The 57671-nt window shown below is 68.6% G+C and carries 44 protein-coding genes, 2 tRNA genes and 1 other RNA gene (1 of these 47 cut by a window edge); 31 read left to right on the top strand and 16 right to left on the bottom strand.

Annotated features, from left to right (window positions below):
• From CVV76_RS17190 to CVV76_RS17205, 4 genes are all read left to right on the top strand, one after another.
• On the top strand, nucleotides 1-295 hold the final stretch of the coding sequence (locus CVV76_RS17190; protein ID WP_102225910.1) for a phosphogluconate dehydrogenase C-terminal domain-containing protein. Its footprint begins 539 nt before the window's first position; the window shows 295 of its 834 coding nt (coding positions 540-834); its start codon lies beyond the left edge, outside the window; its stop codon occupies nucleotides 293-295.
• An 87-nt stretch (nucleotides 296-382) separates the two neighbouring features.
• A complete protein-coding gene (gene nanR, locus CVV76_RS17195) occupies nucleotides 383-1120 on the top strand; it encodes a transcriptional regulator NanR (RefSeq protein WP_102225911.1) in 738 nt (245 codons plus the stop codon).
• 153 nt (nucleotides 1121-1273) lie between these two features.
• Nucleotides 1274-2560 (top strand): 3-oxo-isoapionate-4-phosphate decarboxylase OiaX, encoded by a 1287-nt coding sequence (gene oiaX, locus CVV76_RS17200; protein ID WP_102225912.1) that lies wholly within the window; start codon nucleotides 1274-1276, stop codon nucleotides 2558-2560.
• A complete protein-coding gene (locus CVV76_RS17205) occupies nucleotides 2557-3942 on the top strand; it encodes a four-carbon acid sugar kinase family protein (protein ID WP_102225913.1) in 1386 nt (461 codons plus the stop codon). The genes oiaX and CVV76_RS17205 overlap by 4 nt, the downstream gene beginning before the upstream one ends.
• Nucleotides 3943-4119: 177 nt before the next feature.
• Here the strand turns inward: CVV76_RS17205 and CVV76_RS17210 are convergent.
• Nucleotides 4120-4196: transfer RNA gene (locus CVV76_RS17210), tRNA-Arg, on the bottom strand.
• 203 nt (nucleotides 4197-4399) lie between these two features.
• Here CVV76_RS17210 and CVV76_RS17215 point away from each other — a divergent pair.
• Both CVV76_RS17215 and CVV76_RS17220 read left to right on the top strand, forming a co-directional pair.
• Nucleotides 4400-5353 (top strand): LacI family DNA-binding transcriptional regulator, encoded by a 954-nt coding sequence (locus CVV76_RS17215; protein ID WP_102225974.1) that lies wholly within the window; start codon nucleotides 4400-4402, stop codon nucleotides 5351-5353.
• A complete protein-coding gene (locus CVV76_RS17220; RefSeq protein WP_102225914.1) occupies nucleotides 5350-5844 on the top strand; it encodes an SAM-dependent methyltransferase in 495 nt (164 codons plus the stop codon). Before CVV76_RS17215 ends, CVV76_RS17220 begins: the two co-directional genes overlap by 4 nt.
• A gap of 6 nt (nucleotides 5845-5850) precedes the next feature.
• On the opposite strand, the gene CVV76_RS17225 is transcribed toward CVV76_RS17220, so the two are convergent.
• The 3 genes from CVV76_RS17225 to dapF form a co-directional block, all read right to left on the bottom strand.
• Nucleotides 5851-6261 carry a c-type cytochrome gene (locus CVV76_RS17225; protein ID WP_233192999.1) on the bottom strand — a complete coding sequence of 137 codons (411 nt, stop codon included), beginning with the start codon at nucleotides 6259-6261 and terminating at the stop codon, nucleotides 5851-5853.
• Nucleotides 6262-6377: 116 nt separating this feature from the next.
• A complete protein-coding gene (mtaB, locus tag CVV76_RS17230; protein ID WP_102225915.1) occupies nucleotides 6378-7628 on the bottom strand; it encodes a tRNA (N(6)-L-threonylcarbamoyladenosine(37)-C(2))-methylthiotransferase MtaB in 1251 nt (416 codons plus the stop codon).
• Complete coding sequence (gene dapF, locus CVV76_RS17235) at nucleotides 7625-8428, bottom strand: diaminopimelate epimerase (protein ID WP_332888547.1); 804 nt, start codon at nucleotides 8426-8428, stop codon at nucleotides 7625-7627. Before dapF ends, mtaB begins: the two co-directional genes overlap by 4 nt.
• Before the next feature lie 144 nt (nucleotides 8429-8572).
• On the opposite strand from dapF, the gene CVV76_RS17240 reads away from it, so the two are divergent.
• The 4 genes from CVV76_RS17240 to CVV76_RS17255 all read left to right on the top strand — a co-directional run bounded on the left by CVV76_RS17240 (nucleotide 8573) and on the right by CVV76_RS17255 (nucleotide 12195).
• Nucleotides 8573-8648 (top strand) — tRNA-Lys (locus CVV76_RS17240).
• Nucleotides 8649-9263: 615 nt separating this feature from the next.
• The gene (locus tag CVV76_RS17245; protein ID WP_102225917.1) at nucleotides 9264-9968 is read left to right on the top strand and encodes a cytochrome b/b6 domain-containing protein; all 705 of its coding nucleotides are present in this window, start codon (nucleotides 9264-9266) and stop codon (nucleotides 9966-9968) included.
• A gap of 14 nt (nucleotides 9969-9982) precedes the next feature.
• Nucleotides 9983-11146 (top strand): ethylbenzene dehydrogenase-related protein, encoded by a 1164-nt coding sequence (locus CVV76_RS17250; protein ID WP_102225918.1) that lies wholly within the window; start codon nucleotides 9983-9985, stop codon nucleotides 11144-11146.
• The gene (locus CVV76_RS17255) at nucleotides 11143-12195 is read left to right on the top strand and encodes a 2Fe-2S iron-sulfur cluster binding domain-containing protein (RefSeq protein WP_102225919.1); all 1053 of its coding nucleotides are present in this window, start codon (nucleotides 11143-11145) and stop codon (nucleotides 12193-12195) included. Before CVV76_RS17250 ends, CVV76_RS17255 begins: the two co-directional genes overlap by 4 nt.
• Before the next feature lie 48 nt (nucleotides 12196-12243).
• Here the strand turns inward: CVV76_RS17255 and CVV76_RS17260 are convergent, their stop codons facing one another.
• The 3 genes from CVV76_RS17260 to CVV76_RS17270 form a co-directional block, all read right to left on the bottom strand.
• Nucleotides 12244-12942: a response regulator gene (locus CVV76_RS17260; protein WP_102225920.1), complete on the bottom strand. Its 699-nt coding sequence runs from the start codon at nucleotides 12940-12942 to the stop codon at nucleotides 12244-12246.
• A gap of 10 nt (nucleotides 12943-12952) precedes the next feature.
• Nucleotides 12953-13633, bottom strand: a complete 681-nt coding sequence (locus tag CVV76_RS17265; protein ID WP_102225921.1) for a response regulator — start codon at nucleotides 13631-13633, stop codon at nucleotides 12953-12955.
• A 226-nt stretch (nucleotides 13634-13859) separates the two neighbouring features.
• Nucleotides 13860-15269, bottom strand: coding sequence for a sensor histidine kinase (locus tag CVV76_RS17270; protein ID WP_158243191.1), 1410 nt, complete (start codon nucleotides 15267-15269; stop codon nucleotides 13860-13862).
• 322 nt (nucleotides 15270-15591) lie between these two features.
• Between CVV76_RS17270 and CVV76_RS17275 the strand changes: the two genes are divergently transcribed.
• The 9 genes from CVV76_RS17275 (at nucleotide 15592) to CVV76_RS17315 (ending at nucleotide 37147) form a co-directional block, all read left to right on the top strand.
• Nucleotides 15592-22089, top strand: a complete 6498-nt coding sequence (locus CVV76_RS17275; protein WP_102225923.1) for a peroxidase family protein — start codon at nucleotides 15592-15594, stop codon at nucleotides 22087-22089.
• Nucleotides 22090-22184: 95 nt separating this feature from the next.
• A complete protein-coding gene (locus tag CVV76_RS17280; protein ID WP_102225924.1) occupies nucleotides 22185-23960 on the top strand; it encodes a type I secretion system permease/ATPase in 1776 nt (591 codons plus the stop codon).
• A 3-nt stretch (nucleotides 23961-23963) separates the two neighbouring features.
• Complete coding sequence (locus tag CVV76_RS25620) at nucleotides 23964-25826, top strand: calcium-binding protein (RefSeq protein WP_102225925.1); 1863 nt, start codon at nucleotides 23964-23966, stop codon at nucleotides 25824-25826.
• A gap of 42 nt (nucleotides 25827-25868) precedes the next feature.
• On the top strand, nucleotides 25869-27167 hold the full coding sequence (locus CVV76_RS17290) for an HlyD family type I secretion periplasmic adaptor subunit (protein WP_102225926.1): 1299 nt from the start codon (nucleotides 25869-25871) through the stop codon (nucleotides 27165-27167).
• Nucleotides 27168-27430: 263 nt separating this feature from the next.
• Entirely contained in the window at nucleotides 27431-28663 is a 1233-nt protein-coding gene (locus tag CVV76_RS17295) for an acyltransferase family protein (protein WP_158243192.1), read from the top strand.
• Between the two features lie 155 nt (nucleotides 28664-28818).
• The gene (locus CVV76_RS17300; RefSeq protein ID WP_102225928.1) at nucleotides 28819-30207 is read left to right on the top strand and encodes a serine hydrolase domain-containing protein; all 1389 of its coding nucleotides are present in this window, start codon (nucleotides 28819-28821) and stop codon (nucleotides 30205-30207) included.
• Nucleotides 30208-30349: 142 nt separating this feature from the next.
• The gene (locus CVV76_RS17305; RefSeq protein ID WP_102225929.1) at nucleotides 30350-33796 is read left to right on the top strand and encodes a transglutaminase family protein; all 3447 of its coding nucleotides are present in this window, start codon (nucleotides 30350-30352) and stop codon (nucleotides 33794-33796) included.
• A gap of 12 nt (nucleotides 33797-33808) precedes the next feature.
• Nucleotides 33809-36238, top strand: a complete 2430-nt coding sequence (locus tag CVV76_RS17310) for a circularly permuted type 2 ATP-grasp protein (protein WP_102225930.1) — start codon at nucleotides 33809-33811, stop codon at nucleotides 36236-36238.
• Between the two features lie 3 nt (nucleotides 36239-36241).
• Entirely contained in the window at nucleotides 36242-37147 is a 906-nt protein-coding gene (locus CVV76_RS17315; RefSeq protein WP_102225931.1) for a transglutaminase family protein, read from the top strand.
• Nucleotides 37148-37202: 55 nt separating this feature from the next.
• On the opposite strand, the gene CVV76_RS17320 is transcribed toward CVV76_RS17315, so the two are convergent.
• On the bottom strand, nucleotides 37203-38399 hold the full coding sequence (locus CVV76_RS17320; protein ID WP_102225932.1) for a hydantoinase/carbamoylase family amidase: 1197 nt from the start codon (nucleotides 38397-38399) through the stop codon (nucleotides 37203-37205).
• A gap of 104 nt (nucleotides 38400-38503) precedes the next feature.
• Here CVV76_RS17320 and CVV76_RS17325 point away from each other — a divergent pair, with 104 nt between their 5' ends.
• Together CVV76_RS17325 and CVV76_RS17330 are read left to right on the top strand one after the other, a co-directional pair.
• On the top strand, nucleotides 38504-39568 hold the full coding sequence (locus CVV76_RS17325; RefSeq protein WP_102225933.1) for a saccharopine dehydrogenase: 1065 nt from the start codon (nucleotides 38504-38506) through the stop codon (nucleotides 39566-39568).
• 1 nt (nucleotide 39569) lies between these two features.
• Nucleotides 39570-40712: a saccharopine dehydrogenase family protein gene (locus CVV76_RS17330; RefSeq protein WP_102225934.1), complete on the top strand. Its 1143-nt coding sequence runs from the start codon at nucleotides 39570-39572 to the stop codon at nucleotides 40710-40712.
• A gap of 96 nt (nucleotides 40713-40808) precedes the next feature.
• On the opposite strand, the gene CVV76_RS17335 is transcribed toward CVV76_RS17330, so the two are convergent.
• The 7 genes from CVV76_RS17335 to CVV76_RS17365 all read right to left on the bottom strand — a co-directional run bounded on the left by CVV76_RS17335 (nucleotide 40809) and on the right by CVV76_RS17365 (nucleotide 49878).
• Entirely contained in the window at nucleotides 40809-41972 is a 1164-nt protein-coding gene (locus CVV76_RS17335; RefSeq protein ID WP_102225935.1) for a DNA recombination protein RmuC, read from the bottom strand.
• Nucleotides 41969-43909, bottom strand: a complete 1941-nt coding sequence (gene mutL / locus CVV76_RS17340; RefSeq protein WP_102225936.1) for a DNA mismatch repair endonuclease MutL — start codon at nucleotides 43907-43909, stop codon at nucleotides 41969-41971. Before mutL ends, CVV76_RS17335 begins: the two co-directional genes overlap by 4 nt.
• 86 nt (nucleotides 43910-43995) lie before the next feature.
• Nucleotides 43996-44526, bottom strand: a complete 531-nt coding sequence (locus CVV76_RS17345; protein WP_102225937.1) for a DUF3035 domain-containing protein — start codon at nucleotides 44524-44526, stop codon at nucleotides 43996-43998.
• A 51-nt stretch (nucleotides 44527-44577) separates the two neighbouring features.
• A complete protein-coding gene (lspA, locus tag CVV76_RS17350; protein WP_102225938.1) occupies nucleotides 44578-45045 on the bottom strand; it encodes a signal peptidase II in 468 nt (155 codons plus the stop codon).
• Nucleotides 45046-45065: 20 nt separating this feature from the next.
• Entirely contained in the window at nucleotides 45066-46655 is a 1590-nt protein-coding gene (purH, locus tag CVV76_RS17355; RefSeq protein ID WP_102225939.1) for a bifunctional phosphoribosylaminoimidazolecarboxamide formyltransferase/IMP cyclohydrolase, read from the bottom strand.
• A 33-nt stretch (nucleotides 46656-46688) separates the two neighbouring features.
• Nucleotides 46689-48467, bottom strand: a complete 1779-nt coding sequence (locus tag CVV76_RS17360) for a heparinase II/III family protein (protein ID WP_408607889.1) — start codon at nucleotides 48465-48467, stop codon at nucleotides 46689-46691.
• A 139-nt stretch (nucleotides 48468-48606) separates the two neighbouring features.
• Nucleotides 48607-49878 (bottom strand): RsmB/NOP family class I SAM-dependent RNA methyltransferase, encoded by a 1272-nt coding sequence (locus tag CVV76_RS17365; RefSeq protein WP_102225940.1) that lies wholly within the window; start codon nucleotides 49876-49878, stop codon nucleotides 48607-48609.
• A gap of 90 nt (nucleotides 49879-49968) precedes the next feature.
• Between CVV76_RS17365 and CVV76_RS17370 the strand changes: the two genes are divergently transcribed.
• From CVV76_RS17370 to CVV76_RS17415, 10 genes are all read left to right on the top strand, one after another.
• Nucleotides 49969-50151 (top strand): DUF1674 domain-containing protein, encoded by a 183-nt coding sequence (locus CVV76_RS17370; RefSeq protein ID WP_102225941.1) that lies wholly within the window; start codon nucleotides 49969-49971, stop codon nucleotides 50149-50151.
• Nucleotides 50152-50294: 143 nt separating this feature from the next.
• A complete protein-coding gene (locus CVV76_RS17375) occupies nucleotides 50295-51149 on the top strand; it encodes an HpcH/HpaI aldolase/citrate lyase family protein (RefSeq protein ID WP_102225942.1) in 855 nt (284 codons plus the stop codon).
• Between the two features lie 19 nt (nucleotides 51150-51168).
• Nucleotides 51169-51726: an NnrU family protein gene (locus tag CVV76_RS17380; RefSeq protein WP_102225943.1), complete on the top strand. Its 558-nt coding sequence runs from the start codon at nucleotides 51169-51171 to the stop codon at nucleotides 51724-51726.
• On the top strand, nucleotides 51723-51926 hold the full coding sequence (locus tag CVV76_RS17385) for a DUF1737 domain-containing protein (protein ID WP_102225944.1): 204 nt from the start codon (nucleotides 51723-51725) through the stop codon (nucleotides 51924-51926). Before CVV76_RS17380 ends, CVV76_RS17385 begins: the two co-directional genes overlap by 4 nt.
• Complete coding sequence (locus CVV76_RS17390; RefSeq protein WP_102225945.1) at nucleotides 51926-52957, top strand: MaoC family dehydratase; 1032 nt, start codon at nucleotides 51926-51928, stop codon at nucleotides 52955-52957. The genes CVV76_RS17385 and CVV76_RS17390 overlap by 1 nt, the downstream gene beginning before the upstream one ends.
• Nucleotides 52958-53375: 418 nt before the next feature.
• Entirely contained in the window at nucleotides 53376-53771 is a 396-nt protein-coding gene (gene sdhC, locus CVV76_RS17395) for a succinate dehydrogenase, cytochrome b556 subunit (protein WP_102225946.1), read from the top strand.
• A gap of 11 nt (nucleotides 53772-53782) precedes the next feature.
• Entirely contained in the window at nucleotides 53783-54154 is a 372-nt protein-coding gene (sdhD, locus tag CVV76_RS17400) for a succinate dehydrogenase, hydrophobic membrane anchor protein (RefSeq protein ID WP_102225947.1), read from the top strand.
• Nucleotides 54155-54170: 16 nt separating this feature from the next.
• Nucleotides 54171-55976, top strand: coding sequence for a succinate dehydrogenase flavoprotein subunit (gene sdhA / locus CVV76_RS17405; protein WP_102225948.1), 1806 nt, complete (start codon nucleotides 54171-54173; stop codon nucleotides 55974-55976).
• Between the two features lies 1 nt (nucleotide 55977).
• Nucleotides 55978-56289, top strand: coding sequence for a hypothetical protein (locus CVV76_RS17410; RefSeq protein ID WP_233193000.1), 312 nt, complete (start codon nucleotides 55978-55980; stop codon nucleotides 56287-56289).
• 3 nt (nucleotides 56290-56292) lie between these two features.
• Nucleotides 56293-57072 (top strand): succinate dehydrogenase iron-sulfur subunit, encoded by a 780-nt coding sequence (locus CVV76_RS17415; RefSeq protein ID WP_102225949.1) that lies wholly within the window; start codon nucleotides 56293-56295, stop codon nucleotides 57070-57072.
• Nucleotides 57073-57454: 382 nt separating this feature from the next.
• Here CVV76_RS17415 and ffs read toward each other — a convergent pair.
• An RNA gene (gene ffs, locus CVV76_RS17420) (signal recognition particle sRNA small type) lies at nucleotides 57455-57551 on the bottom strand.
• Nucleotides 57552-57671: the final 120 nt, after the last annotated feature.

Consider the following 57671-nt stretch of genomic DNA (forward strand, 5'->3'; position numbering starts at 1 on the left):
GATGGCGATGCTGGAGCCGGGCCTGTCGGAAACCGTCTGCGCCTCGCTTCTCGTCGTGATGCGCGAGGCGATGGACGAGGTCGTAAGCCGTGGGGTGCCGCAGGAGGCGGCGCGCGACTTTCTTCTTGGCCACATGAACATTCTCGGTGCCGTGATCTTCAAGGAGATCGACGGCGTCTTCTCGGACGCCTGCAACAAGGCGATCGAGTTCGGCAAACCGGCCCTGATGCGCGACGACTGGAAGAATGTCTTCGAGCCCGACGAGCTTGCGGCCAGCATCCAGAGGATCACCTGACCTGGCAGAGGAAAAGCGGGCGTGGCCTTCATCGCAGGATGATCCTAAGGTCGGCCCGCTTCTTCTACCTTCAGGAGAGTGGGAACCATGTCCAGCAGAGTGCCAGCATCCTCCGGTGAACGGCAGATCATCCGTCAGAAGCTGTCCGACCAGGTGTTCGACCGGCTTTGCCAGATGATCCGCTCGAAGGAGCTGGCCCCCGGTGATGCGATGCCGTCGGAGAGGGCGCTGATGGAACGCTTCGGCGTCGGCAGGCCCGCGGTGCGCGAGGCGCTTCAACAGCTCCATACCAAGGGTCTGATCACCATTTCGCACGGTGAGCGTAGCCGGGTGAACGTGCTGACGGCGGGCTCGGCGCTGGAGCAGGTCGATGAGATCGCGCGGCTTCTGATTTCCAGCGAGCCCGAGAATCTGGGGCATCTGAAACAGCTGCGGCAACTGCTGGAACTGGGTACGATCCGGCTGGCAGCTGCCACTGCACAACCCTCGGACATCGCGGAACTGCGGGAGTTGGCGGCACGGCAGAGGGCAAGCATCGGCGGTGACGACTGGAACGCCTTCATCAAGACCGATGTCGCGTTCCACAGCAGAATCGCGAAATGCACCGGCAATCCGCTGATCACCGCGGTGACCTCGGCGATGCTGACTTGGCTTTTCGAATATCATACGCCGCTGCTGCACTGGTCGGGTCGCGAGGAGACGACACTGGCGGAACACGATGCGCTGATCGACCGGCTGGAACACCACGATGCCGATGGCGCGGCGGCCCTCATGGAACGCCACCTGAGCCGGTCCGCGGCACTCTACCGGGTGCCCGAGGCATAGCCCGTGCCGGTCTGACCAGGTCCGCCCTCCGGCACTGCCGGGGGCGGGCGATAACGTCGCAGTCAGCCGAGGAAACGGCATTTTCACGCGTTGGCGGAGCAACGGCGCACCTGCCGCTGCGGGCACGCGCAACAGACAGGAAGCGGGGTCAGCATGACCGAAACAGTCAACGCGCCGCATGATTGCGTCCGGGTCGTCTACCGGCTGGAAGTGCCGGATCTGCCGGGGTCGAGCCTCGAGGCAATGGCGGCCAAGATCGCCTCGGACCAGTCCACCGGCACCTTCACCGACCTGCCCGAGGAGACAGACGAGGTAAAGGCGCGTTGCGCCGCGCGGGTGGTGTCTGTCACGCCTCTCGATCCCTCCGACCGCCCGGGCTTTCCGCGGCCGGAGGATCCGCCGGGCACGCGCTACCTGCGTGGCGACGCCGTGGTGGATTTCCCACTGGAGGCGATCGGCACCGACATCGCGGCGCTGATGACCATCGCGATCGGCGGGGTCTTTGCCGCGAAGGGCCTGTCGGGCGTGCGGGTGATGGATTTCCATCTGCCGCCCGCATGGGCCTGCCACCCGGGGCCGCAGTTCGGCATCGCGGGGTCGCGGGCGCTGATGGGCGTGCCCGAGGGGCCGATGATCGCGTCGATCATCAAGCCCTCGCTCGGTCTGCGCCCGGAGGAAACCGCGCGGGTCGTGCGCACCCTGTGCGAGGCCGGGGTCGACTTCATCAAGGACGACGAAAAGCTGATGTCGCCGGCCTATTCGCCGTTGCAGCACAGGGTCGCGGCGATCATGCCGGTGATCGAGGACCACGCGCAGCGCACGGGAAAGCGGGTTCTCTATGCCTTCGGCATCTCCGCCGCGGATCCTGACGTGATGATGCGCAACCACGATGCGGTTCTGGCCGCAGGCGGCGGGGCCGCCGTCATCAACATTAATTCCATCGGCACGGGCGGGATGAGCTTTCTGCGCAAGCGGTCCGGCCTGTGCCTGCATGCCCACCGCAACGGCTGGGACATCCTGACCCGGCATCCGGCCCTGGGCCTGGAATTTCGGGCCTACCAGAAGATCTGGCGCCTGCTGGGGGTCGACCAGTTCCAGGTCAACGGTATCGCGGCGAAATACTGGGAGCCAGACGACAGCTTCGTCAAAAGCTTCGGCGATTGCCTGAGGCCGATCTTTTCCGAGGCGGATCGGGCGCTGCCGGTCGTGTGTTCCGGTCAATGGGGCGGGCAGGCGCCGGAGACCTACCGCCGCACAGGCGGGCGGCTTGACCTGATGTATCTTGGGGGCGGGGGCATTCATGGCCATCCGATGGGGCCGGCGGCAGGGGTCACGGCCATCCGCCAGGCCTGGGATGCCGCCGCGTCCGGCATACCGCTGGCGGACTACGCGCGCAGCCGCCCGGAGCTTGAGGCCTCCTTGCGGAAGTTCGGGAAATGAACGCGCCGTCGAACCTGCCCTCCGGTCCGCTGGTCACCTGGTACGGCGACGACTTCACCGGATCGGCCGCAGTGATGGAGGTCCTCGAATTCGCGGGGTTGCCGTCGGTTCTTTTCCTCGACATCCCAGGGCCCGAACTTCTCGCCCGGTTCCGGGACCGGCGGGGGATCGGTATCGCCTCGACGGCGCGCAGTCACGGGCCGGACTGGATGAATGCCAACCTGCCCGCGGCCTTCGGGTTCCTAGACGGTCTGCGCGCCCCGCTTCTGCACTACAAGGTCTGCTCGACCCTGGATTCCGCGCCCGATGTCGGATCCATCGGCCGGGCGGCCGAGCTGGCCCTTGCCGCCCGCCCCACGGCCGAGGCCGCGCCGGTTCTCATCGCGGCCCCCCGGATGAGACGGTATCAGGCCTTTGGCACGCTGTTCGCGGGCGCGCCTGCCGGGGTTTTCCGTCTCGACCGGCACCCGGTGATGGCCCGCCACCCGGTGACGCCGATGACGGAGGCGGACGTGGCCCGCCACATCGGACGACAGACCGATCTGCCGACCGGCCTGATCGATCTCGAGGCGCTCTGGAAGGATGGCGGGTCTTCTGCGCTGGAGGGGGCGCTGTCCGAAGGCAGGAAGCTGCTGAGCCTCGACACGATGGACACTGCGACCGAGGCCGCCGCTGGTGGGCTGATCTGGCGCAACCGCGACAGGATGGGCGTCGTCATCGGCTCCCAGGGTGTCGAATACGCTCTCACCGCGCACTGGCGGGCCGAGGGGCTTATTCCCGAAGTGCCGATGCCGGGCGGCGCGGGGCGGGTGGACCGGATCGTTGCGGTGTCCGGCTCCGTCTCGCCCGTCACGGCCGCGCAGATCGAATGGTCGGCGGAGAACGGTTTTGGCATCGTGCGGATCGACACGCTCGCCATGTGTGGCGCGCCGCAAGACCGTGCGCGGGCCGAGGCCGGGGCCATTGAGGCCGCCCTTTCCGTTCTCGAACGGGGGCAAAGCCCGCTGGTCATCAGTGCCGCGGGGCCCGGTGACCAAAGCGTCGCCGCCCTGCGCACCGCACAGGGAGCGAGCGGCCTGACGATGGAAGAGGTCAATCGCCGGTTGGGTCAGTCCCTCGGCCGCGTGCTGGACAGGGTCTTGCTCCGCTCAGGCTGCAGGCGCGCGGTGATCTCGGGTGGCGACACGTCCGGCCATGGCACCCGAGAGCTTGGGCTTGAGGCCCTGACCGCGCTGGCGCCGACCATTCCCGGGGCCGCGCTTTTCCGTGGTCACGGCGGCGGAGCGCATGACGGGCTGGAACTGGCGCTGAAGGGCGGACAGATGGGGAGCGCCGATTATTTCGGCTGGATCAGGGCCGGGGGCGGCGCGTCGGCCGGCTGAGCCGAGAGGTTTCCGACCTGCGCTTTTGTCCGCGCCGGTCCTGGGGCGGGCCGTCAAACCCGCAACGCGATGCGGACCGACCGCGGCATGGTTGCGCCTCGGGGCACGATAGCCGACACTCAACGGAAAGCCCTTGTCCACGTATGCCTGTGGCGAGGCCGGCAAGATGCGGGACGATGGTGATCCCGACAGGATTCGAACCTGTAACCTGCCCCTTAGGAGGGGGCTGCTCTATCCAGTTGAGCCACGGGACCACGCCGGTCCCTTTTGCGGGCAAAGTCCTGCCCGCGCAACCCCGCTTGAACTGCGGACAGGTGTACATTCGCTTTGACTGCGACGGCTTTACCGCTAACAAGGGCCAACGAAGACACTCCGGATCCCACTTGTGAACTCACATCCGCCCAAGCGCCGCACCCTCACCCTTCGCGATGTATCCGAGGCCTCGGGCGTCAGCGAAATGACGGTGAGCCGCGTGTTGCGCAACCGCGGCGAGGTCTCGGCCGCGACGCGCGAGCGGGTGCTGGCGGCGGCCAAGAGCCTCGGTTACGTGCCGAACCGCATCGCCGGGGGGCTTGCCTCGCAGCGGGTGAACCTGGTGGGCGTGATCATCCCGTCGCTGTCGAACATGGTCTTCCCCGAGGTGCTGCGCGGCATTTCCGACGTGCTGGAGGGGACCGGGCTCCAACCGGTCTTCGGCACCTCTAACTACTTGCCCGAGCGCGAGGAACAGGTGATCTACGAGATGCTGTCGTGGCGGCCCTCGGGCCTGATCGTTGCCGGCATCGAACACACCGAACCCGCCCGCGCGATGATGTCGAATGCCGGGATCCCGGTGGTTGAGATCATGGATGTCGACGGCGACCCGGTCGACAGCATGGTCGGCATCTCGCACCGCCGCGCCGGGCGCGAGATGGCGCGCGCGATTATCGCTTCCGGCTACCGGCGGATCGGTTTTCTGGGCACCAAGATGCCGCTCGACCATCGCGCCAAGAAGCGGATGGAAGGCTTCGAGGAGGGGCTGGCCGAGGCGGGCCTCGCGCTGGAAGACCGCGAATTCTATTCCGGCGGTTCGGCGCTGGCCAAGGGGCGCGAGATGACGCAGGCGATGCTGGCACGCTCTCCCGACCTGGATTTCCTATATTATTCCAACGACATGATCGGGGCCGGCGGGCTTTTGTGGTGCCTTGAGAAAGGCATCGACGTGCCGGGCAAGCTGGGCCTCGCCGGCTTCAACAATGTCGAGTTGCTCGACGGGCTGCCTTGCCGCTTGGCGACGATGGACGCCTGCCGGCTGGAGATCGGTCGCGCGGCGGCCGAGATCGTCTCAGGGCAACGCGAGGAGAGCACGGGCGCCGCGCTGGAGCTGACGCCGCGGCTGAATCCCGGTGACACGATCCGGGCGCCGAGATGACCGCAGGGTCCGGCGGCCACGAGACACGGGCGGGCGAGGTCGAGCTCGATTTCGATCCGGGTGCCGAGGCGGATGCCGGCATTGCCTTCATCGGCCGGCTGCGGACGCCCTGGTCGCGCGGCGACTGCCCGAAGAACCTGCGCCAGGCGCGCGAGCGGGGCGGCGACTTCCGGGTCGAGGTGGATCCGCCCTATCGCCCGGGGCTGAAGGGGATCGAACCCGGCGCGCGGGTGATGCTGCTTTACTGGATGGACGCGGCGCGGCGCGACCTGATCGTGCAGGCCCCGGCCCATGCCGATGGTCCGCGCGGCACCTTCGCCCTGCGCTCGCCCGTGCGTCCGAACCCGGTATCGCTGGGCGCGGTCACGGTGCTGTCGATCGACGTCGCAGCCGGGGTGCTGCGGGTCGACGCGCTGGATTGCTTCGACGGCACGCCACTTGTCGACATCAAGCCGTGGATCGAGACGGTCGACGTGCCGCCGGCAGGCTAGCGCGCGCTACTGCTGCAGCGTTTCCAGGTACATGGCAAGCGACAGGATCCGCCCGCGGGTTTCCAGCACCGCGGTATAGTCGCCGGGCTGGGCCTGGTCGTGCGTGTCGCTGAAGGTCTGCCCGAAGATCGGCATCGGCCCGCCATGGGCGCGGATGCCGGTGCGGCCGTCGATGATGTGGATCACCTTCAGCATCGGGAAGGTGCCGTCGTTCTTCTTGGCAAGCAACGTCAGGTTGGTCGCCGGGATCGTCATCACCGACGCCATGTCTCCGTCGCCCTTCGCCGTTTCGCCATGACAGGCGGCGCAATAGGTCATGTAAAGCGTCTTGCCGATCTCGGCCGATTGTGCCGGCGCTTGCCCCGCCGCGCCGATCCCGAGCAGCGAGATGGCCATCAGCTTGCCTATGGTCCTCATGGTCAGCCCTCCTCCGACTGGTTTGCAACGGGAGGAGTCTGGCATCGCCGCGGCGGCCCTCATTGACGGGCGTCATCGGCCCGGGGGGCGGGTGGCCGGGGAGCGCCGCGGGGGTATCAGGCCGTCAGGCGCTGGCCGCTGGTTCCGGTGATCGTGGCGCTGACGATCTGGCCCTCTGGCTGATCGGCGGCAAAGTCGACCTCGGCGAATTGCGGGGTGCGGCCCATGCGGGGGCCCTCCATCAGGACTTGATGGGTGCGGCCCTGCTGCTGGCCGAGGTGGGCGGTGACGCGCGCCTCGCCCGCCACGCGCAGGCGGGCGGCGCGGTCGCGGATCTCGGGGCCCTTCACCTGCGGCATGCGGGCGGCGGGCGTGCCCTTGCGGGGGGAGTAGGGGAAGACGTGCAGCCAGGTCAGACCGCATTCCTCGACCAGCTTCAGCGAGTTCTCGAACATCGCTTCGGTCTCGGTCGGGAAGCCTGCGATGATATCGGCGCCGAAGGCGATGTCGGGTCGCAGCCGGCGGGCTTCTTCGCAGAACGCGATCGCGTCGTCGCGCAGGTGGCGCCGCTTCATCCGCTTGAGGATCATGTCGTCGCCGGCCTGAAGCGAGAGGTGCAGGTGCGGCATCAGGCGCTGTTCGGTCGCGAGCGCCAGCATCAAGTTGTCGTCCGCCTCGATCGAATCGATCGACGAGATGCGCAGGCGCGCGAGATCCGGCACCAGTCGCAGGATCCGCATCACCAGGTCGCCCAGCCGCGGCGTGCCGGGCAGATCGGCGCCCCAAGACGTGAGGTCGACGCCGGTCAGCACGACCTCGTGGAAGCCCCGCCCGACGAGGCGCTTGATCTGTTCCACCACCACCCCCGCGGGGACGGAGCGGGAATTGCCCCGACCGTAGGGGATGATGCAGAAGGTGCAACGGTGGTCGCAGCCGTTCTGCACCTGAACGTAGGCGCGGTGCCGGCCGAAACCGTCGATCAGGTGACCCGCGGTTTCCTTCACCGACATGATGTCGTCGACCTGCACTCGCTCGGTCTCGCCGATCAGGTCGGGGGCCATGGCGGCCCAGGTGCCGCGGTCCATCTTCTCGGTGTTGCCGACGATGCGCGCGACCTCGGGCATGGCGGCAAAGGTCTCGGGCTCTGTCTGCGCGGCGCAGCCGGTGACGACGAGGGTGGCGCCCGGGTTCTCGCGCGAGAGCTTGCGGATCTCCTGCTTGGCCTTGCGCACCGCCTCGGCCGTGACGGCGCAGGTATTCACGACCACGAGGTCGGAAATGCCGGCCTCGGCGGCCAGTTCTTTCATCGCCTCCGTCTCGTAGGCGTTGAGACGGCAGCCGAGGGTGGAGAAGACGGGCGGTTTCATGCGTGTTCTTCAAGGAAGGCAGGGGAGAGTACGCCGTCGAAGACATGCGCCGTGGGGCCGGTCAGCCAGACGCCGTCCTCGCGCCAGTGGACCGACAGCGTGCCGCCGTCGACCTCGACCGTCACCTCGCGGCCGGTGAGACCCCGGCGGGCGGCGGCCACGGCGGTGGCGCAGATGCCCGACCCGCAGGCCAGGGTGATTCCCGTGCCGCGTTCCCACACCCGCATGCGCAGGCGGTCGGGGCCGAGGGAGGAGACGAATTCCACATTCGTGCGCTGCGGGAACAGCGGGTCATGCTCGGCGGCACGGCCCCGCGCGGGCAGGTCCACCGCTTCGGCATTGTCGACGAAGAAGACGCAATGCGGGTTGCCCATGCCCACCGCGGCCGGGTCGCCCGCCATCGGCAGGTGCAGCGTGTCCACCTCGTGCGCCAGCGGCACCTCGGCCCAGTCAAGCTGCGGCGGGCCCATGTTGACGCGGGTCAGCCCGTCGCCCGCATCCTCGGCGATCAGCAGGCCGCGCTCGGTCCGCAGCGTCAGCCGGTCGCGCCCGGTCTCGGTCATCAGGTGGCGCGCGACGCAGCGGGTCGCGTTGCCGCAGGCGCCGGCGATCGTGCCGTCGGAATTCCAGAACACGAGTTTGGCATCGGCCCCGGGATCGTGATCGATGGTGCAGAGCTGGTCGAATCCCACCCCGCGGTGCCGGTCACCCAGTGCCTGCGCGAGGGACGGCGAGACAATATCGCCCAGCCCCCGTTGGTCGATGACCACGAAGTCGTTGCCTGCGCCGTGCATCTTCATGAACGGGAGGCCCTGGGGAAAGCGCGTGTCCTTCATGAGGCGCGATATACGCGTGCGCCGAACTTTTTGCCAGAGTGGTCGAGATTTTCGTGCCAACCCCTCTTGACCCCCCCCGAGCCTCCTTCTAAGAGAGCGCCCGTGAGTGGGCCGTTAGCTCAGTTGGTAGAGCAACTGACTTTTAATCAGTGGGTCGCAGGTTCGAATCCTGCACGGCTCACCACTTACTTCAAGGGGTTAGCCTTAGATGGCTGGCCCCTTTGGTATTTCTGGCCCGGCGTTCCATCCCTACGCATGCCGGGGCCGGGAAAGCCGCGCTACCGACGCCCAGTCTTTCCGAACCTTTCCGGCCAGGGCTGTCCGATACCGGCGGAAGCCTTGGTGCTTCAGCGGTCCGGCGAATCTGCTTGCCGGGATCGCGCGGCGTTTGGGGGCCGCGGCCCCGCCGTTTGCGGCGGGGCGGGGGCCGGCAGGGCATGGCCAGCGGGGCGAGCCGCGTGCGCGTCGGCAGTCTCTCGCCACAGGCAGGCGCCTTTCGCCGCCCCGATTTCGCGGTATTCCGCTTAAACACCCGTGGGTTACGATAATCCGCCAAGCGCGATAGCCGCCCCTTTCCGACCATAAGAACCTGACGGAAATAGAGAATCGCGCGGGGGTTGCGGGTGGGTGGCCCCGGGCGGTCTTTGGTGCAATCGCGGCCATTGTCCCTTCGTCCGGCTTGATCGGTGGCAAGGGAACCCGCGAATTTGGGGGCATCCAGAGCAAGGCACCGGGACGGGTGCCGCATGAGCAGCCGAGATCGTCAGACCGAATTTCCCAACATGAGAGGGATAGCCTCATGAATGCCCGCCCTTGGCCACGAACAGACATCGGCACCGTGCTGCTGCACTGGAGCGTTGCCGGCGCGACCGTGGTGCTGTTGCTGACGGGCCTGCGGATCACTTCGGACGATGTCGGCCATGAATGGCTGCGCGCCCTCGACGGGGTGCTGATGTCGAACGACCTGTGGACCCGGCACATCCTCGCGGCCCAGGTGCTGACCGCGGCGGCCGTGGGGTACGCGATCTACCTGCCGGCCAGTCGGCTGACCGGGCGGATCCATGTCGACCGGCTGCGGCTAAAGGGCCTGTTCGGGACGTCCCAGACCCGCTGGTCCTGCCTGAACGCGCTGATCTGCTGGGGCTTCCTGATCGCGGCGTCGGGGCTGATCGTGACCGGTTGGCTGGCCTATGTCGGGGCGCCGGAGCCGGTGCTTGACCTGCATCTGTGGTGTACATGGGCGGTCGTCGCCTTCGTGCCGCTGCACCTGTACGCGCTGCTGCGGCTGGGCGGCTTTCGGCACCTCGCCCGGATGTTCCGGCCGCGCCGGCTTGCCGCGCAGGAGGGCGACCTCGACCTGGCCGTCGTCGTGTCGGAGCTGCTGGCCGAGCGTGAGGCGGCGCGTGGTGTGCAGGGCCACGGTCACAGTCAAGGGCAGGGACAGGGTCAGGCGAGGCCGTCCGCGGCGTCCGCCGCCGCCCGGGGCACCGAACGCAAGCGCTGAGTCGAGGGAACAGTATGCCGATTTTCCGATCACGACCGCTTCTTGCCGCGCTGGTCACGGCCGGCCTGGTCTGCGGCGCGCTGATCGCGACCGACCGGGCGCTGGGGCGCAAGCTGGTGGTGCATGCCGTGGCCGACGAAGCGGCTCCGGTGCTCGATGGTGACACATCCGACGCGGTCTGGCAGGGGATCGCCCCGGTGACGGTGCTGACGGCCCATGGAGGGGATTTCGGCGGTACCGGCGAAAGCCGCGTCCAGGTCCGCGCGGTCCACGATTCGCGTTATCTCTACCTCGCCATTGTCTGGCAGGATCCGACGCCGTCGCGCGCCGACCATCCGCTGGTCCGGCACGACAACCACTGGCACCTTGCCAGCGCGGGCAGCGTGGCGGGGGCGGGCGCGGCAAGGCCGGGCACCGGACCGACGGCAGGCAAGGCGGGGGACGCGCCGCAGGTCGACGACCGCTTCGCCATCATGCTTGCCCCGCCGGGGCGGCAGTTGATCGGCGCGGCGATCCACCTCGGGCGCAAGCCTCTGGCCGATGCACCGGGCGGGATCAGCGGCCGCGGCCTGCACTACACCGGCAAGGGCACGATGATCGACATCTGGCAATGGCGCGCCGCGACCGCCGGGCTCAGCCCCCGGGTGGTGGACAGCTGGCTTGGCCCGCCACAGCCGGTCACCCGGGCGGAGAGCGTCCACGACGCGCGCTATGCAGGCGGGCTGGAACTCGACAGTGCCAGCGCGGCCGTGGGGCGGGCGAATTTCACCGGGGGAGACGGCCCCTGCGGCACGGTCGAGCCGCTGCGCCTGCCGCTGCTGCGGCCGACACCGGTCTCTGCCGTTGCCGCGGGCGCCGATCCCGGGCGCGACGCCCGGCCGCTGCCCTGGGACATGACCGAGCCCTACACCGAGGACGCCGCCGCCGGTCTGCGCGACGGCGCGGTGCTTCCCGGGGTGCTGGTCGACGACGACGTGCGACCCGGCCCCGACGACGTGACCGCGCGGGCCCATTGGGACGGCGGCTACTGGGTCCTCGAGGTCCGGCGCAGCCTTGCCGCGGGGCCGCACGACCTGCCGGTCAGGGACGGCATGATGATGTGGTTCGCCGCCTTCGATCATGCCGAGACGCGGCACACCTATCATCTTCGACCCCTGGTACTGGAGCTTGGCCGATGACGAAGACCTTCACTGTCACCGTGGGTGACCGTTCCTTCCATGCCCGTGCGGGCGACCGGCTGCTCGACGCGGCGCTGCGCAATGGCGTCGACCTGCTGCACGATTGCCGGGCCGGGCATTGCGGCGCCTGTGTCGTCGAGGTGCTGCGTGGGGTCACCCTGGGCGGCGAGAGCGGGCCGGGCAACGTCAAGGCCTGCCAGGCGAGGATCTTCTCGCAGATCCGCATCGCCGCCCATGATGCGCCGCACCCGAACCGCCGCCGCGCGACGGTCGACGCCGTGCGCACGCTGGTGCCCGGCGTGGTCGAGGTCACGCTGCGGCTTCGTCGGCCGCTGGCATGGCGCCCCGGCCAGTTCGTGAAGCTGCAGTTCCGCGGCCACCCGCCGCGCAGCTTCAGCCCCACGGCCACGCTGGCCGGGGGCGAATTCGCAAGCGACCGGCTGGTGTTCCACATCAAGCAGGTGCGCGACGGCCGGGTGACACCGCGGCTGGGCGCCGAGATCGGCGCAGGTGCCCCCGTCACGGTCGAGGGACCCTTTGGCCATGCCTACCTGCGCGACGACCGGCCGGGCCGCATCGTCGCGCTGGGAAGTGGCACCGGCTTTGCCCCGGCCTGGGCGATCGCCGCCGCGGCGCTTGCGGCGGACCCGCAGCGCCACGTCGTTCTGGGCTGCGGTGCCCGGCGGGCGGCGGGCTTCTACATGGGGCCGGCGCTGCGCCTCGCGGCGCGGTATCCCAACGTCGACCTCCGGGTCTGCCTCGAGGAGACGCCGCCCGGCGTCGCGGGAATCCTTGGTGGGACGCCTGCCGATCATCTGGCGGATCTCGGCCCCGAGGATACCGTCTTTGCCGCCGGCGGCCCGTCGATGGTGGCACGCGCGGAACACCTGGCCGGCTGCGCCGGTGCCCGCTTCTACGCCGATCCTTTCGCCCCCGACCCCAAGCCCGCCAATGGCACGCTGACCGCGGCCGACCTTCAGCGCGCGGCGCAGCGGCTGGCGTTGCGGCGGCTGACGGGGTTCCTGGGGCGGGCGCGCAGAACCGCCTGACCGGCTGCCCATCCGCTCAGCAGGGGGCAGGCCCTCGTCGCGCGCGGGTCAGCGCAGATCGCCAAGCATGTCGCGCTGCCTCCGCCAGGCGATCAGGACGCCGACCCGGTTGGTCGCCCCGAAGCGTTGCATCAGCGACGACATGTAGTGCTTCACGGTCCGCTCGCTGAGCTGAAGCTCCGCCGCGATCTGCTTGTTGGTCAAACCCTGCTCCAGCCCCGCGATCACCTGCCGCTCGCGCGGGCTGAGCTGTTCCGCGCTCTGCTCGGGGGGCGTGCCCGGCTTGCCGGCGCTCTGGGCGCGCATGCCCTGCGCGGCGGCGACCACCCGGGTCGCGAATTCCGGCGAGACGAAGGATTCCCCGCTCAGCACCCGGCGCACCGCCGCCCTGAGTTCAAGCGCTCCGATCCCCTTGAGGACGTAGCCATGCGCCCCCGCCCGGAGACAGTCGAGCGCGTGCCGCGGTTCGTCGCTGACCGTGAGCATGATGCAATGGGTCGCCGGAGACGCCCGCCGCACACCCTTGAGCGCCGCGAAGCCGTCGCCGGGCATCCCGAGGTCGAGCAGCATGACGTCGGGGTGCTGTTCTGTGGCGATGCGGATCGCCGAGGCGGCGGTGGAGCCCTCGCCGACCAGCCTGAAACCGCCATCGCCAAGCAGCGTGTCGATGATGCCCACACGCATCAGCGGGTGGTCGTCGATCACGGCGAGCGTGGCCGTCGCAGGCGCCTGGCCGGCCGCCGCCATAGGGGCGCTCCTACGGTTGCGGTGCCGCGCCGGCGCCCTGTCCCGCGCCGGAAGCACGGAACGCGAGCACCGCCGCGACACGGTTCTTGACGCCGTATTTCTGCATGATGTTGGTCATGTAGAACTTCACCGTCTTTTCGCTGATGTCGAGCCGCAGGGCGATTTCACGGTTGGTGTGCCCACGCTCGAGTTCGTGCAGCACCTGCAATTCGCGCTGCGTGAGATGCTGGGTCGGATCCTGCCGATCGGTCGGGGCCTGTGCCGCGCGAAGCAGCGTCGCCGCGAACCCCGGCGAGACGAAGGTGCCGTCGTTCAGGATCGTGTCGATCGCCATCACCAGTTCGCGCCCCCCGACGCCCTTGAGGATGTAGCCGCGGGCGCCGTTGTTAAGTGCCTCGATCGCGCTGGCCGCCGCGTCGCAGGCCGTCAGCAGCACGCAGCGCACCTCTGGTTCGGCTGCGGCGATCCGCTTCAGCGCATCCATGCCGCCACCCGGCAGGGACAGGTCGAGGAACATCACGTCCGGCCGGTGGGTGGAGGCGATCTCCACGGCCTCGTCAGCGGTTGCGCCCTGATGAATGGCGGCGCACCCCATGTTTTCCGCAAGCAAGGCCGCCAGGCCCTGTCGAAAGATCGGATGGTCATCAACCAGACCGACACACAGGCCGCGTGGATCGCAGCTCAAACCCATTTTTCCCACTCCCACACCCAGTACGTGCAGCCAAAGCTGCAACCGGCCGGGCGTGCGAAAGTGACTTTGGATCCCGAAGTCTAATGAACGGATCCGAGGCAGACGCCCGGCACGAAATTCATGATCAAAACATTAAGATGATACACACATTCGTGAATTTGCGATACCGGATTGTCTGCGCGCCTTGCGGCGATGCCCCAGTGACCCGGGCTAAACGCTTATTTCCCTATTGTTTTCCCAGCGCCGGATCCTCCGCCGACCGGGGCAGGGGAACGCGGCAGATCACCTCGGTCCCACGCGGGCGACGGGCGCGTATCTCCAGCTCTCCGCCATGCGATTCGGCGCGAAACCGCATGCCCGGAATGCCCAGCCCGCCAGAGGCCTCCGGGCCGCGCGCCTTCGGCCGCGATCCTGCGGCACGCTCGGGGTCTGCCGTCTCTCCGGGGCCGATGCCGTCGTCGGCGATGATCATCACGATCCGGCCGGCCTCTTCATGTGCACGGATCTCGCGTTGCGTCGACCCGGCATGCCGCGCGGCATTGCCAAGCGCCTCCTGCGCGATCCGGCCGAGGTTGCCCAACAGCTCCGGCGGAAGCTCCCGCTCGGGCAGGTCGAGCTTCAGGTCGACTCGGGTGCCGGTGCGCTGTTCATGCACCTGTGCCAGCCCCTCGAGGGCGGCGCGCAGGGTGCGGGCGTCGGACAGGAACGGGGCCGAGAGCCCGGATGACACGCTGCGGATTTCCTCGAGCGCCTGCTGCGCCGCGGCGCGAAGCCGGCCGGCGATCTCGCGCGCGTCGCGAAGATCCTGCGGCGCGCCGGCCCGGATCAGCTCGTCCAGCCGATCGAGGCGCAGCAGCATGTAGGCCAGAAGCTGCCCGGCCCCGTCATGCAGATCGGCGCCGAGCCGGCGGTGCCGCAGCTCGTCGATCGCGGCGGCCTTGCGCGTGGCGTCGTTGATCCTGCTGCGCAGTTCCTCGTTGTCGTGGTGCAGCCGGGCCTGTTCGACGAGGCGCCGCTCCAGCGCTCGCGTCTGGAATTCGATCGTGCGGCTGCCGCGCCGCACCACCAGGAACAGCAGCAGGAACATCGCAAGGCCGACGGGGACGAAGGTGCGCCAGGTTTCGGCCGCAGCATGGATCAGCGCGTGGCTTATGTGATCCGCGTTCTGATAGAACTCCCCCACCGCGAGGATCCGCCCGGTATCGGCTTCGAACAGCGGGGCGTAGATCTCGTAGAGCCGGACCCCAAGCGCGCGCTGTGTCGCATGCTCGCCCGTCTCGAGGTCGGAGAACCGGCCGACGACCTCGCCGCGCATCACTGCGGCGATCTCGTCGGGGGAATGTTCGGGCGCGCCGGACCCCGCGGGTGCGAAGGCCAGCTCTCCATCGGGATACCACACCTTGATCGCCAGGAACTGGCCCTGGCTGCGAAAGCTGTCGGCCAGTGCGACCAGCGCATCGTGGTCCTTCCGGGTTAGCTTGTCGCCGGTCGCCAGGCTCTGGACGTGGGGCTGAATCAGGCTCTGGAGGTAGAAGGCCGCGGTATCCGCGGTCGAATCGAGCATGCGCAGGGTGGCGCGGCTGTTGACCCAGTGAGCAAGCAGGGCAAGCGACAGGCCCAGCACCAGGGCGAGCACGACAAGAAACTGGAAAGAAAGACTTCTACGTAGAAACCAGCCAAGGGCGCGTGTCGGCAAATAAGGTCTTTCGGCACGATCCCGGTCAACCAAGGCCGGGTTCCTGCTGGACCAAGGTCGCATCCGGACTCCGCCTAAAAACTAGGTCTGTGTGACCCACCTTAGGCCAGAAAATCGCCGGACCTAAGAAGATTCCGCGTCTTCCCCGCCCGTGTTCTCATCGGATCAGGAATTTTGCCGGCTCCGGCCGGACCGACCTTTGAACCAAAATCATCAGAGCCGGGCATCCCTTGGGGAAAGCTTTGGCAACAGGGAGAAGACCATGATCAAGCTGGCCAATGCCGACCTGAACTATCTGCTTCAACAGGCGAACATCCTCAACGATTACAGCCGCCTGACCAGCGCACTGGACCCGAACGGCGTGCGCGAGGTCTCGGGGTCGAACAACAATCTCGTCGGGGGTTACACGGTGAATGCCGACGGCTCGATCACCTGGACCGGCACCACTGTGCATCCCGACTGGGGACAGGCCGACACCGACTTCCTGCGTCTCTTCCCGACGAACAACCCGGCCGAGGATGCCTATGGCACCTCCTACGCCACGGTGCAGAAGACCTGGATCGACCTCGACAAGGGGGATGGCACCTTCCAGTCGGTGCTGGTCGACAATCCGATGGCCTTCGATCCGGCACTTCTGACCACCGACCGGAACGGGCTGAACCCGGGCGACAGCGGCTACCAGCCCACCTTCGTCTACGCGCCGGCAGAGTATCAGTACACCGACACCGCCACCACGATGGACCAGAGCTCCTCCGTCGTCGTCGATCCGATGCCGCGGATGATCTCGGAGCTGATTGCCAGCTCGAACGTCGACACCAGCGACCCGAACCACAACCCCGCCGCCGTCGCGGCGATGGAGAACCTCGGCGGTGCGCCGGTGGGCGTGTCGAACTCGGTCGTGGGCGACATCACGACCGCCTTCATGCCGAACCCCGGGATCCTGGGGGGCGTGACCTACAATGAATGGTTCGTGGCCTTCGGGCAGTTCTTCGACCACGGTCTCGACTTCATCCAGAAGACCGGCGGCGTGGTGATGATCCCGCTCAGCCCCAACGATCCGCTGTGGGTCGATCCCACCCTGCCGGACGGATCGCCCAACCCGGCCTACATCCCGGGCGCGTCGAACGTGATGATGCTGGCGCGCGGCAAGCTTGCGAACCCCGACAGCGATTTCGATGCCGACGGCAACCTGCTGCCGGGTGTCGTGCCGGTCTACAACAACAACACCGGCCTGCTGATCGACCAGAGCCAGACCTACGGGTCGCATGAATCCGTGAACGTGCTGGTGCGCCAGTACGGGGCCGACGGTCACGTCACCGGCCAGCTGATCACCGGTGCCGAGGATGGCGACGGCTCGGCCCACGACTTGGGCACCTGGGCCGACATGAAGGTGAACGCCGCCCGCATCGGGGTGGAGCTGCGCGACATGGACGTCCTCGACTGTCCGTGGATCAAGGCCGATGCGATCGGCCGGCTGGGCTTCGCGGCGCAGCAGGATTACACCTTCCGCTCGGACCAGAGCATCGCCGACCTGGAGACCGAGGCCGCGACCACCGGCATCACCATCAACGGCGTGACCTACACCAGCTATGCCGACATCGACGCCGCTGGCTACGATCCGTTCCTGCGCTGGACCCTGGACGACGCGCTGGCCGGGCGGGTGGACGTGTCGCAAGTGGGCGAGGTGCGCACCACCAATCAGGCGATCCTGATCGACATCGCCCACGGCGCGGCCCCCGGCCTGACCCAGGAAGGCAACGAGCTGAGCCCGCTGTCCGCCGTCGTCGGGGCCGGGCCGGGTACGCCGGGCACCTATGACGACGCGCTCCTGGCGCGGCACAAGGTATCGGGCGACGGCCGGGTGAACGAGAACGTCACCCTGACCACGGTGCACCATGTCTTCCACGAGGAACACAACATCCAGGCCCGCCAGCTCATGGTCGAGGCGCTGCGCGATGCCTATGCGACCGGCGACCTGACCATGCTCAACGGCGACGGCACGATCAATGACTTCAGCGGCACGGGCTATGGCTGGCTGAACACCGCGATCACGCTCGCCGCGCTCGATGGTCTCGACACGATGGCCGACGACGAGGTGCTTGCGCTGGCGCAGACCTTCGACTGGGACGGCGAGAAAGTCTACCAGGCGGCTCGCGTGGTGGTCGAGAGCGAGTACAACCATATCGCGATCGACCAGTACATGGGCACGCTTTACCCCGCGCTGCCCGAATTCGTGTCCTATTCCACCGATATCGACCTTTCGATCAGCCTCGAATTCGCGCAGGCGGTGTTCCGGCTCGGCCATTCGCAGCTGCGCGAGACGGTGCAGATCGCGGTGACCGACGCCCACGGGATCGACCCCGGCGAACCCGGCTATACCGCCACCTACACGGAAAACGGTTTGTTCGACGCCTTCCTCAATCCCGACGCCTACGACATGTACGGCGCCGCGGGCATCGCCGCGGGGCTGCTGACCCAGCAGGGCAACGAGATGGATGAATTCGTCACGGCGGCGCTGCAGCAATCGCTGGTCGGCGTTCCGCTCGACCTGCCGGCCCTGAACATCGCCCGGGGCCGCGACGTCGGCATGCCGTCGCTGAACGAGTTGCGGCAGGAGGTCTTTGACGGCCTGATGCAGAATACCTCGAACAACGCCAACGGGTCGGGCATCGCGCCCTATCACAGCTGGGCCGACTTCGGCGCCCACCTGCGGACGCCTGAATCGCTGGTCAACTTCATCGCCGCCTATGGCCGCGACGACGACACCGGCCACACTTTTGGCCTGCAGGCGGCGCGCGAAGCCTACCTGGACGGCTCCGGCGAGCTTTACGAGATCCGCGCGGTGGCGCAGCACATCGTCGACGCCGCTGCCGACCCGGACGATCCCGACCATGCCGCCGCGCTGAAGTTCGTGCAGGGCACCAGCACGGGAGAACCGACATACATCCCGCCGACCGGGACCAAGGGCGACCCGGGCTATGTGCCGGGCCACTGGGACGTCAATGCCGCATCGGGTGACCAGGGCTTCTGGGATATCGACCTGTGGATCGGCGGCCTTGCTGAGCAGGCGCTGTTCGACGGCCCGCTGGGCACCACCTTCAGCTTCATCCTGCTCGACTTTGCGCAGCGACTGCAGGACGGCGACCGGTTCTACTATCTCTACCGGATGCCGGTGGGCCAGCACCTCGGCGATCAGATCATCGGCGAACAATTCGCGGATCTGGTGATGCGCACGACCGGCCTCGAACACATTCCCGACGCCTTCGGCACGCCCTCGGCGGTCTATACCCTGGACGGCACCAATTCCGCCGGCGACTACATCGACAACGCCCGCGATGGCGTGGGGGCAGGCGATGCCTATGGCGACAACGACTACTTCAACGCCACGCTGGAATCGCTGCCCGACGTGACCTCGCAGGTCGTCCTTTCCAACGGCAGCTTCGAGGCGCAGGACCTGGTCGCGGCAGGGGCCACGACCAATGCCCGCGGCACTTACCTGAGCGGCACGATCCAGGACTGGACGCTGGTCGGGTCCGGCGGAACCTGGGCGCCCACGACCGCCGCGGTGCCGTTCTTGCCCGATGGCAGCCAGGTGGCGCAGCTCGGCACGAATTCCTCGATGACCGCCGACACGGGGACCACTCTGGTCGAGGGGGCGACCTATACGCTCAACCTCAGGATCGGCGACAAGATCGGCTATGTCGCTACCGCAGGCATCGTCAAGCTGGTGGCCGCGGACGGCACCGTTCTGGCCAGCCAGATCTTCAACCCGCCGCTCGACGACGGCGACGTCACCACCGACGACGCCTGGGACATGCTGACGCTGACGACCGGCCCGGTCGCCGCGGCGGCTGCCGGCCTCGGGCTGTCGATCGTGATCGAGACCGACGGATCCGGGCAGAACACGCTTTTCGACGCGGTCACCCTCAGCGTGACCGAACCGGGCGGGTCGGCCAATGACGGGCATATCGTGGTGATTGGCCTCTCGGGTGACGACTTCATCGTCGGCGCGCTAGGCGATGACGTGCTTTACGGCGACGAGGGCAACGACGTGCTCGAAGGCGCCCAGGGCAACGACCACCTCTACGGCGGCGACGGCGACGACTACATCACCGACTATGAGAACGACGACTTCATCGCCGGCGGGGCGGGCAACGACACGATCTTTGCCGGGCCCGGCGTTCTCGACACCGCCCACGGAAACGAGGGTGATGACGAGGTGCATGGCGGCGATGGCATCGACGAGGTCTTCGGCGACGACGGCAACGACCGGCTCTACGGCGAGGGCGACACCGACCTGATGATCGGTGGCGACGGCGACGATTACATGGACGGCGGCGACAGCGTCGACGAGATGTTCGGCGGCAATGGCAACGACTGGATGCGGGGCGGGGTTGGCGACGACAACATCAACGGCGGCTCAGGCAACGACCTGCTCGAGGGCGGGCTTGGCGCCACCGCCAACGATGGCGACCGTCTGAACGGCGACTCGGCCCCCGGCACCCTGCCGGTGATCGAATACAACGGCGACGGCAGCATCGGCGAGATGGACATCGCCAGCTACGAAGAGGTGGGCATCGCCATCGTGGCAAGCCTTCAGACATCGAACGGCGCGGGCACCTCGTCCAGCCTGCTGGATACCTACGCGATGATCGACGGACTTGTCGGGTCGCGCTTCGACGACATCCTCGAAGGGGGTGGGCCGGACGCGATCGCGCTGAACGGGTCGGCCAACCAGCTGATCGGCGGGGCGGGCAACGACAGGCTGACCGGCCTCGGCGACGACGATATCATCGTCGGGGACTGGGCGATCGTGCGCGGCAACCTGCACATCGACATCGACGCCACCACCAGCGCGGCGGGCTACACCACCATCGCCAACTGGTTCAACACCGGAGAGGACCGCCCGGTCTTCGACGACACCGGCGAGACCGGCCATATCCTGGGCGACAACGGGGCGGCAGGGACCGGCGACGTGTCGGTCTACCGCGGCGCGGTGTCCAACTACGCGATCTCGGGCGCGGACAACGGCGTGGTGACCGTGGCCGATACCCGCGACGCGGGCGTCGCCGATCACGACGGCACGGACATGCTGATCGGGATCGAAAAGCTCGACTTCGCGGGGGACGAATACAACCTCGTCCTCGGCACCGCTGGCGCCGATACCGGGGCGGGCGCGGTTGATGGCGACAACGACAACGCGACCGGCGTCAACACGCAGGACATCCTTCTGGGGCTTGGCGGCGACGACCTGCTGCGGGGCTATGCGCTGTCAGACATCCTGATCGGCGGCACCGGCAACGACACGGTGAACGCGGGCGGCGGCAACGACACCATCGTCTGGCAGGCGGGTGACGGCCGCGACCTGGTCAACGGCCAGGGCGGCGGATCGGACACCTTCGTGGTCCGCGGCGATGGCGCCGTGTCCGAGGTGTTCGGGATCTACACCGCCGCGGCGGCCGTCTCGAGCAACGTTCCGGGCGCGGCCACGCTGAACCCGAACACCGAGATCGTTGTCACCCGCATGGTCGCCGGCACGACCGAGATCATCGCCGAGCTGCGCAATGTCGAGGAACTGGTGTTCAGCGGCTACGGCGGGGGCGGCACCCTGAACAACGGGCAGTTCGTCGGCGGCGATCAGTTCGTGGTCGTCGGCGATTTCACCGGCACCTCGCTGGCCTACAACACGATCCACATCGAGGGCGGTGACGGCGACGACACCGTCGACATCACCGGGCTGACCTCAAGTCACCGGATCGACTTTGTCGGACGCGGCGGCGAAAACATGGTGGTCGGAGATTACCGGCCCCAGGACGTGGTGGAAAACGCCCATTATGCCCCGGGTGGTGGCGCCATGCCCCCGGGGCAGGGCCCGGCCCCCGGCAGCACGGTGGGGGACGGCTGCGACGACGCGGCCGAAGGCGGTGCGCCGGAAGGTGATGCGCCTGAAGTGAATGCGTCCGCACAGGCCGCCGCGGGCGAGATCATCGCGGGCGAAGACACCGGCGAGGTTCTGATCGGCACCGATGGCACCGACCAGATCTTTGCCGGCGGCGGGGCCGACAAGGTCTTCGGCCTGGACGGCGGTGACATGCTCTTCGGTGATGCGGGCGACGACCGGATCTTCGGCGGTGACGGCGACGACCTGATCGACGCGGGTACGGGCGACGACATGGTGCTTGCCGGAGAGGGCGACGACATCGTCCTGGCCGGAGAGGACGACGGCAACGACAGCTACTGGGGCGGCGACGGCATCGACACGCTGGACTATTCGGCGGCGACCTCGGATCTCAACATCGACCTCGGCAGCGGGTTGATGGGCCACGGCCAGGTCGCGGCCTGGACCGGAACCGACCAGATCTACGGCTTCGAGAACGTCATGGGCGGCAGCGGCGACGACCGCATCACCGCCAATGCCGAAGTCAACGTGATGGATGGCGGCGCGGGCGACGACACCTTCGTCTTCGGTTCGGCCGCCGCGGCGGATGGCGACATGATCGCGGGCTTCGCCCCGGGCGACAGGATCGACCTTGCGGGGATCGACGCCGACCGCGGGACCGACGGCAACCAATCCTTCGTGATCTACGTTGCCGGCGGGTTCAGCGCCGCGGGCCAGCTCAGCATCGTGCACGAACTGCGATCGGACGGTGACCACACCCTGGTCTCGGGCAATGTCGACGACGACCTCGGTGCCGATTTCGAGATCGACCTGATCGGCTACCACGACCTGACGTCGACCGATTTCAACGGCGTCCACTGAACGGCGACGGGCGCCCGGGGCCAGCGTCCCGGACGCCCTCGGCGTCTTCGCAGACCGTATTTCATCACGCTTTCGATTGAACCGGGGACCTTACCATGAGCACCAAGCGCCGCCGCACCCGTGCCAGCGACGAAACCGTCTCGGAACGGCTGGGCCGTTATCGCGGGCTGATCCTGTTCCTTCTCGGCCTGTCCTTCGTCATCAGCCTTCTCGCCCTCACCGGCTCTTTCTACATGCTGCAGATCTATGACCGGGCGCTGACCTCGGGCAGCGTGCCGACGCTGGTCGCGCTGTCGGTCCTGGCGATCGGCCTCTATCTGTTCCAGGGCATGTTCGATGTGCTGCGCAACCAGATCCTGGTGCGCGTCGGCGCCGGGATCGACACCCGGCTGGCCCCGCTGGCCCACCGCGTGGTGATCGAGATGCCGCGCTACGGCTATTCCAATGCCGAGGCGCTGGAGCGCGGCCGCGACGTCGACACGATCCGCAGCTTCGTCTCGGGCGCCGGCGCGGTGGCGCTGCTCGACCTGCCGTGGATGCCGCTTTTCCTGGTCTTCGTCTGGCTCCTGCACCCGGTGCTGGGCCTGATGACCCTTGGCGGCGCGCTGGTGCTGATCGGCCTGACCATGACAACCGAGATCCTGTCGCGCCGCGCGGGGCGCGACCTGCAGAAGGCGGGCGTCGCGCGCAACGCCATCGCCGACAGCAACACCCGCAACGCCGACGTGCTTCAGGCCATGGGGTTCGCCTCGCGCGCCGTTCAGCGTTACGACGCGGCGAATTCCGCCCACTTGCGGCTGCACGCAAGGACCAGCGACATCACCGGCACCCTTGGCGGCATGTCCAAGGTGCTGCGGATGATGCTGCAATCGGCGCTCCTGGGCACCGGCGCCTATCTCACCATCAGGGGGCAGCTCTCGGCGGGTGCGATCATTGCCTGCTCGGTTGCCTCGTCGCGCGCGCTGGCGCCGATCGAGATGGCGATCGGCAACTGGAAGGGCTTTGCCGCCGCCCGCCGCAGCCTGGCGCGGCTGAAGGAGACGCTGGCCACCCTCGACGACGACGACGGGATGATCCGCCTGCCTGACCCGCACCTGTCGATGGATGTCGAAGGGGTGACGATCGTCGCCCCCGGGACCGGCGCGGTGCTGATGAGCGACGTGTCTTTCCGGATCGAGGCAGGGCAGGCCGCCGGCCTCATCGGGCCCAGCGGCGGCGGCAAGACCACCCTGGCAAAGGGGCTGGTCGGGATCTGGCCGCTGCTGCGCGGTGCGGTTCGCCTCGACGGCGCATCGCTCCACCAGTGGCGCAGCGATCAGCTTGGCGCCGAGATCGGCTACCTGCCGCAGGATGTGGCGCTGATGGAAGGGACGGTGGCCGAGAATATCTGCCGGTTCGACCCCGAGGCGGATCATGCCGACATCGTGGCCGCCGCGCAGGCCGCCGCCGCGCACGAGATGATCCTGCGGCTGCCCGAGGGGTACCAGACCCAGCTCGGTCCGTTCGGGACCGCGCTGTCGGCGGGTCAGCGCCAGCGCATCGGCCTTGCGCGGGCGCTTTACGGCGACCCGTTCCTCGTCGTGCTGGATGAGCCGAATTCGCATCTCGACGCCGAGGGCGAACAGGCGCTGACCCGGGCGATGCTCAACGTGCGGGCGCGCAAGGGAATCGTCATCGTCATCGCCCACCGGCCGGGCGCGCTTGCCGCGGTCGATCTGGTGGGCGTGGTGCAGGGCGGGCGTCTCAGCAGTTTCGGGCCCAGGGACCAGATCCTGAAGGGGCCGGCCGACGTGCAGCAGATGCCGACGACGGCGGGGGCCGCACAGGCCCGGCGCCCGCCCGGCACCTCGCAGCTGGCAGTGGAGGGTTGACCCATGGACGACGAGCTGAGGATCGGCATTCCCGACGACGAGGCCGCCACCGCGCCGAAGCGGCGCTTTCGCGCGGGCGAGGCGGAGACGCGGTCGCGCCTGCGCGGCTTTGCCCCACCCTTGCTAATGGCGCTGGGGCTGTTCGGTGGCAAGCTGTTCGCCCCGGAGGCGGCCCGTTCGGACACCGCGCGCGATCACGATGCGCCGGAAGATGCGGCGCCGGGGGAGGCCGCGGAAAGCCCCGCCGACCGGCCGGGGCGGCCCGACCCCATGCCCGTACCTGCGGTCGCCGGCGGCAACGTCGTGCCCTTTCCCGACGCACGGCGGGCCCCTGCGCCCGTGCCGACGGCGGAAGGGGCGGGCGTGGTTTCCACCGATGACGACACGCTGTTCTTCAATCCGGCAGGCGGCGGTGACGGAGGCGGTCACGGGCCCGGCGGCGCGGCGGGAGCTGCCTTGGGCGATGACGGCGCCGTGCCCGCGGATATCTTCGGCCGGCGCATGCAGACACAGGGCACCAGCCTGGCCGACCGGCTTGGCCCGATCCGCTTTTCCGCGGGACGCCCGGACGAAACGCTGATGCTCGCCGCGGCGGCGGCCCTGCTGGCGGGTGGTGCGGATCTGGCGGCGATGGCCGCCGGGGCGCATGCGCCGCCGCCCGCCGCAACGCCGGACGGCCCCGCACCCGTCGCGTCGATGCCGCCGACGGGGCAGGCCGCGGCCGGGGAAGGCGAGATCGAGGCGCCGCCTGCCCGGCCGGCCCCCACCTATACCGCGGGGACGGGTGGGGACGACACCCTTCACGGCAAGGAGGAGGACGACGTCATCGAGGGCTTCGCGGGCGACGACCGGATTGATGCCGGCGGCGGGGCCGACGTCGTTCTTGCCGGCTACGGCGCCGACGATGTTCAGGGCGGTGCGGGCGACGATATTCTCCTCGGCGGCGCGGACGACGATGTCCTGCACGGCGGCACGGGCGATGACGTGCTGTTCGGCGGCGCCGGAAACGATCGGCTCTATGGCGACGCCGGGAACGATACGCTGCGGGGCGGCGACGGGGACGACAGCCTCGACGGCGGCGAGGGCGGCGACGACCTTGCCGGAGGCGCGGGGAACGACACGCTGGCAGGCGGCGCGGGCGACGACCTTCTTGACGGCGGCGCCGGGGCGGATGTGATCGAGGGCGGCGACGGGGATGACCGCATCGTACTCTCCTCGGCCGCGGAGGTGGCGGGCGACAGCTGTGACGGCGGTGCGGGGAGTGACACGCTCGATCTTTCGGCGCTGGAGACCGGGGTGACGGTCGACCTTGCGCGGGGCCTCCTCGTCGTCGCACCGTCGCAGGGGGACGTGGCGGGTGACGACGTAGGGGGCGAGACGGGCGGCGGAACGCCCGCCGCGCTGGTCACCGCCGCGTTGTCGGGGATCGAGAACGCGATCGGCGGGGCAGGTGACGACGTCCTCGTCGCAAGCGCCGGGGTCAACGTTCTGACCGGGGGCGCCGGGGCGGATCGCTTCGTCTTTCCCGGCGCCTGGTCGATCGCCAACACAGGCCACGGGATCGACCTGATCACGGATTTCGAGGTGGGCGACCTGCTCGACCTGTCGCGGCTGCGCATCCTCGGCGACACCATGGCCTCGCTCAAGCTCTATTTCCTCGACGCCGCGACGGGCGAGGTGCCAGGCCTCGGTGCGGTCTACGCGCTGCAGGCGGAGGAGGGGGCGGAAACCGAGGTGACGCATGTTCACGCGCGCCTCGGACAGGACGGGGACAGCCAGGGAGAGGGCGATTACGAATTCGCACTGAGCGGTACCTACCACCTGCAGGAGCGCGACTTCGTGTTCGAGGATCAGCATCTGTCGTGACCGCGTGGTGCGGGTCGCGGCGGCATTCCGGGGGGAAAAGACATGAGATCGAGGAAGACAAAGGCGGCCGAGGGCTTTGCGCTGCGGGGGCGGCTGATGGTGGCGGGGGTGTTGCTGGCGGGCCTTGTCGGGCTTTGCGGCGGCTGGGCGGTTCAGGCCAAGCTTTCGGGCGCGGTGATCGCGCATGGCGAGGTGGTGGTGCGCGCGCAGCTCAAGCATGTGCAGCATCCCGACGGCGGCATCATCCGCGCGATCCTGGTCGAGAACGGCGACAAGGTGCGCGCCGGGCAGGTGGTGATGCGGCTCGAGGATACCCAGCTTCGGGCCGAGGCTGCGATGATCGACAGCCAGATCGCCGAGTTCAGCGGCCGGCGGGCGCGGTTGATCGCGGCGCGTGACGGCGTGGACGAGATCGCCTTTCCCGCCGGCTTCGACACCGATCCCGCGACCGCCCCGGTGGCCGCGGGTGAACGCCGTGTCCACCTGCAGGACCGCGCGATGCAGGTGCTGCGTCGCGATCAGATGCAATCGCAGATCGGCCAGCTTGAAGAGCAGATCCACGCGCTCGAGGCGCAGCAGATTGCCAACGCCAGCCAGCGCCGCCTGCGCGCCGCGGATTTCGAACGGCAGTCGTCGCTCTTGTCGCGCAAGCTGGTCGATGTCGGCCGCGTCAGCGAGATCGAGCGCGATCTTGCCCAGCTTGACGGCAAGGCGGGCGAGATAAAGGCCAACATCGCCCGGCTGCGTGGCCAGATCTCCGAAACGCGGCTTCGGCTTCTGGAAATAGATCACCAGGCCCGGACCGAGGCGCAGAAGGACCTGCGCGACATCGACGCCAAGCTGGCGGAACTGGCCCAGCGTGCCATCGCCGCGCGCGACCGGCTGTCGCGCACCGAGATCCGCGCCCCGATCGCGGGGGTGGTGACCGACCTCGCCGTTCACAGCGAAAAGGGCGTGATTGCGCCGGGCGAGCGGGTGATGTCGGTGGTGCCCGAGGGCGAGCTTCTGGTCGAGGCGCGGCTGCCGGTCACCGATATCGACCAGGTCCGGGTGGGGCAGGCGGTCCGGCTGCGCTTTTCCGCCTTCAACCAGCGCACCACGCCCGAGGTGGCGGGAGAGGTCGCGGTGGTCGCGGCGGCGGCCAGCACCGGGCCCGCCGACGGCGTTTCTTACTACCTCACCAGCGTGCGGATGACCGAAGCCGCCGCGCTTCCCGAGGGGCGCCGGCTGGTGCCCGGGATGCCGGTGGAGGTGTTCTTCCAGACCGGTCAGCGCAGCGCGCTGTCCTACCTCGTCAAGCCGGTCGCGGACCAGGTGTCGCGCTCGATGCGCGAGGACTAGGGGCGCGCCCGTCCGCCGCCGCCCGCCGGACCCCCGCGGCGGAGGCGGTGGCGGACGGGATCTTTTCGCCGGAATTTGTCCCGAAATACGAAACGCACTGGTTCGAGACCCGTCCTTGTGTGATCACCGAGGCATGCCAAGCTGACCCGAGGGGGTGAGTCCGGGCAACCGGACACGGCCTTCGGGGTAACGTGCCGCGAAACTGCGACCGGTCCGGAACCCCTGTGGGGCGAGGACGCCCGTATCGGTGGGGCATGGTCGAGGTGCAGAAAATCCCGCAAACACCGGCGCCGGATACCCGCGTCGCGACCGGCTCCGTGCGGGCGCAGCGGCGGACACCGGCGCGTACCGTCGCCTCGCTCGATCTCTTGCGGCTGCTCGCGGCGTTCCTGGTGGTGGTCTACCATTACTACTTCTACGCCGGGATCGAGACCGGGCGGGGCGGGATCGCGGATCTGATCGGGGTACCTGTCTCCTACCCGTCGCTGGTGCCGTACCTGTGGTGGGGCTGGGTGGGCGTCTACGTCTTCTTCGTCATCTCGGGTTACGTCATCACGCTCTCCGCAGAGGGGCGCGGTGTCGCGGATTTCGCGATCGGGCGGTTCACCCGGCTGTTCCCGGCGCTCTTCGTCTTTGCCAGCGCGGCCTGGCTGGTCGTCCTCTGGACCGGCGTCCTGCCGGCGGAAACCGCGACGCTGCGCTACCTCAAGGCGCTGGTCCTGTCGCCCAAGGGGCCCTGGATCGACGGCGGGATCTGGACCCTGACGGTCGAGGCGATGTTCTACCTTCTGATCGCCATCGTGATCGCGCTGGGGGCGGACCGCTGGTTGCCGCGCGCTGCGCGGCTGATTGCCTATGGGCCGGCGGTGCTGGTCGTGGTGTCGTTTGCCGCGGTGGAGCTGCAGCTTGGCGGCCCCGCAGCCCGCGTCGCGCATCTGTTCGACAGCTATGCCGCGCGGTTCTTTCTTGTCTCGACCGGGTCGTTCTTCGCCACCGGCATGCTGGCTCACGAGATCCGCGCCCGGGGTCTGACGCCCGAGCGCCTGCTGTCGCTGGGCGTGGCCTGCGTCACCTCGGGCGCGGCGCTCTATCTCCTCAGCCTGCACAAGCCCGGGGTCGTCGACTTCGGCATGCCGCCGCTGCTGCCGACGCTGATCTGGGGCGGGGTGACGCTTGCCGCGCTCTGGGCGATCGCCGCCGAGGCGCGGCGCCCGGTCGGCGCCGGGCTGCGCAGGCTTGCCCGGTCGGTGGGGCTGATGACCTATCCGCTCTACCTCGTGAACCAGATCACCGGGGCATTCCTGATCGCCACGCTGCTTGGGCTGAGGCTCGCGCTGCCCGAGGCCAGCGCCATTGCGATCGTGCTGATCTTCCTGATCAGCTTCGGGTTCGCGCGCTGGGTGGAGCCACCGTTCCGCCGTCTGCTGACCCGCGCCCTGGATGCCGGGCGCCACCGCTTGCGGGCGGGCCGTGCCCGGCGGCGCAGGGCGGCCTGAGGGCCTTTCTCGGGGTAGCCAACAGCCCACCTTTCCGCATCGCCGTTCACGCCCGCGCGAGGCGGACCGCGCTGACCCCACGTCGCGCGGGTGCCCCCCTTGGCAATGTCGGTCCGGCTGGGGAGAGTGGACCCGCGGGGATCGGGGAGGATCGGATGCGGACATTCGGGCGCTGGCTCGGCAGGCTGACCATGCTTGCGCTGGTCGTGGTGGTAGCGGCCTACATCTACCTCGTGATCTCTCCGCCGACGCTTCTGCGGGTCGGCGGAGGATACGCTTCCAAGATCATCTGTTCTTCGGACTTCCTTCAGGGGCGCGACCCCGAGCGGGTGCTGAAGACCGACGTGCAGGCACCGGGCAATCCGCTTCTGCGGCTGATGGTGGTGGAGACCGACCGAGCCAAGCGCCTGGTCCACGCCGCTTTCCTGCGCCTGATCGGTCCCATGGAGGCGGTCGCGCGTCCGGGGTTGGGTTGTGCCGTCGCGCCCGATGGCGATGCCGCCCGTGCCGCGGATCAGGCGGCCCCGCCCGCGCCCGGCCCGGCGGAAAGTACCGCGCCCTGGCCGCAAGGATCGGGCGGAGCCGCCGCGCAGCACCCGAAGCTTGCCGCCGTGCTGGCCGACGATGCGCTGGCCGGGCCGGGGATGCGCGCCATCGTGGTGATCGAGGACGGCCGGCTGGTGGCGGAACGCTACGCCCGCGGCTTCGACGCGAAGACCCCGCTCCTTGGCTGGTCGATGACCAAGAGCGTGACCGCGGCCCTTGTCGGCACGGTGGTGGGGGCGGGCAAGCTGCGCGTGGACCAGGATGACCTGATGCCGCAATGGCAGGGCGACGGCCGCGCAAAGATCACCGTGGGCGACCTTCTGTCGATGTCGAGCGGCCTGCATTTCAACGAGGATTACGGCGACGTGTCGGACGTGACGCGGATGCTGTTCCTGGAGCCCGACATGGCCCGCTTCGTGGCGGATCAGAAGCTCGACCATCCGCCGGGCACGGTGTTCAACTATTCCACCGGCACCGCGGTGCTTCTGTCGCGGATCTGGCAGAACGCGCTGGGTGATCCCAAGCTGGCGCTGGACTGGCCACGCAAGGCGTTGTTCGGACCGGTCGGCATGGGCAGCGCGGTGCTGGAGACCGACGAGGTGGGCACCTTTGTCGGTGGCTCGTACCTCTATGCGACGGCGCGGGACTGGGCGCGGTTCGGACAGCTTCTGTTGCAGGGCGGGGCGTGGAACGGCCAGCAGGTGGTGCCAAAGGACTTCGTGCAGATGATGCGTACCTCCTCTGTCGCGGATCCGGTCTATACCAGGGGCATGCTGTGGCTCGACGGACCGGAGAGCGACATGGACGTCGGCAACGATCAATCGGAATACGGTCTGCCCATAGGGACATTCTGGCTGGAGGGGCATGACGGGCAGACTGTGACGGTAATCCCGTCGGCCGGGATGGTGGTGGTGCGCATGGGCCTAACCCCGGGGCGGGAGCATTACCGGCCCCAGCGCCTTGTCGCGGCGCTCCTGAAGGCCGCCGGACGGCCCTGAGCGCGTCTGACACCAAGGGGCACCGCGCCTCGCCGCTGCTTTCTGCGCCCGCAAAAAGGCCTTGGCCCCGGCGGTCCTTCTGTGGAACTCTCGACAACGGGGGAGACCATCGGAACGTGCAGGCGGGAACGGGCAGGGCGACATGTCGATCAAGGCGAGTATCTATCACCTCACGCATTATAAGTACGACCGCCCCGTCAGCCTGGGCCCGCAGATCATCCGCCTGCGCCCCGCGCCGCATTCCCGCACCCGCGTGATCTCGCACTCGCTGCGGGTCTCGCCCGGTGGGCATTTCGTCAACCACCAGCAGGATCCCTATGGCAACTGGCTCGCCCGCTTCGTCTTTCCCGAACCGGTGACCGAGCTGAAGATCGAGGTCGACCTGGTGGCCGACATGTCGGTCTACAACCCGTTCGACTTCTTCGTCGAGGAAAGCGCCGAGACATGGCCGTTCGACTACCCGCTCGACCTGTCGGACGACCTGTCGATCTATCGCAAGCCCGAACCCGCCGGGCCGCTGCTGCAGAAGTTCCTAGACACCGTTCCCCGCACGCGCGAGCGCACGGTTGATTTCATTGTCGGCCTGAATGCCAGGGTCTCGCAGGAGGTGGGCTACGTCATCCGGATGGAGCCCGGCGTGCAAACGCCCGAGGAGACGTTCGAGACCGGCAAGGGTTCGTGCCGCGATTCGTCGTGGCTTCTGGTGCAGGCGCTCCGCCACCTCGGCTTTGCCGCGCGCTTTGTCTCGGGCTACCTGATCCAGCTGAAACCCGATCTGAAATCGCTCGACGGCCCTTCGGGCACCGATGTCGATTTCACCGACCTGCATGCCTGGTGCGAGGTCTACCTGCCCGGCGCGGGATGGGTCGGCCTTGATCCCACATCAGGCCTGTTGACGGGGGAAAGCCATATTCCGCTGTCGGCCACGCCGCATTACCGCAACGCGGCACCCATTTCGGGCGGATTCACCGCGGCGGGCCAGCCGCAGGTGGAATTCGACTTCGACATGAAAGTGTCGCGCGTGGCCGAGCACCCGCGCATCACCAAGCCGTTCTCGGATGCCGCGTGGGACGACCTGAACACGCTTGGCCGCAAGGTCGACGACCATCTCGCCAAGGGCGATGTGCGCCTGACCATGGGGGGTGAACCCACCTTCGTCTCGATCGACGATTTCGAGGCGGACGAGTGGAACACCGGCGCCGTGGGCCCCACCAAGCGCGGCTTTGCCGATCAGCTGATCCGCCGCCTGCGCGACCGCTTCGCGCCCGGCGGTTTCCTGCATTACGGGCAGGGCAAGTGGTACCCGGGCGAAAGCCTGCCACGCTGGACCTTCTCGCTCTACTGGCGGCGCGATGGCCAGCCGGTGTGGAAGAACCCCGACCTCGTGGCGCGCGAACCCGCGAAGACCGGGGCGTCCGCCGCCGATGCCGGCCGCTTCATGGAGGCCTTTGCCGAGAAGCTGGGGATCGACGCGGAATGCGCCCAGCCCGCCTACGAGGACCCGGGCGAGTGGATCCTGAAGGAGGCGATGCTGCCCCCGAACGTCTCGCCCGAGAATTCCAGGCTGAAGAACGCCGAGGACAGGGCGCGCTTTGCCCGCGTGTTCGAGCGCGGGCTGACCGAACCGGCGGGCTACGTCCTGCCGATCCAGCGCTGGCAGGCGCGAGATACCGGTTCGCACTGGCGGTCCGAGGTGTGGCGGGCGCGGCGCGGGCACCTGTTCCTGATCCCGGGCGACAGCCCCGTGGGCTTTCGCCTGCCGCTGGGCGCACTGCCCTATGTGCCGCCCTCGGCCTATCCCTATTCCTACCCGGCGGATCCCACGATCCCGGTGGTGCCGCTGCCCGATTTCCACTCCGAACTCGCCCAGCGGCGCGAGCGGTTGCGCGCCGAGATCGCCCGTCTGGCCGAGGAAGAGGCCGCGCGAGAGGCCGAGGAACAGGCGCGGATGACCCCCGACGTGACGCCTGGGCGCGACCAGCCGGTGGGCACCGAGACCGCCGACGACACCCGCCGCCAGACGGTGATCCCGCAGGGCGTGGACCCTTCGGGCGGCGCCGTCCGAACCGCCATCGCGATGGAGCCGCGCGACGGCCGCCTGTGCCTTTTCATGCCGCCCTGCGATGCGCTCGAGGATTACCTGGAACTCATCGCCGCGGCCGAGGAGACCGCCGCCGACCTTGACCTGCCGATCCATATCGAGGGCTATTCACCACCGCATGACCCGCGCCTCAACGTGATCCGCGTGGCCCCCGATCCCGGCGTGATCGAGGTGAACATCCACCCCGCCCATTCGTGGGACGATTGCGTCGCCACGACCGAGGCGATCTACGAGGAGGCGCGCCAGTCCCGCCTCGGCGCCGACAAGTTCATGATCGACGGCAAGCACACCGGCACGGGCGGCGGCAACCACGTGGTGGTGGGGGGCGAGACGCCGAACGACAGCCCCTTCCTGCGCCGGCCGGATCTGCTGCGCTCGCTGATCCTGCACTGGAACCGGCACCCCTCGCTTTCCTACCTGTTTTCGGGCCTCTTCATCGGGCCGACCAGCCAGGCGCCGCGGATCGACGAGGCGCGCCACGACAGCCTTTACGAGCTGGAGATCGCGCTGGCGCAGATCTCCGCGCCGCCGGAACTGGGCGGGCAGGGGACGGTGCCACCGGCGTGGCTGGTGGACCGTCTCTTGCGCAACATCCTGATCGACGTGACCGGCAACACCCACCGGGCCGAGATCTGCATCGACAAGCTCTATTCCCCCGACGGTCCCACCGGGCGTCTGGGGCTGGTGGAATTCCGCGGTTTCGAGATGCCGCCCAATGCGCGCATGAACCTGGCCCAGCAGGTGCTGATCCGCGCCCTGATCGCGCGGTTCTGGGAAAGCCCGGCGGGTGGCAGCCTGACGCGTTGGGGCACCACGCTGCACGACCGCTTCATGCTGCCGCATTACCTGTGGCAGGACTTCCTCGACGTGCTGGAGGATCTGCGCACCCACGGCTACGACCTCTCCCCCGAGTGGTTCAAGGCACAGGCCGAGTTCCGTTTCCCCTTCTGCGGCGAGGTCGAGGCCGAGGGGGTTCACCTGGAGATCCGGCAGGCGCTGGAACCCTGGCACGTGCTGGGCGAGACCGGCGCGATCGGTGGCACGGTGCGCTATGCCGACAGCTCGGTCGAGCGGCTGCAGGTCAAGCTGACCGCCGCCGACCCGGGCCGCTACGCCGTCACCTGCAACCGCCGCACGGTGCCGCTGAAGCCCACGGGCGAGGCGGGCACCTCGGTCGCGGCGGTCAGGTTCAAGGCTTGGCAGCCGGCGTCGGCCCTGCACCCGGTGCTGCCGATCGACGCGCCGCTGACCTTCGACATCTACGACACCTGGACGGGGCATGCGCTGGCGGGCTGCACCTACCATGTCGCCCACCCCGGCGGGCGCAACTACGAGACGTTCCCGGTGAACGGCAACGAGGCCGAGGCGCGGCGGCTTGCGCGGTTCGAGGCCCATGGCCATACGCCGGGCCGCTACCGTCCCGCGCCCGAAACGCCACACCCGGAATTTCCCATGACGCTCGACCTTCGTCGCGCGCCGGGGGTGTGATACGGGGCCCGCATGAACGATCGCGCCCCTCCTCCGCAGCCCGCGCCCGGCACCCCGGGCAACGCCCCCGACCCGGTGGCGCAGCTTCTGGGCGATTATGCGCCGCTGCCGGGGATGGCGGATGAGCTGATGGACGGGGGCGGCTGCCTCCGTCCGGTCTGGCAAAGCTTCATCGCGCATCTCGCCAGTCTCGACGAGGCCACCCGCGCCGCCCATTTCGCGCGGGGTGACCAGTACCTGCGCGACGCCGGCGTGTTCTACCGGCTTTACAACGAGAGCGGCTCGACCGAGCGGGACTGGCCCTTGTCGCATGTGCCGGTGATCGTGGCCGAAGAGGAATGGACCGCGATCGCCGAGGGGCTGACGCAGCGGGCCGACCTGCTGGAGCGCGTGGCGCAGGATCTTTACGGGCCCGGGCAGCTGGTGGCCGACGGGCACCTGCCGGCCGCCCTGGTGGCGGGAAACCCGGAATGGCTGCGCCCGCTGGTGGGCGTCGTGCCGCGCTCGGGCTATCACCTGCATTTCCTGGCCTTCGAGATCGGGCGCAATCCCGATGGGTCGTGGTTCGTGCTGGGCGACCGGACGCAGGCGCCCTCGGGCGCGGGGTTCGCGCTGGAAACCCGGGTCGCGACCACGCGCATCTTCCCCGAGCATTTCGCCCAGGCCAACGTGCACAGGCTGGCGCCGTTCTTCCGTGCCTTTCGGGATGCGCTGAACGGGCAGCAGGCAGGCGACGGCGACCGGGTCGGCATCCTGACCCCGGGACCGATGAACGATACCTATTTCGAACACACCTACATCGCCCGCTACCTCGGTTTCATGCTGCTCGAGGGCGAGGACCTGGTGGTGCAGGACGGCCGTGTCATGGTACGCACGGTGGCCGGGCTGCACCCGGTCAGCGTGCTCTGGCGCCGGCTCGACGCGCGCTATGCCGACCCGCTGGAGCTTGATCCCGCGTCGCAGCTGGGCACTGCGGGGATGGTCGGCGCGATCCGCGCGGGCAACCTGATGCTGGTCAACGCGCTGGGGTCCGGCGTGCTGGAGACGCGGGCGCTGCAGGCCTTTCTGCCCAAGATCTCGCGGGTGCTGCTGGGCGAGGAGCTGAAGCTGCCCAACATCGCGACTTGGTGGTGCGGCGATCCCGCGGCACGCGCCTATGCCGCGCAGCATGCCGGGCGCATGACCGTCGGCCCGGCGCTTTCGACCGGCCTGCCGTTCGACGCTGACACGACCGAGCTTGACGACGCGGTGCAGGCTGCCGGCATGGACACCGCCGCCTGGCTGGCCGAGCGCGGCGGCGGCCTTGTCGCGCAGGAGGCGGTGACGCTTTCCACCGCGCCCGCGCTGGAAGAGGGCCGTCTTTCGCCCCATCCGATGAGCTTGCGCGTCTTCCTCGCCCGCGCGGGCGATGGCTGGCACGTGATGCCCGGCGGCTTTGCCCGGATCGGGCGGGGCCGCGATGCCCATGCGCTGGCGATGCAGCGCGGCGGGGCGGTGGCCGATGTCTGGATCGCCTCGGACGGGCCGGTCGAGCCCGACACGATGCTGCCGGGCGAGGGCGGCGGGCGCTTCCGCCGGCGCGAGGTGACGATGCTGCCCTCGCGCGCGGCCGACAACCTGTTCTGGCTGGGCCGCTATGTCGAGCGGGTCGAAAGCAACGTCCGCCTGCTGCGCGCCTATCACCTGCGCCTGACAGAGACGGCCAACCCGGATGCGCCGCTCCTGCGCGGGCTGGCGGATTTCCTCGAGGTGCACGACGTCGACGTGGCGGCCCCTTTCGCGACGCCACTGTTCGACGGAATCAGCCGGGCGCGGGGCTGCGCCGGCAAGGTGCGCGACCGTTTCGCCATCGACGGCTGGGCCGCGCTGGGGGAGCTGTCGGATTCGGTGGAGTCGCTGTCGGCCATCGACTTGCGCGGCGACGATGCGGCGCGCGCTCTGGGACGGCTGCTGCGCCAGACCGCCGCCTTCTCGGGCCTCGTGCACGAGAACATGTACCGGTTCATGGGATGGCGCTTCCTTTCCATCGGTCGGGCGCTGGAACGTGCCGATGCGACCGCGCGCCTGCTGTCCACCTTCGCCGATCCCGAGGCGGTGGAGGGCGCGCTCGACCTCGCGCTCGAGGTGGGCGACAGCGCGATGTCCCACCGGCGGCGCTATTCCGTCTCGACCCGGCGCGAGACGGTGGTCGACATGCTCGCGCTCGACGATCGCAATCCGCGGTCCATCCTCTACCAGCTGACCGAGGCGATGGAGCAGATCCACGCCCTTCCCGGGAACGAGGGGCAGATGCCGATGACGCCGCTGGCGCGACGCCTGCTTGAGGTGCATACGGGCCTTGCCGTGCAGGTGCCCGAGACGCTGGATACCGAGGGGCTGATCGCCCTCGGCGGCCAGATCGCCGAGGTTTCGGGCCTGGTCGAGGAGGCCTATTTCGGCTGAGCCATGCTCTATGACATCACCGCCGTCATCGCCTACGACTACCAGACCCCGGCCGGAGCCGGGCGCAACCTTGCGCGGCTGATGCCCGCGACGGTGCCGGGGGAACAGCGCCTCGTCGCCGGCACGCTCTGCGCCGATCCGGTGCCGGACGAGCGGATCCAGCGCACCGATTTCTTCGGCAATGCGATGGTCGAGATGAGCTTTCGCGAGGCCACCCGCGCCACCTCTTTCCGGGTGCAGGCCCGGGTGGAGCGCACGTCCGAACCGCCGGGCCTGGACCTGTCGCCGCCGATGCAGCGGCTGCCCGACGAGATCGCGGCGGTGCACAGCCTTGCCCCAGAGGCGCCGCATCATTTCCTCGGGCCGTCGCCGCGGGTGCGCCTGCGCGACGAGATGACGGAGTACGCCTGCGACCACCTTGCCCCGGGCATGACGGCGCTGGCGGCGGTCGAGGCGATCGGTCGGGCGCTGCACCGCGACATGCGGTTCGACGCCGCCGCCACCACGGTCGATACCGATCCGGCAGAGGCCTTCGCCAAGCGGCATGGCGTGTGCCAGGATTTCACCCACGTGATGATCGCCTGCCTGCGCGGGGTGGGGATCCCGGCAGGTTATGTCTCGGGTTACCTGCGCACACTGCCGCCGCCGGGCCAGGAACGGCTGGCGGGGGCCGATGCGATGCATGCCTGGGTGCGCGCCTGGGTCGGGCGGGAAACCGGCTGGATCGCCTTCGATCCGACCAACGACGCGATGGTCGGCGCTGACCACATCCGCGTGGCGGTGGGCCGTGACTACGACGACGTCGCCCCCCTGCGTGGCGTGCTGCGGACCGGCGGGGGCCAGACCAGCAGCCAGAAGGTCGACGTCGTCCCGCTTGAGGGCGCGGTGTCCGGCCAGCCGTCCGGCTAGGGCCAGCGCCGGCCCGTGTCCGCACGGGCCGGCGCAGCCCGTCTGATGTGGGACCTCAGCCCAGTGACGCGACCGCCCGGGCCAGCACCTTGAGCCCGGTGACCAGGTCCTCTTCCCGCGTGTCCTCGTCGAAATTGTGGCTGATGCCGTTGATCGAGGGCACGAAGAGCATCGCGACCGGCATGTGCCGCGCTGCGCTGGTTGCGTCGTGCAGCGCGCCCGAGGGCATGTGGCGCCATTTGCCCGGTGCCTCCGCCTCCGCCGCCTCGGCCAGGGCGGATTGCAGCTGCGCGTCCATCGCCACCGGCTCCAGCCCGATCATCGGGCCGATCGACAGCTCAAGCCCGCGGGCTCCGGCCACTTCGGCGATGGTCTCGCGGATGATCCCCTCCATCCGCTTCAGCCGGTCCGTGTCGCCGTCGCGCCACTGCATCGAGAACACCGCCTTGCCCGGCACGATCGAGGCGCCGTTGGGCGTCAGGCTGACATGGCCGATGGTCCAGACGGTCTCCGGCGTCACGACGTTGCGCAGCCGGTCGTTGAGGGTCTGGTTGAACTCCGCCAGCCCCTGGAACGCGTCGCGGCGCAGATGCATGGGTGTGGTGCCGGCGTGGTTCGACTGGCCGGTCAAGGTGATTTCCATCACCCGGATGCCGACGATGGAGCTGACGACACCCACCGCTTCGCCCGAGGTGTCGAGGTAGGGGCCCTGTTCGATATGCATCTCGACATAGCCGGTGAAGCGGCCGGGATCGAGGAAGTCCCCGCTCACCAGATCCGCCATCTTCGCCCGCCCCTCGGCATAGGTCGTTCCGTCCGAGGCAGTGAGCTTGTCGGCCTCCGCCAGGCTGCGTCCGCCGGCCCAGACGGTGGAGCCCGTCGTGACGCCGTACCGCCCTTCCTCGTCCTGGAAGCTGACGACCGAGATCGCGGGGCCGCCCGCCTCCTTCGCCGCACGCGCCACCTCCAGCGCCGCCATGACGCCGAGCGCCCCGTCGAGCCAGCCGCCCTCGGGCTGGGTGTCGGAATGCGATCCCATTAGGAGGGACGGGCCATCCCCCGCAAGACCGAAGAGGTTGCCGACCGGGTCGAAATAGGGCGTCAGCCCCGCGTCGCGGAATTGGGCGGCCAGCCACTTGCGGGCCTCGATGTCCTTGTCGGAATAAGCCGGGCGGACGACGCCGGTGCCGACGGCGCCGATCGACCTCAGGTCGTGCAGGCTTTTCAGGAAACGTTCGGGGTTCGGTTGCATCGTCCCTCTCCTTTGCTTTGCTGCGAGGCTTAGCAGCCGTGCGCGGGTATGGCCACTTGGCCCTGCCGGAAACTCGGCATAGGCAAGATCAAAAGGAGCGGCGGATGACACATCTCTGGGTACGGGCCGAGCAGCGGCAGAATGAGGATCGGGTCGGCCTGACATCCGAAGGGGCCGCCGCCCTGATTGCGGCAGGCATCCGCGTGACGGTGGAGGAAAGCCATGTGCGCGCCCTCCCGATCAACGGCTATGCCGCCGTCGGCTGCGAGATAGCGCCCGAAAATTCCTGGCCCGACGCCCCGGCCGACGCCATCGTCTTCGGCCTCAAGGAGCTGCCCGAGGACGGCACGCCGCTGACCCATCGCCACATCATGTTCGGCCATGCCTACAAGGGCCAGCCCGCGGGGCAGGAGTTGCTGCGCCGCTTCCGCGCTGGGGGCGGCACGCTCTACGATCTGGAATACCTGACCGACGGGGCCGGCCGCCGGGTCGCGGCCTTCGGCTACTGGGCCGGGTTCGCGGGGGCGGCGGTCGCGCTGAAATGCTGGGCCGCACAGCAGACAGGCGGCATCGCCGGTGCGGTCGGTCGCTACCCGGGCAAGGACCAGATGCTGGCCGCGTTGACCGCCGCGATGGACGCCACCGGCGTGGCGCGCCCACGGGCGCTGGTGATCGGCGCGCTGGGGCGGGTCGGCACCGGAGCGGCGGACCTCTGCACCGCGCTGGGGGTCGGCGTCACCCGCTGGGACATGGCCGAGACGGCGCATGGCGGCCCCTTCCCCGAGGTGCTGGACCACGAGATCTTTCTCAACTGCATCCTCGCGCGGCCCGGCTGCCCGGTCTTCGTGCCGGCCTCGGCCGGGACCGACGCGCGCAAGCTGACCGTGATCGGCGACATCGCCTGCGACCCGACGTCGGATTTCTCGCCGGTCAAGGTTTACGACAGGGTGACGACATGGGAGGCCCCGGCGCTGCGGGTGGCGGAAAACCCGCCGCTCGATGTCACCGCGATCGACAACCTGCCCTCAATGCTTCCGGTCGAAAGCTCGATCGACTACGCGGGCCAGCTTCTACCCTCGCTCCTGACGCTGGGCACGCTGGACGCCGGCGTCTGGGCGCGCGCGAAGGCGGAGTTCGACCGCCATACCGAAGACCTGCAGGAGGCATGACATGACGATCCACTGGTGCGGCACCGGCCTGTCCGCGATCCCCGGCCTGCGCCGGCTGATCGCCGCGGGCCACAAGGTCACCGTCTGGAACCGCACCGTCGGCAAGGCGCGTGACGCCGTCGGCGACATCTGCGACGACATCCGCCCCTACACCCTCGAGGCGCTGTCCGACGCGCTGGCCCCCGGCGATATCGCGGTGTCGATGCTGCCCGGCGATCAGCACGTTCCGATCGCGAAGCTCTGCCTGTCCCATGGCGCGCATTTCGTCTCGTCCAGCTACATCGCGCCCGAGATGCGCGCGCTGGACGAGGACGCCCGCGTCAAGGGCCTCGTTCTGGTGAACGAGGTGGGCCTCGATCCCGGGATCGACCACCTGATGGCGCATTCGCTGGTGTCGGATTATCGCAAGTCCAGGGCCTACGACGCGGGGAACGTCCTCTCCTTCACCTCCTATTGCGGCGGTGTCCCGGCGGAGCCCAATGCATTTCGCTACAAGTTCTCATGGTCGCCGCTGGGCGTGCTGAAGGCGCTCCGCTCGCCTTCCCGCTCGCTCCGGGATTTCTCGGAGCTGCGCGTCGCCCGGCCGTGGGACGCGATCAGCCGCTACGATGCGCCGCTGCCCAAGCCCGAAAGCTTCGAGGTCTATCCCAACCGCGATTCGATCCCCTTCATGGAGGATTACCGCTTCGATCCTGACTGGAAAGTGAAGGAATTCGTTCGCGGCACCCTGCGCCTGAACGGCTGGGCCGAGGCCTGGGCGCCGGTCTTCGCCGAGGTCGAGACGCTTTCGGGCACCGAAGGCGACGCCCGCCTCAAGGAGATGTCGGAGCAGTTCTGGCGCGACCATGCATATGCCGAGGGAGAGGCGGACCGGGTGGTTCTCTTCGTCTCTCTCAAGGCCGAGAAGGACGGCACCCCGGTCTATCACAAGACCTGGGCGCTGGACGCAAAGGGGGATGCCCGCGGCACGGCGATGGCGCGGCTGGTGTCCATTCCGGTGTCGCTGGCGATCGAGGCGGTGATGAAGCGCGAGATCCCGGCGGGCGTTCACCCCGCGCCGCACGATCCCAGGCTGGTCAACCGCTGGCTCGAAAAGGTCGACGGGCAGGCGCAATACATGGGCCTGATCGACCACCTCGCCTGAGGCCGGTCGGGGCCGCCCCCAGTTTTCTACCTGCCGTTCGGAAATGGCCGTGGCCGCCATCGGCCCCTGCCGACCATGGCGACGGGCCGGGGCCGGCTACCCGTCCTCGCGCCGCACCAGCGGCACGACGTGATCGTCCTCCGGCGCCAACTCTTCGAAGTCGAAATTGTCGAGGCGGCGCGCCCGGCGTGTCGCCTTGTCCGACGAGATCTTGATCTCCGCGATGTCCTTGGCGGCTTGCCCGAAATGCCGGTCGAGGTTCTCGACCCGGGCCCCCAGCCGTTCGACATCGGTGTAGAGCATGGCAAGCTCCTTGCGGATCGCCCCGGCCTGTTCGCGCATCCGCGCGTCCTTCAGCACCGCGCGCATCGTGTTCAGCGTCGCCATGCAGGTGGTGGGCGATACGATCCAGACCCGGGCGGTAAAGCCCTCGCGCACCAGCTCGGGGAAATTGGCGTGCAGCTCGGCATAAACCGCCTCGGAGGGCAGGAACATCAGCGCGCCATCGGCGGTCTCGCCCTCGAGGATGTAGCGCTCCGAGATCGCCTTGATATGGGCGCGCACGGCGGTGCGCAGCGCGCGGGCGGCCTCGTTCGCCTCGGCCTGCGATTTGGCAGCGCGCAGGGCCTCATAGGCCTCCAGTGGAAACTTCGAATCGATGACGATGGGCCCGGGGGGATTCGGCAGGTGAATGAGGCAATCCGCCCGCCGCCCGTTCGAAAGCGTGGCCTGCATCGTGTAGCTGTCGGAGGGCAGCGCCTTCAATACGATGTCGTGCAGCTGGATCTCGCCGAAGGCGCCGCGGGTCTGCTTGTTCGACAGGATGTCCTGCAGGCTCAGGACATCGCCCGACAGCTTCTCGATCTTCGCCTGGGCGCGGTCGATCGTCTCGAGCCGCTGCTGAAGCTCACCCAGAGAGCGGGCGGTGCGGGTGGCGGTGCCGTGCAGGCTTTCACCCATGTTGCGCTGCACCTCGGCGAGACGCTTCTCCATCAGTTGCAGCATCGCCGTCTGGCTGTGCGCCTGCCCCTCGGAGACATGATGCAGCCCGCCGGCAAGGCGTTCCTGCCCGTCGGCCAGCGATTGCACCCGCTGTGACATCCACTCCATCTCGCGCATCAGCGGCTGCGCCGCCTGCGCCGAGCGGCCGGCCGCCCGCAGCACGAGAAGCAGCAGGATCACGAGAAGCGCCAGTGTACCGGCGCCGATCAGAACCCGGGGATCCGAAAAATCGAACATCTGTGCGGAAACCTGCGTCATGTCCGGCCGAACAGGCGTTCGATATCGGCGAGGCGCAGCTCGACATAGGTCGGGCGGCCGTGGTTGCATTGCCCCGACATCGGCGTCGCCTCCATCTCGCGCAAGAGCGCGTTCATCTCGTCCGCGCTCATCCGGCGCCCCGAGCGGACCGAGCCGTGGCAGGCCATGCGGCTGAGGACGGCGTCGATCCGGGCGCGCAGCGTCTGGCTGTCGCCCATGTCGGCAAGCTCGTCGAGGATGTCGAGGATCAGGCCGCGGGCGTCGACCTGGCCCAGGATCGCGGGCGTCTCGCGCACAGCGATGGCGCCGCCGCCGAAGGCCTCGATCCCCAGCCCGAGGGTGGCGAGGTCGTCGGCGACCTCCAGCAGACGGGCGGCGTCGCCTTCTGACAGCTCGACGATCTCGGGGATCAGTAGGGCCTGGGCGGCGATGCCCTTCTCGGCGGCTTGGGTCTTGAGGCGTTCATAGACCAGACGTTCATGCGCGGCATGCTGGTCGACGATGACCATCCCGGTCTCGGTCTGGGCGATGATGTAATTCTCATGCACCTGCGCGCGGGCCGCGCCAAGGGGGCGGCGGGTCTCCTCCACCGCGGGCGCGGTCTCCTCGACGCGGGCTGACGGCGCGGGCGCCTCGGCAAAGCCGGGCATCGCTGCGGGTTCCCACGCTGGGGCCTCCCACGCTGGGGCCTGAGCCTCATGGGCGGCGGAGAGCGCCCCTTGCGAAGGTCGTTCGAAATTCGGCCGGGAGAACTGGGGCGAGGAGAACTGGGGCCGCGCGAAGGATGGCCGGTCCATCTGATAGACCCGCGGCTCGCCCGTGCCAGGGGCCTGCTCCGGCCGGAAGGCGCCCAGTGTCGCCCCCGCGACGGTCGAGGAGGCCCGGTGCCCGGCCTCGGCCAGCGCGTGCCGCAGCGCCGAGACAATCAGCCCGCGCGCCACGCCCGGATCGCGGAACCGCACTTCGGATTTCGCTGGATGGACGTTCACGTCCACGCGTTCGGGATCGCAGGTGAGGTACAGCGCCGCCGCCGGATACCGATCGCGGCTGAGCACGTCCATGTAGGCCGCCCGAAGCGCGCCGATCAGCACCCGGTCCTGCACCGGACGGCCGTTGACAAAGAGGTACTGCGCCACGCTGGAGCCGCGCGAATAGGTTGGCAACGCGGCATAGCCGGTCAGGCGAATCCCCTCGCGCTCGGCGTCGATCTTCAGCGCGTTCTCGGCGAAATCGGCGCCGATCACGGTGGCAAGCCGCCCGTGCAGCGCGTCGAACAGGTCGCCCGACTGTGGGTCGGCGCGGAAGGTCACACGGCCCTCGCCGCCGCCCGAAACGTCGCGCAGGGTGAAGGCGACGTGGGGTTCGGCCATGGCCAGGCGCTTGATCACCTCGCCGATCGCCTGCGCCTCGGCCCGGTCGGTGCGCAGGAACTTCAGCCGCGCGGGCGTGGCGTAGAACAGGTCGCGCAGTTCCACCACCGTGCCTCGGGTCAGCGCGGCAGGCTTTACCGGCGAAAGCCTGCCGCCGGTGACAGAAAGCGTCGCCGCCTCCGCCCCGTCGGCGCGCGAGGTCAGCGTCAGTCGCCCGACGGCGCCCAGCGAAGGCAAGGCCTCGCCCCGGAAGCCGAAGGAATGGATGTTCAGAAGGTCCGAGCCGTCGATCTTCGACGTGGCATGGCGGCAAAGCGCCAGCGGCAGATCCTCGGGCGTCATGCCGCAGCCGTCGTCGGTGACGCGGATCAGGGTCTTGCCGCCGTCCGCCTGTTCCACCGTGATCCGCGTGGCCCCGGCATCAAGCGCATTCTCGACCAGTTCCTTCACCGCCGAGGCGGGACGCTCCACCACCTCGCCCGCGGCGATGCGGTTGATCGCGGATTCGTCGAGCTGACGGATCACGGGGCGCGCAGCGGCGCTTATCTTGGGGTTGGCGGCGTTCATCCCACTAGAACTAGCATGGGCTGGGAGATTCGGCCATGGCAAAGGCACGAGGTCCGGCCCCGCGGAGGAGCCGGATCAGCCGTGGCTCACTTGGTGTTTTCGGGCGGTGCGCTCTCGGTCCGGACGCCGCGCGCGCGCCAGTATTCCAGCGCCTTGTACTGGTCCAGCGACATGCCCTTGTAGGCGCGCAGGTAGCTGGAGATCCCGAACAGCTTGTAGAACGGCTTCGGCGGGGAATGCTGGCGGAAGCGCAGATCCTCGGCGGCCAGCTCCTTGCGGATGCCGGGCTGCATGCCGAAGCGCGAGACGTCGTTCATCAGCGCCTGGTCCGAGGCCGGGATCGCGCCGACCTTGAGCGCCGAGGCCTTGCCACCCAGCGCCGTCACCGCGTCGGCCACCGGCGTCTGGTCGGTCCGGTTCGTGCCGCCGGGGGTCGGCGGCGGAAGCTCGGTCGTGCTCTTGGGCATTTCCAGCGGCTTCGAGGGTAGGATCGAGAACTCGTCAGGTCCCGGCATGTCCGAATGCAGATTCATGAGATGCGGGTCCTTCGACGCGCAGCCTGTCAGCGCCATCGCCCCGATCAGGGCGATCGCCAGAGCGCCGAGCCTTGCCTGCATCCCTACCTCCAACTGCCGTTTAGCCTTCCTTAGCCCAAACATCCGGGGACGTCACGGGGTCTTCTGGCCGCCGAAGGCCACGAGACCGAGCGCGCCGGCGAAGATCGCCACGTCAGCCAGGTTGAAGGAGAAAGGGTTGTCGTAGCCGCAGCACGACATGTTCAGGAAATCCGCGACCGCGCCATAGGCCAGCCGGTCGATCACGTTGCCGACGGCGCCGCCGATCAGCAGGCCGGCCGAGATCCGCGCAAGGGCGGAATGGCCGGTCCGGCGGATCCACGCCCAGACCCAGAGCGAGATCGCCAGCGCCACCACGACCAGAAGCCACCGCATCACCTCTGCGGAATTGGCGAAAAGGCCGAAGTTGACCCCCTCGTTCCAGGCCATGCGGAAATTCAGGTAGGGCGGGACGACGTCGATCGACCCGCGCGTGGCAAGGCCCATCATGTGGACCACGACCAGCTTGGAGATCTGGTCGACCGCGATGATGGTCAGCGCGGTAATGTAGGTCAGGCGCATCTGGGGCCTCGGTCGCTGGGTCAGTGCCGGAAGTGGCGCTGACCGGTCAGCACCATGGCGATCCCGGCCTTGTCGGCAGCGGCGATCACTTCGTCGTCACGCATCGATCCGCCGGGCTGGATCACACAGGTCGCCCCTGCCGCGATCGCCTCCAGAAGGCCGTCGGCGAAGGGGAAGAAGGCGTCGGACGCGACGGCCGAACCCTTGGCGGGGCTTTCGGGCAGGCCAATCGCCTCGGCCATCCGCTCGGCCTTCTTGGCGGCGATCAGGGCACTGTCGACGCGGCTCATCTGGCCCGCGCCCACGCCCACGGTGGCGCCGTCGCGCGCATAGACGATGGCGTTCGATTTCACGTGCTTGGCCACGGTCCAGGCAAACAGCAGGTCGGCCAGCTCCGACTCGGTCGGCGCGCGCTTGGTCGCGACCTTGAGGTCGGCGGGCCCGACATGACCGATGTCGTGATCCTGCACGAGGAACCCGCCGGCCACCTGTTTCCACGCCACGCGCGCGGCGCGCGGGTCGGGCAGGGCGCCGGTGGTCAGCAGGCGCAGGTTCTTCTTGGCGGCAAAGATCGCCTTGGCCTCGTCCGAAGCCGCGGGCGCGATCACCACCTCGGTGAAGATCTTCACGATTTCCTGTGCGGTCTCGGCATCCAGCGGCTGGTTCAGCGCGACGATCCCGCCGAAGGCCGAGGTGCGGTCGCAGTCGAAGGCCTTGGAATAGGCTTCGGCCAGCGTCGCGCCCTTGGCCACGCCGCAGGGGTTGGCGTGCTTGATGATCGCGCAGGCGGGGCCGGCCTCGGGGTCGAACTCGGCGACCAGCTCGAACGCCGCGTCGGTGTCGTTGATGTTGTTGTAGCTCAGTTCCTTGCCCTGGTGCTGGGTGGTGGTCGCCACCCCCGGCCGGGCCGAGCCGTCGTGGTAGAAGGCCGCCTTCTGATGCGGGTTCTCGCCGTAGCGCATGGTCTGCGCCAGCGTGCCGGCAAAGGCCCGGCGGCGCGGCGTCGCCTCGCCGATCGCGCCGGCCATCCAGGTGGAGACCGCGGCATCGTAGGCCGCGGTCCGGGCATAGGCGATCTGCGCCAGCCGCTGGCGGAAGGCCATGGTGGTGCGGTCGTCGTTGGCGTCGAGCTCGGCCAGCAGCGCCGTGTAATCCTCGACATCCACCACGACGTTGACGAACGCGTGGTTCTTGGCCGCCGCGCGGATCATCGCCGGGCCGCCGATGTCGATGTTTTCAATGCACTCGTCATAGGCCGCGCCTTTCGCGACGGTTTCCTCGAACGGGTAGAGGTTGACCACCAGCAGGTCGATCGGCTGGATCCCGTGGGCCTCCATCGCGGCGCGGTGTTCCGCGACGTCGCGCAGTGCCAGCAGGCCGCCGTGCACCTTGGGGTGCAGCGTCTTCACCCGACCGTCCATCATCTCGGGGAACCCCGTCACGTCCGCCACGTCGGTGACATGCAGCCCGGCCTTGCGCAGCGCCAGCGCCGTGCCGCCGGTCGACAGGATCTCGACCCCCCGCGCCGCGAGCGCCTGGGCGAACTCGACCAGCCCGGTCTTGTCGGATACGGAAATCAGCGCACGGCTCAGCGGCACGAGGTCGGTCATCTGTCTGCCTTTCGTTGGAACCGGGCCGGGCGTTCAGCTGTCGCCGTCGCGGTCCCCGGTGTCGGTCTCGAGGTCACGGATGGCGAGAGGGGTATCCTGTGCCTTCGCCAGCGTCCAGCTTATCTGGCTCGCATAATCGACGACTCGGGCGGAAAGGACGATCTGACGCGAGGCGCGGGGCTTCAGGCGCCCCTTCTCGAGGTAGACCGAGGGTTCGATCCGCATCTCGGCGTGGCCGTCGTGGCGGAACACCCAGATCTCGCCGCTCTTGAGGGCAAGCGACACCGCCGCCCCGCCAAGGTCGATCGCGGCATCGACATCGGGGTGAAGGTGGAAATGCAGGGCGAAGGGCACGCCCTGCTCGCGACCCAGCGTCATCACCTCCTCGAACCGCCGCCGCTCCACCTCCGTCAGCGCGCCCAGCGTGTCCTCGCCCATCAGGCGCCGGCCGTCGGGCGACAGCGACAGGCCACGCATGTGGGTCAGCCCGTGGGTCCGGGCATAGCCGGTGTGCCCGGCCAGAAGCCCCGCGCCCCACTCGTCGGTGACGCCCCCGGATTCCAGCCGCGCGTGCACCACTTCGGCCACGTCCAGAAGTTCGCCGCGCCGCCCCCGTACCGGCTTGCCCAACCGCGACGAGGAATAGCCCTCGATCGCCAGCGTGGAATGCGAGGCGGTCGCGCGTCCGGCGCGGCGCCACTCCGGACCGAACGGCGCGCCGGAGCCGCAGTTGACGATCACCGGCCGCCGCCCCGATGTCATCTCGAACGCCAGTGTAGATGCATGGGCGTTCAGGCTGTCCGGCCCGGTGGGTGGGGTCGCCGCATCGACGATCACGCTGGTCCGGCCGGCGGAGAGCCGCGCGAACCCCATGGCAAGGCCGCCCGGCGCCCCCGGCTTGACCCCGGAATTCGCAAGCGCGGTATCAAGCCGCCCCTCGGCCCCGCGCCCGCCGCCGTGGAACCGCGCCAGCCCGCCGTCGGCATGACGCAGCGCACGCAGTGTCGGCGCGATCCGCTCGATCGCCGCAAGCTGCGGCTGGGGCGGCATCCTGCCCGCCTCGCTCAGCGCCAGCGCGGCCCAGGTCAGCAGCGTGAAGACCTCGAGCAGTTCCTCGGGGTTGCGGGTCGGAAGCCCGCCCTCGGCGTCGATCCGGGCGCTGCATTCACGCGCCAGGGCCGCGGTGGCGGGTTCGACATGGGCCTCCATTCCGGTCAGTGACAGCCCGGCGTAGATCAGCCCGGTCAATGCCTCGAACCGCGGCAGGCCGGGCCGGGTGGCCTTCCATCGCCGGGCAAGGAAGTTGGTCTGCTGCGCAAGCGAGCGGTAATAGGTGTCTGTCACCGGCTTCTGCTGGGCCGAGAGCAGGAACAGCGCGTGATTGATCCAGCGGATCAGCCGCCTCCCGGTCAGGTCCGGCGTCCAGCCCGGCCCCGAGCCGCGGCCATAGCGCAGGATCCACCCATAGGTCCATTCCTGCGCCCTCTCGCGCGCGGCGCTGTCGCCCACGGCGGCCAGATCGTCAAGCCAGCCGAAGCCGTGCAGTTCTTCGGCGAAGGCGGGGTCGGGAGCCGCCAGGTCCCACAAGGTGCGCCCGCGCCCCTCGACCAGGTAGCCAGCAAACAGGAAGTTGCCGGCGATGAGCTGCCGCCCCCGGGCATAGGACCCGATCGAGCGCGGCTCGGGTTGCGAAAGGAAACCGGTGGCGGGGCGCGCCCGGGTTGCGGTGCGCGCATGAAGCCGGTTCATGAACCGGGTGCCGCGGGCAAGCCCGTCCTCCGGGTCGGCCCCTGACTTGCGTCGTTCCGCCATCTGCTCGGGTCTTTGCGGTTCCTGCCTCGGGCCGGAGTCTAGCCCCGGGCGCGGGGGCTGTCACCGGCGAAAAGGGGCAGGGTTGCAAGGGGGCAACGGTCTTCTGTCGTGCCGCCGCTTCCCTTGGGCGCCGTGCGCCTCACGCCCTGGTCAGCACCGCCATGAAGAACCCGTCGATACCGCCGCGATCTGCCCAGTGGTCTGGCCGGATCCGCAGACCGCCGCCGCCGGCCTGCCATTCCGGCACGACGCCCTCGGCCGTGGCGGGCTGCACCGATACCCCGGGATGGCGCGCCAGCGCCTGCATCACCTGCGCCTCGCCCTCTTCGGGAAGGAGCGAGCAGGTGCAATAGACCAGCCGGCCGCCCGGGCGCAGGATCTCAAGCGCGCGGTCGATCAGGGCCGCCTGCAGCGCCACCAGCGAGGCGAGTTCCGTGCCATCCTTGACGAAGGGCAGGTCGGGATGACGCCGGATCGTCCCCGTGGCCGAGCAGGGCGCATCCAGAAGCACGGCGTCGAGCGGTTCACCCGGATCCCACGTCAGCGCGTCGGCGACGTGAAGGCCCGCCGTCAGACCGCACCGGGCGAGGTTCTCGCCCAGCCGCATCATCCGGGGCCCCGAGACGTCCACCGCCGTGACCTCGGCCCCCGTCGCGGCCAGCTGCATCGTCTTGCCGCCCGGCGCGGCGCAGAGATCCGCGATCCGCTCGCCAGGCTGTGGCGCCAGAAGACGGGCGGGAAGGGCGGCGGCGGCATCCTGCACCCACCACTCCCCCTCGGCATAGCCGGGAAGCGCGCTGATCTGTCCGGGCTGGGCCAGCCGCAGGCTGCCGGTCGGCAGAACCTGCGCCCCCAGCGCCTCGGCCAGTGCCGGCGCCGCGGCGGGATCCTTGGGCGTGAGGTCGAGCGGCGGGGCGCCGGCCTGCACCGCCTCGATCGCCATGACGGCCAGCTTGCCCCAGGCCTGGATCAGCGGCTTGCGCAGCCACCCGGGCAGGGATTGCGGCGGCAGTTTCTCCCAGCCGTCAGCCGCGCAGGCCTTGCGCAGCACGGCGTTCGCCAGCCCGGCATAGCGCGCCATCTCGCGGTCCGCGCGCAGCGCGCCCACCGCCGCGTTCACTGCGGCGTGCGGCGGCGCGCCCTCGGCATGGGTCTCGACCACGGCCAGGCGCAGCGCGGCCATCGCGCGCGGCGGCGGCATCCGCCGCAGATGCGGGCCAAGCATCCGGTCGGCACGCTGCATCTCGCGCAGGGTGACCAGCGCAAGCCGCTGCGCCCGCGCCCGCTCCGCCGGGTCGAGCTGCGCCAGGGGGCCGCCGGGATCGGCGATGACCTCTGTCATCAGCCGCCGCTCTTCCAGTACCGCGCCCAGGATTGCCAGCGCCGCCGCCCTCGCCTCGTCCGTCTGCATCGCCGTCTTGTTTCCCGCACCGTTTGTGCCGTTTGTCTCGGCCGCCCGGCGAGGTATATCATGGACCGAGCCGAGACAAGGAATGCGACCATGGCCGACACGAACGATCCCGACATCCCGGAAGCTGCCAAGCGTGCCCTCGCCGAGGCCGAGGCCCGCCGAAAGGCCGCCGACGCTGCCGCCAAGCTGCCGCCAGAACTGGGCGGCCGCGAGGGGCCGGAGCCGGTGCGCTACGGCGATTACGAGAAGAAGGGCCTCGCCGTCGATTTCTGAGCGCCGAGGACCCCCGCCCCCGTGCCTCCGAGGGTCATACCTCGCCTGATCCCCACCTCACGCTGCGTTGCGGCGAATTTCGTCTTGCCGAATATGCCGCGAATGTGGTCTCTGGCGAAAGATTGTTGCGAGGAGGAAGAATCATGGATCCGCGGTCCCGTCCCTGGCGCTCGGTGCTCTACATTCCCGGCTCGAAGGAGCGGGCGCTGGAAAAGGCCACGGGGCTCGCGGCCGACGCGATCATCTTTGACCTCGAGGATGCCGTCGCGGTCGAGGAAAAGGCCAACGCCCGGGCGCTTTTGGCGCGGACCCTGGACGAGGCGGATTACGGCCGCCGGGCGCGGATCGTGCGGATCAACGGGTTCGACACGCCCTGGGGGCGCGATGACGTGGCGGCCTTCCGCGAGGCGAAGATCGACGCCGTGCTGATTCCCAAGGTGGGCTCTGCCGCGGATGTCGAGGCCGTCGCGCGCGAGATCCCGGGTGTCGCGCTCTGGGCGATGATCGAAAGCCCGCGAGGCATTCTCAATGCCGCGGCCATCGCGGGGCATCCGCGGATGGAGGGGTTCGTGATGGGCACCAACGACCTTGCCAAGGATCTGGGCATGCGCTTCCGCCCCGACCGCCTGCCGCTGATGCATGCCCTTCAGACGAGCCTGATGGCCGCCCGGGCCGAGGGGATCGTCTGCGTCGACGGGGTCTACAACGCCTTCAAGGATGACGAGGGCCTGGCGGCGGAATGCGCGCAGGGGCGCGACATGGGGTTCGACGGCAAGACCCTGATCCACCCCGCGCAACTGGAGATCGCGAACCGCGCCTTTGCCCCCTCCGAGGCGGAGGCCGAGCTGGCCCGCCGCCAGATCGCCGCCTTCGACGCGGCGCAGGCGAAAGGGCAGGGCGTGGCCGTGGTGGATGGAAAGATCGTTGAAAACCTGCATATCGTGACCGCGCGGCAGACCCTCGGCCGGATCGAGGCGATTTCCGCGATGGCAGGCTAGCAGGAATAGGAGACGCGCGATGGCAATGCTGGTACTTGGGGTGGTCCTGTGGTGGGCCGCACATCTTTTCAAGCGCCTGGCGCCGGGTGCGCGCGCGGGAATGGGCCCTGCAGGGCGCGGCATTGCCGCCGTCGTGCTGGTCGTGGCCCTGGTCCTGATGGTGATCGGGTTCCGGGCCGTTCCGGCCGAACAGAACCTCGTCACGATCCCGGGCAACGGCCATATCAACAACCTTCTGATGCTGATCGCCGTGATCGTCTTTGGCGCGGGCATGTCCAAGGGCGTGCTGTGGACGAAGATCCGGCACCCGATGCTCTGGGGCGTGATCCTGTGGTCCGTCGCCCACCTCTTCGTGCACAACGACCCGGCCTCGCTGGTGCTGTTCGGCGGCATGGGCCTTTGGGCGATCGTCGAGATGGCCGTGATCAATGCCGCCGGTCCCTGGGCGCGGCCGACCGCCGGTGCGATGAAGCGTGACATCTTTCTCGTGATCATCGCCATCGTCATGTACGCGATCATCGTCGCGATCCACGTGATGTTCGGCCTGACCCCCAATGTGGGCACGATCTACGGATGAGGCTGTACCGGTTCCTTTCCGAAGACGACACCTCGGCCTTCTGCCACAAGGTGACGGCTGCACTGAACAACGGGTGGGAGCTTCACGGCGCCCCGACCTACGCCTGGGACGAGGCGCATGGCGTCATGCGCTGCGGCCAGGCCGTGGTGAAGGAGGCCCCTGGCGAGTACACCCCTGACATCAAGCTGGGAGAGATGTGATGAAGACCAGCCCGGGCCGTTTCTTCGAGGATTACAGCCTGGGCGAGGTCATTCGCCACGCGGTGCCCCGAACCGTTTCGGGCGGGGAGAGGGCGCTTTACCATGCGCTCTATCCCGCCCGGGGCGCACTCTATTCCTCGGATGAATTCGCCCGGGCCTCGGGGCTGCGCGCGTCGCCGGTCGACGATCTGGCGGCGTTCCACCTCGTTTTCGGCAAGTCGGTGCCCGACATCAGCGTCAACGCGGTGGCGAACCTTGGCTATGCCCAGGGGCGCTGGCTGGCGCCGGTCTGGCCCGGGGATACGCTGAGCGCCGAATCGGAAGTGATCGGCCTCAAGCAGAATTCGAACGGCAAGTCGGGTGTGATCTGGGTGCGCACCACGGGCACCAACCAGAACGGCCGCCCGGTGCTGGAATATGTCCGCTGGGTGATGGTACGGCGTCGCGCGCCCTCACCCGAGGGGCCCGATCCGATCGTGCCGAAACTGGCCGCCGCGGTGACACCTCGCGACCTGGTGATCCCCGAGGGGTTGCATTTCGACCATTACGACGTCGTCGCGGCGGGCGAGCCGCACTTGTGGGGTGACTACGAGATCGGCGAGGCGATCGACCATGTCGACGGCGTCACGATCGAGGAGGCCGAGCACATGCTGGCCACCCGCCTTTGGCAGAACACCGCCAAGGTGCATTTCGACGCCACCAACCGCGAGGACGGCAAGCGGCTGATCTACGGTGGCCACGTCATCTCCATGGCTCGGGCGCTCAGCTTCAACGGGCTGGCCAATGCGCAGATGATCGTGGGGCTGAACGGCGGTGCCCATGCCAACCCCTGCTTCGCGGGGGATACGGTGCGCGCCTGGTCCGAGGTGCTGGACAAGGCCGAGACCGCTGTCCCCTCGGTCGGGGCGATCCGGCTGCGGCTGGTGGCAGTGCGCGATGGCGGCCAGCCCTTTGTTCTGCGCGCGGCCGACGGCAAATATGCCCCCGAGGTGCTGCTCGACCTCGACTACTGGGCGCTGATGCCGCGCTAGCAACGGTCACGTCGGAGTCAGGGTGGGCTGGTCCAGCGCATCGCGGTCTTCGACGCGACGGAGGGCGGGTTCGCGCTCTATCTTGGCCGGCGGGCAATACCGCAGGGTATCGTGCGCGAGATCAGGATGCTCGAGCTTTCCGTGAACCCCGCCAGCCTGATCAAGGGCATGATCCGACGGGGCTGGCGCGCGCCGGGGGGCGACGAATCCGGGGTTGCCCGTGTGCCCCTGCAAGTGTGATCACTAACTCCGAAAGTGTGATCACAAAACGGATTTTTCTGCGCTTGCAGCCTGAATCTGCGTCAAAAAGGCGCGACAAGACGTGACTCGCCCGAAAAAATCGCTATTGCTCAGCCCCGAGGATGGCCTGCCCGCGCCATGAGCGCGGCGCGGGGCTGCACATCAGGAGAGACCCCACATGGCAGACCCAAAGCCGATCGAACGGCCGATTTCACCCTTCATGCTTGGTCAGTACTACCGGTTCCAGATGACCTCGGTGTCGTCGATCCTGACGCGGATCACCGGCAACGCGCTGATCGGGTCGTTCATCCTTGGCGTCTGGTGGCTTTTGGCCGCGGCCGTGGGGCCGGATTACTTCGCCGTGGCGAACTGGTGGCTGACCTCGTGGCTTGGCGACCTGATCTTCACCCTCTCGCTGCTGGGCATCTGGTACCACTACCTCGCGGGGCTGCGGCACCTCTATTACGATGCCGGCCACGGGCTGGACATCGAGACCGCCGAAAAGCTTGGCTGGGTCATCATCATCGGCTCGGTCGTGCTGACCGTGCTGACGCTCATCATCATCCAATTCTGAGGGAGGGCCGGATGCGTTACCTCACCGACCGTAAGCGCGCCGAGCGCAAGGGCGCCTCGGGCACCGGGACCGAACACCACTGGTACATGTCGGTCAGCGCCGTCGCGCTCGCCTTCCTGATCCCGACGTTCCTCTACATCTTCGGCCATGCGCTAGGGCATGATCACGCGACGGTCAAGGCCACCTTCGGCAACCCGTTCGTGGCGATCCTGACCGGCCTCGTGCTGTTCGTCTCGATGCAGCACTTCGCCAAGGGCGCGCAGCTGATGATCGAGGATTACACCCAGGGTTCCTGGCGGCGCGGGCTGATCATGCTGGCCTATTCCGTGGCCTACGTGGTCACCGCGACCGGCCTCTGGGCCCTGGCGAAACTGGCGATGTGAAGGGGCCTGAAGAACAATGGCATCTTACGAATACGAAGTTCACGACTATGACGTCGTGGTGGTGGGCGCCGGCGGCGCCGGTCTGCGCGCGACGCTGGGCATGGCCGAGCAGGGGCTGCGCACGGCCTGCGTGACCAAGGTCTTCCCGACCCGGTCGCACACCGTGGCCGCCCAGGGCGGCATCGCCGCCTCGCTCAGCAACATGGGCCCCGACAACTGGCAGTGGCACATGTACGACACCGTGAAGGGGTCGGACTGGCTGGGCGACAACGATGCGATGGAATACCTCGTGCGTCACGCCCCGCAGGCGGTCTATGAGCTGGAGCACTACGGCGTGCCCTTCTCGCGCACCGAGCAGGGCAAGATCTACCAGCGTCCGTTCGGCGGCCACACCACCGAGTTCGGCGAAGGCCCGCCCGTGCAGCGCACCTGCGCCGCGGCCGACCGCACCGGCCACGCCATTCTGCACACGCTCTACGGCCAGTCGCTGAAGCAGAAGGCCGAGTTCTACATCGAATACTTCGCGATCGACCTGATCATGTCGGAAGACGGCGTGTGCCAGGGCGTCGTGGCGTGGAAGCTCGACGACGGGACGATCCACATCTTCAACGCGAAGATGACGGTTCTGGCGACCGGCGGCTACGGCCGGGCTTATTTCTCGGCCACCTCGGCCCACACTTGCACCGGCGACGGCGGCGGCATGGTGGCGCGCGCGGGGCTGGCGCTGCAGGATATGGAATTCGTGCAGTTCCACCCGACCGGCATCTACGGTTCGGGCTGCCTGATCACAGAAGGCGCGCGCGGCGAGGGCGGGTACCTCACCAACTCGGAAGGCGAGCGGTTCATGGAACGCTACGCGCCGACCTACAAGGACCTCGCCTCGCGCGACGTCGTTTCGCGCTGCATGACGATGGAGATCCGCGAAGGCCGGGGCGTGGGGTCGGAAGGCGACCACATCCACCTGAACCTGTCGCACATCCCGGCGGAAACCCTGGCCGAGCGTCTGCCCGGCATCTCGGAATCGGCCAAGATCTTTGCCGGCGTCGACGTGACGAAGGAGCCGATCCCGGTGCTGCCGACCGTGCACTACAACATGGGCGGCATCCCCACGAACTACTGGGGCGAAGTGCTGAACCCGACCGCCGAGAACCCCGACGCGGTGACGCCGGGCCTGATGGCGGTGGGCGAGGCGGGCTGTGCCTCGGTCCACGGCGCGAACCGCCTTGGCTCCAACTCGCTGATCGACCTTGTGGTGTTCGGCCGCGCCGCCGCTATCAAGGCGGGTCAGGTCGTCGACCGCGAGGCCGGCATCGCCAAGCCGAACCAGGCCAGCATCGACAAGGCGCTGGGGCGCTTCGACGGGCTGCGCTACGCCAAGGGCAACATCTCGACCGCCGAACTGCGGCTTGACCTGCAGAAGACGATGCAGGCCGACGCCGCGGTGTTCCGCACCGACAAGACGCTGGCCGAAGGCGTCAAGAAGGTCGAGGCGATCGCCGGCAAGATGGACGACATCTCGGTCTCCGACCGCTCGCTGGTCTGGAACTCGGACCTGATGGAAACGCTCGAGCTGACGAACCTGATGCCGAACGCCCTGGCGACCATCGTCGGCGCCGAGGCGCGCAAGGAAAGCCGCGGAGCGCATGCCCACGAGGATTACCCCGACCGTCACGACGACGAATGGCGCAAGCACTCGATCATGCGGGTCCACGGCAGCAAGGTCGATCTGACCTATCGCCCCGTGCATACCGATCCGCTGACGTCGGAAACCGACGGCGGGATCGAGCTCAAGCGGATCGCGCCGAAGAAGCGGGTCTACTGACGTGACCCGCGCGGGTGGATACGCGGCACTGGCGCTGGCGGGGCTGACCTCGGGCCTGTCGGCCTGTGGCCCCGTCTCGCCCGCCGAGGCGCAGCGGATGTGCACCGAGCGCGCCCGCCTCGCCGCCCACCCGCGCGGCTACATCGCCCTCGGGCGCGGATCGCACGGCATGGCCTGGCAGGGCGAGGTGAACATCTCGTCCGACTTCGTCCAGGGCCGCGACCCGAGCGCCGTCTACGAAACCTGTGTCGTGCAGAAGACCGGCCATGCGCCATCCACGCCCCTGTACGACCGCCCCGATTGGAAGGGATGATCCATGGTCCAGCTGACACTTCCCAAGAATTCGCGCATCCGCACCGGCAAGACCTGGCCGAAGCCCGAAGGCGCGACCAACGTCCGCAAGTTCGTGATCTACCGCTGGTCGCCCGATGATGGCGAAAACCCCCGCGTCGACACCTATTTCGTCGACATGGACAAGTGCGGCCCGATGGTCCTCGACGCGCTGATCAAGATCAAGAACGAGATCGACCCGACGCTGACCTTCCGCCGGTCGTGCCGCGAGGGGATCTGTGGTTCCTGCGCGATGAACATCGACGGCGGCAACCACCTGGCCTGCATCTACGGCCTAGACGAGATCCAGGGCGAGGTGAAGATCTACCCGCTGCCGCACATGCCGGTGGTCAAGGATCTGATCCCGGATCTGACGCATTTCTACGCCCAGCACGCGTCGATCATGCCCTGGCTCGAGACCAAGACGAACGAGCCGCAGAAGGAATGGCGCCAGTCGATCGAGGACCGCAAGAAGCTTGACGGCCTCTACGAATGCGTGATGTGCGCCTCGTGCTCCACCGCCTGCCCGAGCTACTGGTGGAACTCCGACCGCTACCTCGGCCCGGCCGCGCTGCTGCACGCCTACCGCTGGATCGTCGACAGCCGCGACGAGGCGACGGGCGAGCGTCTGGATGATCTGGAGGATCCGTTCAAGCTGTATCGCTGCCACACGATCATGAACTGCACCAAGACCTGCCCGAAGGGCCTGAACCCGGCCAAGTCGATCGCAGAGATCAAGCGCATGATGGTCGAACGCGTGGTCTGATCCACCGGCGGGGTGCGAGAACAGACTTGCCCCGACCCCGATGAGGAGTGTCCGTGAGCAAGGAGATCGCGCCGCACTGGATTTCCGTCACCAAGCATCCGGCGCCTGCGTCTTCCGACGCGGGCGCCTTTCAATTTGCGGCCCTGGGGGTGGTCGGGCTCGTGCTGGTGGTCTGCTTCCTGTGCATGCGATTTTGGACCTGGCGCCGATCACTGGGCAGATGCCGGTGGTCGCGCGATAAGGCGTCGGACCGGGGAGGTTTCCGGGCGTGGCGATGTACGACATGCGGCGAGACTGGCTATGGCCGAAACCGTGTTCCCCCGGCGCAATGCGCCCAAGCGACCCGACAGGGCGGGCTATGACAGAACATTGCGGGGGATAAGGTGAGAGGCTGGACAACGACCCAAGCGGGGCTCGTTACGGCTGCTTCCTTCCGGACCTGACCGGGTTGGCGAGGCGCTCGCCCGCGCCAACCTCTCGAGGGGTGATATAGGGGGGACGGAACGGATTCGCAACCCGTCCTCCCCGCCCTTCCGGCATGCAAGGGGGACGGCGCCCCCCTTTCCCTTTCATTGTTCCCCAAATACGCAGCCTGCATC

It is taken from the genome of Acidimangrovimonas sediminis (assembly GCF_002871005.1).
In the GTDB taxonomy this organism is placed as follows: domain Bacteria; phylum Pseudomonadota; class Alphaproteobacteria; order Rhodobacterales; family Rhodobacteraceae; genus Acidimangrovimonas; species Acidimangrovimonas sediminis.

Bases quoted from the DNA above. Each gene is read 5' to 3' on its own strand.
- nanR (WP_102225911.1), top strand. From the start codon at position 383: ATGTCCAGCAGAGTGCCAGCATCCTCCGGTGAACGGCAGATCATCCGT.
- oiaX (WP_102225912.1), top strand. From the start codon at position 1,274: ATGACCGAAACAGTCAACGCGCCGCATGATTGCGTCCGGGTCGTCTAC.
- CVV76_RS17205 (WP_102225913.1), top strand. From the start codon at position 2,557: ATGAACGCGCCGTCGAACCTGCCCTCCGGTCCGCTGGTCACCTGGTAC.
- CVV76_RS17215 (WP_102225974.1), top strand. From the start codon at position 4,400: ATGACGGTGAGCCGCGTGTTGCGCAACCGCGGCGAGGTCTCGGCCGCG.
- CVV76_RS17220 (WP_102225914.1), top strand. From the start codon at position 5,350: ATGACCGCAGGGTCCGGCGGCCACGAGACACGGGCGGGCGAGGTCGAG.
- CVV76_RS17225 (WP_233192999.1), bottom strand. From the start codon at position 6,261: ATGAGGACCATAGGCAAGCTGATGGCCATCTCGCTGCTCGGGATCGGC.
- mtaB (WP_102225915.1), bottom strand. From the start codon at position 7,628: ATGAAACCGCCCGTCTTCTCCACCCTCGGCTGCCGTCTCAACGCCTAC.
- dapF (WP_332888547.1), bottom strand. From the start codon at position 8,428: ATGAAGATGCACGGCGCAGGCAACGACTTCGTGGTCATCGACCAACGG.
- CVV76_RS17245 (WP_102225917.1), top strand. From the start codon at position 9,264: ATGAATGCCCGCCCTTGGCCACGAACAGACATCGGCACCGTGCTGCTG.
- CVV76_RS17250 (WP_102225918.1), top strand. From the start codon at position 9,983: ATGCCGATTTTCCGATCACGACCGCTTCTTGCCGCGCTGGTCACGGCC.
- CVV76_RS17255 (WP_102225919.1), top strand. From the start codon at position 11,143: ATGACGAAGACCTTCACTGTCACCGTGGGTGACCGTTCCTTCCATGCC.
- CVV76_RS17260 (WP_102225920.1), bottom strand. From the start codon at position 12,942: ATGGCGGCGGCCGGCCAGGCGCCTGCGACGGCCACGCTCGCCGTGATC.
- CVV76_RS17265 (WP_102225921.1), bottom strand. From the start codon at position 13,633: ATGGGTTTGAGCTGCGATCCACGCGGCCTGTGTGTCGGTCTGGTTGAT.
- CVV76_RS17275 (WP_102225923.1), top strand. From the start codon at position 15,592: ATGATCAAGCTGGCCAATGCCGACCTGAACTATCTGCTTCAACAGGCG.
- CVV76_RS17280 (WP_102225924.1), top strand. From the start codon at position 22,185: ATGAGCACCAAGCGCCGCCGCACCCGTGCCAGCGACGAAACCGTCTCG.
- CVV76_RS25620 (WP_102225925.1), top strand. From the start codon at position 23,964: ATGGACGACGAGCTGAGGATCGGCATTCCCGACGACGAGGCCGCCACC.
- CVV76_RS17290 (WP_102225926.1), top strand. From the start codon at position 25,869: ATGAGATCGAGGAAGACAAAGGCGGCCGAGGGCTTTGCGCTGCGGGGG.
- CVV76_RS17300 (WP_102225928.1), top strand. From the start codon at position 28,819: ATGCGGACATTCGGGCGCTGGCTCGGCAGGCTGACCATGCTTGCGCTG.
- CVV76_RS17305 (WP_102225929.1), top strand. From the start codon at position 30,350: ATGTCGATCAAGGCGAGTATCTATCACCTCACGCATTATAAGTACGAC.
- CVV76_RS17310 (WP_102225930.1), top strand. From the start codon at position 33,809: ATGAACGATCGCGCCCCTCCTCCGCAGCCCGCGCCCGGCACCCCGGGC.
- CVV76_RS17315 (WP_102225931.1), top strand. From the start codon at position 36,242: ATGCTCTATGACATCACCGCCGTCATCGCCTACGACTACCAGACCCCG.
- CVV76_RS17320 (WP_102225932.1), bottom strand. From the start codon at position 38,399: ATGCAACCGAACCCCGAACGTTTCCTGAAAAGCCTGCACGACCTGAGG.
- CVV76_RS17325 (WP_102225933.1), top strand. From the start codon at position 38,504: ATGACACATCTCTGGGTACGGGCCGAGCAGCGGCAGAATGAGGATCGG.
- CVV76_RS17330 (WP_102225934.1), top strand. From the start codon at position 39,570: ATGACGATCCACTGGTGCGGCACCGGCCTGTCCGCGATCCCCGGCCTG.
- CVV76_RS17335 (WP_102225935.1), bottom strand. From the start codon at position 41,972: ATGACGCAGGTTTCCGCACAGATGTTCGATTTTTCGGATCCCCGGGTT.
- mutL (WP_102225936.1), bottom strand. From the start codon at position 43,909: ATGAACGCCGCCAACCCCAAGATAAGCGCCGCTGCGCGCCCCGTGATC.
- CVV76_RS17345 (WP_102225937.1), bottom strand. From the start codon at position 44,526: ATGCAGGCAAGGCTCGGCGCTCTGGCGATCGCCCTGATCGGGGCGATG.
- lspA (WP_102225938.1), bottom strand. From the start codon at position 45,045: ATGCGCCTGACCTACATTACCGCGCTGACCATCATCGCGGTCGACCAG.
- purH (WP_102225939.1), bottom strand. From the start codon at position 46,655: ATGACCGACCTCGTGCCGCTGAGCCGTGCGCTGATTTCCGTATCCGAC.
- CVV76_RS17360 (WP_408607889.1), bottom strand. From the start codon at position 48,467: ATGGCGGAACGACGCAAGTCAGGGGCCGACCCGGAGGACGGGCTTGCC.
- CVV76_RS17365 (WP_102225940.1), bottom strand. From the start codon at position 49,878: ATGCAGACGGACGAGGCGAGGGCGGCGGCGCTGGCAATCCTGGGCGCG.
- CVV76_RS17370 (WP_102225941.1), top strand. From the start codon at position 49,969: ATGGCCGACACGAACGATCCCGACATCCCGGAAGCTGCCAAGCGTGCC.
- CVV76_RS17375 (WP_102225942.1), top strand. From the start codon at position 50,295: ATGGATCCGCGGTCCCGTCCCTGGCGCTCGGTGCTCTACATTCCCGGC.
- CVV76_RS17380 (WP_102225943.1), top strand. From the start codon at position 51,169: ATGGCAATGCTGGTACTTGGGGTGGTCCTGTGGTGGGCCGCACATCTT.
- CVV76_RS17385 (WP_102225944.1), top strand. From the start codon at position 51,723: ATGAGGCTGTACCGGTTCCTTTCCGAAGACGACACCTCGGCCTTCTGC.
- CVV76_RS17390 (WP_102225945.1), top strand. From the start codon at position 51,926: ATGAAGACCAGCCCGGGCCGTTTCTTCGAGGATTACAGCCTGGGCGAG.
- sdhC (WP_102225946.1), top strand. From the start codon at position 53,376: ATGGCAGACCCAAAGCCGATCGAACGGCCGATTTCACCCTTCATGCTT.
- sdhD (WP_102225947.1), top strand. From the start codon at position 53,783: ATGCGTTACCTCACCGACCGTAAGCGCGCCGAGCGCAAGGGCGCCTCG.
- sdhA (WP_102225948.1), top strand. From the start codon at position 54,171: ATGGCATCTTACGAATACGAAGTTCACGACTATGACGTCGTGGTGGTG.
- CVV76_RS17415 (WP_102225949.1), top strand. From the start codon at position 56,293: ATGGTCCAGCTGACACTTCCCAAGAATTCGCGCATCCGCACCGGCAAG.